This window comes from uncultured Tateyamaria sp. (genome assembly GCF_947496075.1).
GTDB lineage: Bacteria > Pseudomonadota > Alphaproteobacteria > Rhodobacterales > Rhodobacteraceae > Tateyamaria.
The window spans coordinates 167180-219624 of the sequence record NZ_CANMBJ010000004.1; the positions used below are offsets into that span (position 1 = coordinate 167180).

The 52445-nt window shown below is 59.4% G+C and carries 65 protein-coding genes and 1 tRNA gene (2 of these 66 running past the window's edge); 34 read left to right on the plus strand and 32 right to left on the minus strand.

The genetic code is table 11. The features are described from left to right. The 3 genes in view from Q1A51_RS13225 to Q1A51_RS13235 are tightly spaced (at most 47 nt apart) and all read left to right on the plus strand, a layout consistent with a single transcriptional unit that may run on beyond the window. Nucleotides 1–187, plus strand: the 3' portion of a protein-coding gene (locus Q1A51_RS13225; protein ID WP_299599846.1) for a hypothetical protein. The gene continues 230 nt to the left of window position 1, outside the view; 187 of the gene's 417 nt are visible here — the last part of the coding sequence; its start codon lies beyond the left edge, outside the window; its stop codon occupies nucleotides 185–187. Between the two features lie 47 nt (nucleotides 188–234). After that, the gene (locus Q1A51_RS13230; protein WP_299599847.1) at nucleotides 235–585 is read left to right on the plus strand and encodes a hypothetical protein; all 351 of its coding nucleotides are present in this window, start codon (nucleotides 235–237) and stop codon (nucleotides 583–585) included. Continuing rightward, on the plus strand, nucleotides 586–930 hold the full coding sequence (locus tag Q1A51_RS13235; protein WP_189368109.1) for a YbaB/EbfC family nucleoid-associated protein: 345 nt from the start codon (nucleotides 586–588) through the stop codon (nucleotides 928–930). Here Q1A51_RS13235 and Q1A51_RS13240 read toward each other — a convergent pair. Then, entirely contained in the window at nucleotides 927–1508 is a 582-nt protein-coding gene (locus tag Q1A51_RS13240) for a hypothetical protein (protein ID WP_299599848.1), read from the minus strand. The two genes, Q1A51_RS13235 and Q1A51_RS13240, sit on opposite strands and share 4 nt — an antisense overlap. Nucleotides 1509–1650: 142 nt before the next feature. On the opposite strand from Q1A51_RS13240, the gene recR reads away from it, so the two are divergent. Both recR and Q1A51_RS13250 read left to right on the plus strand, forming a co-directional pair. Further along, on the plus strand, nucleotides 1651–2244 hold the full coding sequence (gene recR / locus Q1A51_RS13245) for a recombination mediator RecR (protein WP_299599849.1): 594 nt from the start codon (nucleotides 1651–1653) through the stop codon (nucleotides 2242–2244). 282 nt (nucleotides 2245–2526) lie between these two features. Continuing rightward, nucleotides 2527–3420: a DMT family transporter gene (locus Q1A51_RS13250; protein ID WP_299599850.1), complete on the plus strand. Its 894-nt coding sequence runs from the start codon at nucleotides 2527–2529 to the stop codon at nucleotides 3418–3420. On the opposite strand, the gene ltaE is transcribed toward Q1A51_RS13250, so the two are convergent. Continuing rightward, nucleotides 3408–4448: a low-specificity L-threonine aldolase gene (ltaE, locus tag Q1A51_RS13255; RefSeq protein ID WP_299599851.1), complete on the minus strand. Its 1041-nt coding sequence runs from the start codon at nucleotides 4446–4448 to the stop codon at nucleotides 3408–3410. The two genes, Q1A51_RS13250 and ltaE, sit on opposite strands and share 13 nt — an antisense overlap. 77 nt (nucleotides 4449–4525) lie before the next feature. Beyond that, on the minus strand, nucleotides 4526–5209 hold the full coding sequence (locus Q1A51_RS13260) for an isochorismatase family protein (RefSeq protein WP_299599852.1): 684 nt from the start codon (nucleotides 5207–5209) through the stop codon (nucleotides 4526–4528). Between the two features lie 141 nt (nucleotides 5210–5350). Between Q1A51_RS13260 and Q1A51_RS13265 the strand changes: the two genes are divergently transcribed. Continuing rightward, the gene (locus tag Q1A51_RS13265; RefSeq protein ID WP_299599853.1) at nucleotides 5351–6247 is read left to right on the plus strand and encodes a LysR substrate-binding domain-containing protein; all 897 of its coding nucleotides are present in this window, start codon (nucleotides 5351–5353) and stop codon (nucleotides 6245–6247) included. 20 nt (nucleotides 6248–6267) lie between these two features. On the opposite strand, the gene Q1A51_RS13270 is transcribed toward Q1A51_RS13265, so the two are convergent. Next, entirely contained in the window at nucleotides 6268–7020 is a 753-nt protein-coding gene (locus Q1A51_RS13270) for a DUF1013 domain-containing protein (RefSeq protein ID WP_299208583.1), read from the minus strand. A gap of 126 nt (nucleotides 7021–7146) precedes the next feature. Between Q1A51_RS13270 and Q1A51_RS13275 the strand changes: the two genes are divergently transcribed. Further along, nucleotides 7147–7773 (plus strand): ribonuclease T2, encoded by a 627-nt coding sequence (locus Q1A51_RS13275; protein WP_299599854.1) that lies wholly within the window; start codon nucleotides 7147–7149, stop codon nucleotides 7771–7773. Here the strand turns inward: Q1A51_RS13275 and Q1A51_RS13280 are convergent. From Q1A51_RS13280 to Q1A51_RS13290, 3 genes are all read right to left on the minus strand, one after another. Continuing rightward, complete coding sequence (locus tag Q1A51_RS13280) at nucleotides 7753–8613, minus strand: sterol desaturase family protein (RefSeq protein ID WP_299599855.1); 861 nt, start codon at nucleotides 8611–8613, stop codon at nucleotides 7753–7755. The genes Q1A51_RS13275 and Q1A51_RS13280 overlap by 21 nt on opposite strands. After that, complete coding sequence (locus tag Q1A51_RS13285; RefSeq protein ID WP_299599856.1) at nucleotides 8610–9158, minus strand: helix-turn-helix domain-containing protein; 549 nt, start codon at nucleotides 9156–9158, stop codon at nucleotides 8610–8612. Before Q1A51_RS13285 ends, Q1A51_RS13280 begins: the two co-directional genes overlap by 4 nt. A 350-nt stretch (nucleotides 9159–9508) precedes the next feature. Beyond that, nucleotides 9509–10498: an NAD(P)H-quinone oxidoreductase gene (locus Q1A51_RS13290; RefSeq protein WP_299599857.1), complete on the minus strand. Its 990-nt coding sequence runs from the start codon at nucleotides 10496–10498 to the stop codon at nucleotides 9509–9511. 57 nt (nucleotides 10499–10555) lie between these two features. Between Q1A51_RS13290 and Q1A51_RS13295 the strand changes: the two genes are divergently transcribed. Beyond that, complete coding sequence (locus Q1A51_RS13295; protein WP_299599858.1) at nucleotides 10556–10924, plus strand: hypothetical protein; 369 nt, start codon at nucleotides 10556–10558, stop codon at nucleotides 10922–10924. Here Q1A51_RS13295 and Q1A51_RS13300 read toward each other — a convergent pair. Next, the gene (locus Q1A51_RS13300) at nucleotides 10886–11581 is read right to left on the minus strand and encodes a COQ9 family protein (RefSeq protein ID WP_299599859.1); all 696 of its coding nucleotides are present in this window, start codon (nucleotides 11579–11581) and stop codon (nucleotides 10886–10888) included. The genes Q1A51_RS13295 and Q1A51_RS13300 overlap by 39 nt on opposite strands. A 278-nt stretch (nucleotides 11582–11859) precedes the next feature. Between Q1A51_RS13300 and Q1A51_RS13305 the strand changes: the two genes are divergently transcribed. The 6 genes from Q1A51_RS13305 to Q1A51_RS13330 all read left to right on the plus strand — a co-directional run bounded on the left by Q1A51_RS13305 (nucleotide 11860) and on the right by Q1A51_RS13330 (nucleotide 16379). Then, nucleotides 11860–13083, plus strand: coding sequence for a CAP domain-containing protein (locus Q1A51_RS13305; protein ID WP_299671374.1), 1224 nt, complete (start codon nucleotides 11860–11862; stop codon nucleotides 13081–13083). Nucleotides 13084–13182: 99 nt separating this feature from the next. Then, nucleotides 13183–13389, plus strand: a complete 207-nt coding sequence (gene rpsU / locus Q1A51_RS13310) for a 30S ribosomal protein S21 (protein ID WP_005614280.1) — start codon at nucleotides 13183–13185, stop codon at nucleotides 13387–13389. Between the two features lie 360 nt (nucleotides 13390–13749). Continuing rightward, on the plus strand, nucleotides 13750–14859 hold the full coding sequence (locus tag Q1A51_RS13315) for an alkene reductase (RefSeq protein WP_299599861.1): 1110 nt from the start codon (nucleotides 13750–13752) through the stop codon (nucleotides 14857–14859). 28 nt (nucleotides 14860–14887) lie between these two features. Further along, nucleotides 14888–15481 carry a TetR/AcrR family transcriptional regulator gene (locus Q1A51_RS13320; RefSeq protein ID WP_299599862.1) on the plus strand — a complete coding sequence of 198 codons (594 nt, stop codon included), beginning with the start codon at nucleotides 14888–14890 and terminating at the stop codon, nucleotides 15479–15481. A 2-nt stretch (nucleotides 15482–15483) separates the two neighbouring features. Beyond that, nucleotides 15484–15780, plus strand: a complete 297-nt coding sequence (locus Q1A51_RS13325) for a hypothetical protein (RefSeq protein ID WP_299599863.1) — start codon at nucleotides 15484–15486, stop codon at nucleotides 15778–15780. Beyond that, nucleotides 15777–16379 (plus strand): DNA-3-methyladenine glycosylase I, encoded by a 603-nt coding sequence (locus Q1A51_RS13330; RefSeq protein WP_299599864.1) that lies wholly within the window; start codon nucleotides 15777–15779, stop codon nucleotides 16377–16379. Before Q1A51_RS13325 ends, Q1A51_RS13330 begins: the two co-directional genes overlap by 4 nt. Nucleotides 16380–16554: 175 nt before the next feature. Here the strand turns inward: Q1A51_RS13330 and Q1A51_RS13335 are convergent, their stop codons facing one another. Together Q1A51_RS13335 and Q1A51_RS13340 are read right to left on the minus strand one after the other, a co-directional pair. After that, entirely contained in the window at nucleotides 16555–18450 is a 1896-nt protein-coding gene (locus Q1A51_RS13335) for a PhoX family phosphatase (protein WP_299599865.1), read from the minus strand. A gap of 118 nt (nucleotides 18451–18568) precedes the next feature. Further along, nucleotides 18569–19027 (minus strand): Lrp/AsnC family transcriptional regulator, encoded by a 459-nt coding sequence (locus Q1A51_RS13340; protein WP_299208610.1) that lies wholly within the window; start codon nucleotides 19025–19027, stop codon nucleotides 18569–18571. 134 nt (nucleotides 19028–19161) lie between these two features. Between Q1A51_RS13340 and ald the strand changes: the two genes are divergently transcribed. Continuing rightward, the gene (ald, locus tag Q1A51_RS13345) at nucleotides 19162–20280 is read left to right on the plus strand and encodes an alanine dehydrogenase (RefSeq protein ID WP_299599866.1); all 1119 of its coding nucleotides are present in this window, start codon (nucleotides 19162–19164) and stop codon (nucleotides 20278–20280) included. Nucleotides 20281–20340: 60 nt separating this feature from the next. Here ald and mscL read toward each other — a convergent pair whose 3' ends face one another. Next, nucleotides 20341–20769 carry a large conductance mechanosensitive channel protein MscL gene (gene mscL / locus Q1A51_RS13350; RefSeq protein WP_299208613.1) on the minus strand — a complete coding sequence of 143 codons (429 nt, stop codon included), beginning with the start codon at nucleotides 20767–20769 and terminating at the stop codon, nucleotides 20341–20343. Nucleotides 20770–20915: 146 nt separating this feature from the next. Between mscL and Q1A51_RS13355 the strand changes: the two genes are divergently transcribed. Further along, nucleotides 20916–21614, plus strand: a complete 699-nt coding sequence (locus Q1A51_RS13355; protein ID WP_299208615.1) for a glutathione binding-like protein — start codon at nucleotides 20916–20918, stop codon at nucleotides 21612–21614. A gap of 81 nt (nucleotides 21615–21695) precedes the next feature. On the opposite strand, the gene Q1A51_RS13360 is transcribed toward Q1A51_RS13355, so the two are convergent. The 3 genes from Q1A51_RS13360 to Q1A51_RS13370 all read right to left on the minus strand — a co-directional run bounded on the left by Q1A51_RS13360 (nucleotide 21696) and on the right by Q1A51_RS13370 (nucleotide 24555). Then, a complete protein-coding gene (locus Q1A51_RS13360) occupies nucleotides 21696–23300 on the minus strand; it encodes a GMC family oxidoreductase N-terminal domain-containing protein (protein ID WP_299599867.1) in 1605 nt (534 codons plus the stop codon). 117 nt (nucleotides 23301–23417) lie between these two features. Beyond that, nucleotides 23418–23864 carry a YtoQ family protein gene (locus tag Q1A51_RS13365; protein WP_299208619.1) on the minus strand — a complete coding sequence of 149 codons (447 nt, stop codon included), beginning with the start codon at nucleotides 23862–23864 and terminating at the stop codon, nucleotides 23418–23420. Between the two features lie 61 nt (nucleotides 23865–23925). Next, nucleotides 23926–24555 (minus strand): class I SAM-dependent methyltransferase, encoded by a 630-nt coding sequence (locus tag Q1A51_RS13370; protein ID WP_299601072.1) that lies wholly within the window; start codon nucleotides 24553–24555, stop codon nucleotides 23926–23928. An 85-nt stretch (nucleotides 24556–24640) separates the two neighbouring features. Between Q1A51_RS13370 and Q1A51_RS13375 the strand changes: the two genes are divergently transcribed. Next, the gene (locus Q1A51_RS13375) at nucleotides 24641–25522 is read left to right on the plus strand and encodes a LysR family transcriptional regulator (protein ID WP_299599868.1); all 882 of its coding nucleotides are present in this window, start codon (nucleotides 24641–24643) and stop codon (nucleotides 25520–25522) included. 65 nt (nucleotides 25523–25587) lie between these two features. Here the strand turns inward: Q1A51_RS13375 and pheT are convergent, their stop codons facing one another. From pheT to pheS, 4 genes are all read right to left on the minus strand, one after another. Further along, nucleotides 25588–27984 (minus strand): phenylalanine--tRNA ligase subunit beta, encoded by a 2397-nt coding sequence (gene pheT / locus Q1A51_RS13380; RefSeq protein WP_299601075.1) that lies wholly within the window; start codon nucleotides 27982–27984, stop codon nucleotides 25588–25590. 91 nt (nucleotides 27985–28075) lie between these two features. Beyond that, a complete protein-coding gene (locus Q1A51_RS13385; protein ID WP_299599869.1) occupies nucleotides 28076–28897 on the minus strand; it encodes a polyhydroxybutyrate depolymerase in 822 nt (273 codons plus the stop codon). Between the two features lie 31 nt (nucleotides 28898–28928). Continuing rightward, nucleotides 28929–29141: a phenylalanyl-tRNA synthetase subunit beta gene (locus tag Q1A51_RS13390; RefSeq protein WP_299599870.1), complete on the minus strand. Its 213-nt coding sequence runs from the start codon at nucleotides 29139–29141 to the stop codon at nucleotides 28929–28931. 113 nt (nucleotides 29142–29254) lie between these two features. Next, nucleotides 29255–30328: a phenylalanine--tRNA ligase subunit alpha gene (gene pheS / locus Q1A51_RS13395; RefSeq protein WP_299599871.1), complete on the minus strand. Its 1074-nt coding sequence runs from the start codon at nucleotides 30326–30328 to the stop codon at nucleotides 29255–29257. Nucleotides 30329–30511: 183 nt separating this feature from the next. Here pheS and Q1A51_RS13400 point away from each other — a divergent pair, with 183 nt between their 5' ends. Genes Q1A51_RS13400 through Q1A51_RS13410 form a run of 3 tightly spaced genes read left to right on the plus strand, consistent with a single transcriptional unit; the run spans nucleotide 30512 to nucleotide 31767 of the window. Further along, nucleotides 30512–30721 carry a hypothetical protein gene (locus Q1A51_RS13400; protein ID WP_299208629.1) on the plus strand — a complete coding sequence of 70 codons (210 nt, stop codon included), beginning with the start codon at nucleotides 30512–30514 and terminating at the stop codon, nucleotides 30719–30721. Nucleotides 30722–30742: 21 nt separating this feature from the next. Further along, nucleotides 30743–31537: an OmpA family protein gene (locus Q1A51_RS13405; RefSeq protein WP_299599872.1), complete on the plus strand. Its 795-nt coding sequence runs from the start codon at nucleotides 30743–30745 to the stop codon at nucleotides 31535–31537. Continuing rightward, the gene (locus Q1A51_RS13410) at nucleotides 31534–31767 is read left to right on the plus strand and encodes a hypothetical protein (RefSeq protein ID WP_299599873.1); all 234 of its coding nucleotides are present in this window, start codon (nucleotides 31534–31536) and stop codon (nucleotides 31765–31767) included. The genes Q1A51_RS13405 and Q1A51_RS13410 overlap by 4 nt, the downstream gene beginning before the upstream one ends. Here Q1A51_RS13410 and Q1A51_RS13415 read toward each other — a convergent pair. The 5 genes from Q1A51_RS13415 to pyk form a co-directional block, all read right to left on the minus strand. After that, nucleotides 31764–32201 carry a BLUF domain-containing protein gene (locus Q1A51_RS13415; protein WP_299552238.1) on the minus strand — a complete coding sequence of 146 codons (438 nt, stop codon included), beginning with the start codon at nucleotides 32199–32201 and terminating at the stop codon, nucleotides 31764–31766. The two genes, Q1A51_RS13410 and Q1A51_RS13415, sit on opposite strands and share 4 nt — an antisense overlap. Before the next feature lie 148 nt (nucleotides 32202–32349). Next, nucleotides 32350–32715: a 50S ribosomal protein L20 gene (rplT, locus tag Q1A51_RS13420; RefSeq protein WP_147110356.1), complete on the minus strand. Its 366-nt coding sequence runs from the start codon at nucleotides 32713–32715 to the stop codon at nucleotides 32350–32352. A 17-nt stretch (nucleotides 32716–32732) separates the two neighbouring features. Next, nucleotides 32733–32933 carry a 50S ribosomal protein L35 gene (rpmI, locus tag Q1A51_RS13425; RefSeq protein WP_027257795.1) on the minus strand — a complete coding sequence of 67 codons (201 nt, stop codon included), beginning with the start codon at nucleotides 32931–32933 and terminating at the stop codon, nucleotides 32733–32735. Between the two features lie 145 nt (nucleotides 32934–33078). Beyond that, nucleotides 33079–33300 carry a hypothetical protein gene (locus Q1A51_RS13430; RefSeq protein WP_299208639.1) on the minus strand — a complete coding sequence of 74 codons (222 nt, stop codon included), beginning with the start codon at nucleotides 33298–33300 and terminating at the stop codon, nucleotides 33079–33081. Between the two features lie 30 nt (nucleotides 33301–33330). Beyond that, complete coding sequence (gene pyk, locus Q1A51_RS13435; RefSeq protein WP_299208641.1) at nucleotides 33331–34776, minus strand: pyruvate kinase; 1446 nt, start codon at nucleotides 34774–34776, stop codon at nucleotides 33331–33333. Between the two features lie 99 nt (nucleotides 34777–34875). Between pyk and Q1A51_RS13440 the strand changes: the two genes are divergently transcribed. From Q1A51_RS13440 to Q1A51_RS13450, 3 genes are all read left to right on the plus strand, one after another. Beyond that, nucleotides 34876–35613, plus strand: coding sequence for an N-formylglutamate amidohydrolase (locus Q1A51_RS13440; RefSeq protein ID WP_299599874.1), 738 nt, complete (start codon nucleotides 34876–34878; stop codon nucleotides 35611–35613). Between the two features lie 76 nt (nucleotides 35614–35689). Beyond that, on the plus strand, nucleotides 35690–36001 hold the full coding sequence (locus tag Q1A51_RS13445; RefSeq protein WP_299599875.1) for a DUF1244 domain-containing protein: 312 nt from the start codon (nucleotides 35690–35692) through the stop codon (nucleotides 35999–36001). Nucleotides 36002–36011: 10 nt separating this feature from the next. Beyond that, a complete protein-coding gene (locus Q1A51_RS13450) occupies nucleotides 36012–36614 on the plus strand; it encodes an OsmC family protein (RefSeq protein ID WP_299599876.1) in 603 nt (200 codons plus the stop codon). 143 nt (nucleotides 36615–36757) lie between these two features. Here Q1A51_RS13450 and Q1A51_RS13455 read toward each other — a convergent pair whose 3' ends face one another. From Q1A51_RS13455 to dgcN, 4 genes are all read right to left on the minus strand, one after another. Continuing rightward, nucleotides 36758–37621, minus strand: a complete 864-nt coding sequence (locus tag Q1A51_RS13455; RefSeq protein ID WP_299599877.1) for a D-amino-acid transaminase — start codon at nucleotides 37619–37621, stop codon at nucleotides 36758–36760. Between the two features lie 43 nt (nucleotides 37622–37664). Beyond that, nucleotides 37665–38300 (minus strand): exonuclease, encoded by a 636-nt coding sequence (locus tag Q1A51_RS13460; RefSeq protein WP_299599878.1) that lies wholly within the window; start codon nucleotides 38298–38300, stop codon nucleotides 37665–37667. Further along, nucleotides 38297–39262, minus strand: coding sequence for an N-acetyl-D-Glu racemase DgcA (gene dgcA, locus Q1A51_RS13465; RefSeq protein WP_299599879.1), 966 nt, complete (start codon nucleotides 39260–39262; stop codon nucleotides 38297–38299). Before dgcA ends, Q1A51_RS13460 begins: the two co-directional genes overlap by 4 nt. Before the next feature lie 66 nt (nucleotides 39263–39328). Next, nucleotides 39329–40327: an N-acetyltransferase DgcN gene (dgcN, locus tag Q1A51_RS13470; RefSeq protein ID WP_299208655.1), complete on the minus strand. Its 999-nt coding sequence runs from the start codon at nucleotides 40325–40327 to the stop codon at nucleotides 39329–39331. 256 nt (nucleotides 40328–40583) lie between these two features. Here dgcN and Q1A51_RS13475 point away from each other — a divergent pair, with 256 nt between their 5' ends. Next, nucleotides 40584–41543, plus strand: coding sequence for an L-malyl-CoA/beta-methylmalyl-CoA lyase (locus tag Q1A51_RS13475; protein WP_299599880.1), 960 nt, complete (start codon nucleotides 40584–40586; stop codon nucleotides 41541–41543). Nucleotides 41544–41606: 63 nt separating this feature from the next. On the opposite strand, the gene Q1A51_RS13480 is transcribed toward Q1A51_RS13475, so the two are convergent. Beyond that, nucleotides 41607–42083 (minus strand): lytic transglycosylase domain-containing protein, encoded by a 477-nt coding sequence (locus Q1A51_RS13480; protein WP_299599881.1) that lies wholly within the window; start codon nucleotides 42081–42083, stop codon nucleotides 41607–41609. Between the two features lie 110 nt (nucleotides 42084–42193). Here Q1A51_RS13480 and Q1A51_RS13485 point away from each other — a divergent pair, with 110 nt between their 5' ends. Continuing rightward, nucleotides 42194–42661, plus strand: coding sequence for a DUF302 domain-containing protein (locus Q1A51_RS13485; protein WP_299599882.1), 468 nt, complete (start codon nucleotides 42194–42196; stop codon nucleotides 42659–42661). Between the two features lie 9 nt (nucleotides 42662–42670). Here the strand turns inward: Q1A51_RS13485 and Q1A51_RS13490 are convergent, their stop codons facing one another. After that, the gene (locus Q1A51_RS13490; protein WP_299599883.1) at nucleotides 42671–43123 is read right to left on the minus strand and encodes an Lrp/AsnC family transcriptional regulator; all 453 of its coding nucleotides are present in this window, start codon (nucleotides 43121–43123) and stop codon (nucleotides 42671–42673) included. A gap of 72 nt (nucleotides 43124–43195) precedes the next feature. On the opposite strand from Q1A51_RS13490, the gene Q1A51_RS13495 reads away from it, so the two are divergent. Both Q1A51_RS13495 and Q1A51_RS13500 read left to right on the plus strand, forming a co-directional pair. Further along, entirely contained in the window at nucleotides 43196–43789 is a 594-nt protein-coding gene (locus Q1A51_RS13495) for a LysE family translocator (protein ID WP_299599884.1), read from the plus strand. A gap of 58 nt (nucleotides 43790–43847) precedes the next feature. Further along, nucleotides 43848–44810 carry an acetyl-CoA carboxylase carboxyltransferase subunit alpha gene (locus tag Q1A51_RS13500; protein WP_299208664.1) on the plus strand — a complete coding sequence of 321 codons (963 nt, stop codon included), beginning with the start codon at nucleotides 43848–43850 and terminating at the stop codon, nucleotides 44808–44810. Here Q1A51_RS13500 and Q1A51_RS13505 read toward each other — a convergent pair whose 3' ends face one another. Both Q1A51_RS13505 and Q1A51_RS13510 read right to left on the minus strand, forming a co-directional pair. Continuing rightward, entirely contained in the window at nucleotides 44811–45461 is a 651-nt protein-coding gene (locus tag Q1A51_RS13505; RefSeq protein WP_299208830.1) for a GntR family transcriptional regulator, read from the minus strand. A gap of 31 nt (nucleotides 45462–45492) precedes the next feature. Continuing rightward, entirely contained in the window at nucleotides 45493–46185 is a 693-nt protein-coding gene (locus tag Q1A51_RS13510; protein WP_299599885.1) for a SprT family zinc-dependent metalloprotease, read from the minus strand. A gap of 154 nt (nucleotides 46186–46339) precedes the next feature. Between Q1A51_RS13510 and Q1A51_RS13515 the strand changes: the two genes are divergently transcribed. The 7 genes from Q1A51_RS13515 to Q1A51_RS13545 all read left to right on the plus strand — a co-directional run bounded on the left by Q1A51_RS13515 (nucleotide 46340) and on the right by Q1A51_RS13545 (nucleotide 51820). Next, entirely contained in the window at nucleotides 46340–46672 is a 333-nt protein-coding gene (locus Q1A51_RS13515) for a TIGR02300 family protein (RefSeq protein WP_299208668.1), read from the plus strand. A 90-nt stretch (nucleotides 46673–46762) separates the two neighbouring features. Continuing rightward, nucleotides 46763–46838: transfer RNA gene (locus Q1A51_RS13520), tRNA-Ala, on the plus strand. A 321-nt stretch (nucleotides 46839–47159) separates the two neighbouring features. After that, on the plus strand, nucleotides 47160–47981 hold the full coding sequence (phnC, locus tag Q1A51_RS13525) for a phosphonate ABC transporter ATP-binding protein (protein WP_299599886.1): 822 nt from the start codon (nucleotides 47160–47162) through the stop codon (nucleotides 47979–47981). 55 nt (nucleotides 47982–48036) lie between these two features. Next, a complete protein-coding gene (gene phnD, locus Q1A51_RS13530) occupies nucleotides 48037–48942 on the plus strand; it encodes a phosphonate ABC transporter substrate-binding protein (protein ID WP_299599887.1) in 906 nt (301 codons plus the stop codon). Between the two features lie 63 nt (nucleotides 48943–49005). Beyond that, the gene (gene phnE / locus Q1A51_RS13535; protein WP_299599888.1) at nucleotides 49006–49887 is read left to right on the plus strand and encodes a phosphonate ABC transporter, permease protein PhnE; all 882 of its coding nucleotides are present in this window, start codon (nucleotides 49006–49008) and stop codon (nucleotides 49885–49887) included. Then, nucleotides 49884–51203 carry a phosphonate ABC transporter, permease protein PhnE gene (phnE, locus tag Q1A51_RS13540; RefSeq protein WP_299599889.1) on the plus strand — a complete coding sequence of 440 codons (1320 nt, stop codon included), beginning with the start codon at nucleotides 49884–49886 and terminating at the stop codon, nucleotides 51201–51203. Before phnE (Q1A51_RS13535) ends, phnE (Q1A51_RS13540) begins: the two co-directional genes overlap by 4 nt. After that, the gene (locus Q1A51_RS13545; RefSeq protein WP_299601084.1) at nucleotides 51203–51820 is read left to right on the plus strand and encodes a chloramphenicol acetyltransferase; all 618 of its coding nucleotides are present in this window, start codon (nucleotides 51203–51205) and stop codon (nucleotides 51818–51820) included. Before phnE (Q1A51_RS13540) ends, Q1A51_RS13545 begins: the two co-directional genes overlap by 1 nt. A gap of 1 nt (nucleotide 51821) precedes the next feature. Here Q1A51_RS13545 and Q1A51_RS13550 read toward each other — a convergent pair whose 3' ends face one another. Then, on the minus strand, nucleotides 51822–52445 hold the 3' portion of the coding sequence (locus tag Q1A51_RS13550) for an alpha-D-ribose 1-methylphosphonate 5-triphosphate diphosphatase (RefSeq protein WP_299599890.1). Its footprint extends 558 nt past the window's final position; only the last 624 of its 1182 coding nucleotides appear in the window; the start codon falls outside the window, past its right edge — the gene reads right to left on this strand; it ends in the stop codon at nucleotides 51822–51824.

Sequence of the window (52445 nt, forward strand, 5' to 3'; positions counted from 1 at the left end):
CGGCGTGCTCACGATCGCTGCATATGCCGTGTTGTTCGTCGATCCGCTTTTTCTGGATGACACGCGATGGCAGGCGAAACGTGAGGGCTGCATAGGTAATCAAGAACTGTGGTGGGCCGTGCTCGCAGCAGTTGCTTTGTTTGGCTTGTTCCGCATGGGTCGCACTGTTTTGAGGATGGCAAAATGAAATCGGCATACTTCCTTTTGCACCTCAGTATTTTGCCCCAAGCAGCCATGGCTGAAGTCTGTGACAAGGCGCGCCCCGGTTGGGACGGCGCGCACGTGGGCGTGGTGGGCGAAGCGATCAGCCTTTTTCTGTCGCCAGCCGGCGTTGCCTTGTTGTTGCTGTCGCTCATTGCGCTGCGATTTCGCCACCAGTGGGTTGGGTTGGCTGCGGTGATCCTGTGGACAGTGTTCATCACCGTCGTCACCATGGCGGACCCAACGGGTGTCCGGGGACTAGCGATGGTTGAGGGCTGCATTGGTCCACCTACCTTGTTCATCGCGGCCGTCGCTGCGATATGTGTCGGGATTGTTTTATATACGAAGCCGCGGAAAAGCGGCACAGATGGATCGGAGAGTTAGATGTTCAAGGGACTTGGCGGGCTTGGCGATATGGCCGGGATGATGAAGAAAGCCCAGGAAATGCAGACCAAGATGGCCGAGATGCAGGACGAGTTGCACAACGTCATGGTCACTGGCGAAAGTGGCGCAGGTCTGGTCAAGGCGACGGCGACCGCCAAGGGCGAATTGACCGCGCTCGACATCGATCCATCGATCTTCAACGGTGATGACAAGGAAGTGGTCGAGGATCTGATCCTTGCCGCCATCAAGGACGCGCAGGCCAAGGCGCAAGAGCGCGCGCAGGAAGAGATGGGCAAACTGACCGAAGGTCTGGGCCTGCCACCGGGGATGAAATTGCCGTTCTAGGACGCTTTGGCATCATGCGCTTGCAGCGGTTCTGATGCTGAGATTGCCTCGGTCGAGCGCTGGCGCAAATGTCTACGCAGTCCGAACAAGAACGCCAAAAACACCATGTAAATGGTGAATGTCAGGTTTAGCCGTTTGACCCCCTCGCGAAATGTGAGGGAGCGTTCGCCCCGATCTGTTGGCCGCGTCACACCATGTTCCGCGCCGTCTGCGTCCTCGCTGCCGCTGACTGCGCTATCACTGCCTGAGCACGACGCGTCAACCGCCTGATCAAGGCGCACAACATGGTCACGCAAACCTTCATCTACGGTCACCCCCCGACCGCTTGCCAAGGCAAGTGCGGTGTCGATTACGGCATGTGCCGCGCGGGCATCTCGACGCCGTGCGTCCTGTGACAGGGTTCGCTTCACTACCTCTGGTGACATCTGCGCCATGGCCCGCGCCAAACGGTCCCGTTGGTGCACAGACACGTTTCCGCCGCCGTCAAGGACAGACAGCAGTGTCCCATTGGCAACCCGCAAGGGGACCGGATAGGCGCACGCCAGTGCCGTACTGTGCCACAGCAGAAGTGCAGTCACTGCAAGCGTTGATCGGGAAAGAGAGCGTTGCATTTGCCTGTTTTCATTGCTGATTTAGCACAGGCTAACTTCATTTCATTTCGAACTGGTGAACCGCAATAGACCCTTTTTGTTCTGCCAAAAGCGCAATAGGATCAAGGAAATGAGCAGCACCCGTGACATAGACAACCTGATCGAGATGATGGCGAAGCTGCCCGGTCTTGGCCCCCGCTCTGCCCGGCGGGCTGTTCTGCACCTGATCCGCAAGCAGGCGCTGTTGCTGACCCCCTTGGCTGACCTGATGCAGACCGTCGCTGCCACGGCGCGAGAATGCCTGAATTGCGGGAACGTCGGCACAAGCGACATCTGCGATATATGCGTGTCAGAAAAACGTGCAAATTCAGAACTTTGCGTGGTCGAGGATGTGTCCGATCTGTGGGCGATGGAGCGGGCGGGTGTGTTCAAGGGACGCTATCATGTGCTGGGCGGAACGCTGTCTGCGCTGGATGCTATTGGCCCCGACGAGCTGCGGATTCCACGGCTAATCGACCGGGTGCAGACCGAGAATATCACCGAGGTCATTCTGGCCCTGAACGCCACGATCGACGGTCAGACGACCGCCCATTACATCGCCGATCAGCTTGAAGGTCAGGTCAAGCTGACGTCGCTGGCTCAAGGGGTGCCGATTGGGGGCGAGCTGGATTATCTGGACGACGGGACGATCACGGCAGCGCTGAATGCGCGGAAAGCGCTGTAGGTCTTAAGCCACCGTTCGGTGGACCGATTTTGGCGAACTGCGCATTTTGGACCGGAAACTGCGTATTTCCAGACGCGATATCCCAAGCAAATTCCGCCCTTTTTCAAAAACCGCACATTTTGCCACGCAAACTGCACATTTTGCGACATGGCACAGCGTTAACACCCCGTTCAGGATCGTGGCATCTTAACGTTTCCAAGGGCTTGATAACTCTTGATTAAGTTTTGTGCAGTGCCGCGGGAACCGATTGCCCGCCCCACCCCGTTCTGACACACAGCACATATGACATCGCGCAAAGACTTTCTGCAGGGCGTGGGCCTGCGCCTGCTGGCTGCCTTTCTGATGACCGCGATGTCAGCGGCCGTGCATGGTGCAGCTGAAACCGTGCCCATCGGGCAAATCATGTTCTGGCGATCAGCCGTCGCGCTGGTGCCGATCTGCCTGTACATGATGTGGCTGGGTGACTTTCCCCATGGCTTGCGCACGGACCGTCCGGGCCTGCATGTCACGCGCAGCGTGTTCGGGGCATTTTCCATGGCGATGTCCTTTCTATCGCTGGCCTATCTGCCGGTCGCGAATGCGCAGGCGCTGGCCTACCTCGCGCCCGTGTTGGTTCTGCCGCTGGCCGCCCTGATGCTGAAGGAACGGCTTTCGAACGCCATTTTCATTGCCATCGCCCTAGGCTTTGGCGGGGTCCTGTTGCTGTTGTGGGATGCATTCGAGCAACCGGGTGATGGAGCGTTGATCGGCGTTGCCGCCGGGCTGGCCTACGCCGTGACCATGGCCTTTGTCCGGGTGCATACGAAGACGATGACGCTGACCGAAAGCTCGTCGACCATTGCGTTTTACTTTGCCGTGGTGTCGGCGGTCATCGGTCTGGCCACCCTGCCCCTTGGCTGGGTGGCGCTGAACGCGGCGGTGCTGGGTTGGCTGGTGCTGGCAGGCGTAATCGGCGGTGTCGGTCACATCGTGGCAAACGAAGCGGTGGCCCGCGCGCCGGTCAGTGCGCTGGCCCCGTTCGATTTCACCGGATTGATCTGGGCCTTGGGCTTTGACCTGATCCTGTTTTCGGTCTTTCCCGGTGTCACCGGCTTGCTGGGTGTGTTTGCCATCACCTTTGCAGCACTGGTTGTGACCTTTGCCGGGTCACGGGCTGTTCGGGATCAATCGAAATAGCTGCGGAACCCGGTGATCGCGGCTTGCAACCCGTCATCGGTGACATCCTTGTGCAGCACGAGCCGTGTTGTGCCGGTGGCCCCGGTCAATTGAACGCCGTGAGCGGCCATGTGGTGCGGCAAGTCCGCAGTGACCCCGCCGGGCGGCGTGAAAAAGATCATGTTGGTGGCTTGCTGTACGTTTCCGTACGGACGCAGGGCGTCGGCGAGTGATGTGGCGCGGGAATGGTCTTCGGTCAGGCGGGTCGTGTTGTGGTCCAGCGCATGAAGGCCAGCGGCGGCAAGGATGCCGGCCTGCCGTGTGCCACCACCCAGCATCTTGCGATAGCGGCGGGCGCGGTCGATCAGGTCCCGAGGGCCGACGAGGACTGAGCCGACGGGGGCGCCCAGCCCCTTGGACAGACAGATCGAGACGCTGTCGAACATGTCGGCCAGCGCGGTTTCGGGGCAATTGAGCGCGGCCACGGCATTGAAATAGCGCGCACCATCCAGATGTACGGCCAACCCCGCGTCGCGGCCTGCCTGCACCGCCTCGCCCAGTCGGGTGAGCGGGATCGCCATGCCATTATGGGTGTTTTCAAGCCCCAGAAGCCGGGTGATTGGCATATGGGGGTCATCCTCTTTCACCGCGGCGGCGATGTCGGCGGGGTTGAGTGCGCCGTCCTCAGCCACGTCGAGCGCTTCGAACCCGATACCTCCGAGGACGGAGGCACCTTTCGCCTCGTATTTGTAGATGTGGTAGGGTCGACCGGTGATGATCTCTTCGCCCCGTGCGCAATGGGCCAGCATGCCCACGAAGTTGCTTTGTGTACCTGAGGTCAGGAACAGCCCCGCCTCTTTGCCCAGACGCTCGGCTAGGGTCGCTTCAAGCAGGTTGACGGTCGGGTCGTCGCCAAAAACATCATCGCCAACATCCGCGTCGGCCATCGCCTTGCGCATTGCGGCATCGGGCCGCGTGACGGTGTCACTGCGTAGATCACAGATGATGTTTGCGGGGCTGTCGCCCTCGACCTGAGCATATTGGTTCATGGGATGCGCCTTTGCGGAAAACGTGAACGGGCACGCCAATCGTAGGCGCACCCGCCGGGAACGCAAGGCCGGACCGGTCAGTCGAGGATGGCCGGGATTGGTGGATTTCCCGTCAGCCCGACCCCTTCGCGCACGGCATCCGCATGTGCTGCGGTTCCGAGGAAGTTGTTCATCGCGGCGTAGTATTGGCCCATATGGTCGCCCAGCAAGCGCCCGATATGCTGGCCGTTGACTTCGGTGTTCGAGGCAAGCTCTGCCAGAACCGCGACCCATGTGGTGACAATCACCCCGGCTGCCGCCAGCCGTTGAGTTGTCACCTGCTGGATCATCGGATTGAAGTCGGCGCAGGCGTCCAGGACGACATAGGTTTCATAGCCGTCACGCAGCGCCGAAATCGCCGGGAACGCCGCGCAAACCTCGGTCGCGAGACCGGAGATGACCAGCTTGCGCCGCCCCGTGGCCTCAACCGCCGCGCGGGATGCGTCGTCTTTCCAGAAGTTCACGAAGGGGCGGTCGATCACGTTCACGTCGGGGAACAGGGTTTTTAGTTCCGGCATGGTTGGCCCGTTGGGGCCATCCGGCCAGCTTGTGCCTATGATGACGGGAATGTCGAATGCCTTGGCCGTGCGGGCGTGGCCGAGGATGTTGTTCTTGAGTTGGAGCGGGTCGATCGATGGGAGGAACTGCATGAGCCCGACCTGGTGGTCGATCATCAGAAACACGCAGTTGTCGGGGGTCAGGTCGGAAGCGGGTAGTGCCATTTTGGGTCTCTCCTGGGTTCTGTCTTGAATTGACCGGCGGGTCCGTGTCACCAACACTCTGGCCCCGCCGCGCCATGACATGGCCCGGGATCGCATTGAAACAATTGAACAAATTCGGAATGCAGCAATGGCGGAAATGGGATGATCATCAGCGATCTGGTAGATGCGCGTATTCTGGTCGAGCTGCGTCAGTGCGGCAGTTTTGCCGGCACCGCCCGTGTGTTGAAGGTGCCGACAACAACCGTCAGCCGGCGGATCGCCAAGATGGAGGAGCGGGCCGGGTTGCGCCTGTTCGAGCGCACCTCACGCAAGGTGTGTATCACGGAGGCCGGTGAGGTCGCGGCCCACGAGGCCCAGCGCATGGTTGCGGCGGCCGAGACGGCAGAGCTGACCATAGATGGGTTGCGCGCTGTCCCCAGCGGGACAGTCAGCATCAGCACACCGACGATCTTTGGTCAGGCGCTGTTGGCTCCGGCAGCGGCGGGGTTTCTGGCAGCCTATCCCGAGTGCGCGCTGGAGGTAGATCTGTCGGATCGGCATGTCGATCTGATTGAAGAGCGGTTCGATGCCGTTGTGCGGGTTGGCCCGCCCGAAAATGATGAGATCATCGCGAAACCGCTGGGCACGGTCTTTGCCAGCCTGTTCTGCGGACCGAAAGCTGCCGGATGCGCAAACCTGGATGATCTGGCCACTTGTCCGGTTGGGCTGATGCATCCTGGTATGTCCGCGACCCCCAGCCTGCACATCACGTCGCCCGAGGGGCACGTGCATGAGGTGTCCGTTCAACCGCGCATGATCGCAATGAACCCGTGGCTGTTGCTGGAAACGGCGGTCCGTTCGGATTTGGTGGTGGTGTTGCCGGACATCGTGGCCGCGCCAGCCGTTGCAGATGGGGCGCTGCGCCGCGTACTGCCCGGCTGGCACACGCGCCGTGCGCCTGTGCATCTGGCGTTCACATCACGCCGGTTGATGCGCCCGGCGGTGCGGGCGTTCATCGATCACATGTCGGACGTCATGCCAGGGCAGTTGCTGCCCTGACCATCAATTGAAGCACTAGATTAGGGCTGTTCGTCTTCTTCGCCGTCGCCTTTGGGCAGGTTGAAGAAGCTGTCGGCATCGACCAGCGTGCTTTCGTCTTCTTTGTCGTCCTCGTCATCGTCCGCAAGCGAGAACGTTTCCAGCCCTTCGATGGCCGTCGGGATCTTGGGTTCGGCTTCCATGCCGAGCGATTGTTCGGTGCTGACCAGTTTGCGGCGTTCGTCATCGGACATTACGCTGCCCTCTGCCGCTTTCTTGGAGGCGGCTTTCTGAACGGCGGCATCCAGTTCGGACTGCTTGGTCAGACCAAGGGCCACCGGATCGACCGGCTGGATGTTCGAGATGTTCCAGTGCGTGCGCTCGCGAATCGACTGGATCGTCGGCTTGGTCGTGCCCACGAGTTTCGAGATCTGGCCGTCGGTCAGTTCAGGGTGGAACTTGACCAGCCAGTAGATCGCAGCCGGGCGGTCCTGCCGTTTGGACAGGGGCGTATAACGCGGGCCACGGCGCTTTTCCTCGCCCACGGCGGCGGCGTTGAATTTGAGCTTCAGCTTGTGTAGCGGGTTCTGTTCTGCGGCGTCGATTTCTTCTTGCGTCAACTGGTTGTTGGCAATGGGATCAAAGCCTTTGACGCCCGCCGCCACATCACCATCGGCGATGCCCTGCACTTCCAGTTCGTGCATTTCGACAAAGTCAGCGATCTGCTTGAAGCTGATCGTCGTGTTGTCCACCAGCCAGACGGCGGTTGCCTTGGCCATGATCGGTTTTGCCATTGTCACATGCTCCTATGCATATCTTTCCCGTCGCCTGAAAGAGGCGGCCTTGGGGTCCAAGGCGGGTTTCCGTTGTAGGGGAACTTGGACGCGATATAGTCGGATCGATCGGAAAAGGGAAGCCTGATGCGTGTTGTTTTGATTTGGCTGGCTATGGCAGCGGGGGCCTGGGCGCAGGATCGATCAGGCGAGTTTGACTATTACGTCCTGTCGCTCAGTTGGTCGCCGAACTGGTGCGCCTACGAAGGGGACGCGCGCGGATCCGACCAATGCGATGCGCGGCATGATCACGGGTGGATTATGCATGGGCTGTGGCCGCAATACCATCGCGGCTGGCCGGAATACTGCCAAACAGCCGAGCGTCCGCCCAGCCGTGCGATGACGCGGGACATGGCGGACATCATGGGCACATCCGGCTTGGCGTGGCACCAGTGGAAGAAACACGGGGTGTGTTCCGGCCTGTCGGCACCCGCCTACTATGCCCTGTCGCGCGAGGCGTATGGCCGCGTGGTGCGCCCGCCCGTGTTCCGCAAACTTGATGAAACGGTCAAGTTGCCCGCATCCGTGGTGGAAGAGGCGTTCCTGCAATCCAATCCGAACATGGAAGCCGACGGCGTGACCATCACCTGCCGCGATGGGCATATCCAGGAAGCCCGGATATGCCTGTCCCGCGATCTTGATCCGGTGCCGTGCGGTCAGGATGTGGCGCGGGACTGTCGGGCGAAGGATGCGTTATTCACGCCTGTCCGCTGAGGGCGTCCAGCCCGGAGGGCGCATCAGGTAGCGCCACGCCTCTCCCCAGCTGCGGGCGTTGACGACATCGTGCCAAAGACCGGGAAGCTCCGAGAACCAGACGCGGATGGGATTGCGGCTGTCAAAGTCGCGTTTTAGGCCATAGCGCGGCGTCTCTTCCTCGGCCTGGTAGGTGCCGAAAAGCTGATCCCAGATCACGGTGATGCCGCCATAGTTCTTGTCGATATACTTATCGTCGCAGCCGTGGTGGACGCGGTGGTTGGCCGGGCTGTTCATAACCTTGTCGAACCATCCCAGCTTGCCGATCACTTCCGTATGAATCCACGTCTGGTAGGCCAGCACCACGATGATGCCGAAAAAGATCATCTCGGGCGAAAAGCCAAGGAAGACCAATGGGATGTGAGCGATCAGGCTCCAGACACCCTCAAGCGGGCCGAAGCGGATGCCAGTGATGATGTTGTAATCGCGCGAGGAATGGTGGACCGCGTGCTGGGTCCAGAGCACACGCACCTCATGTGCAATCCGGTGTTCCCAGTAGTAGGTCAGGTCGGCTGCAATCACGGCCAGCAGGATGCCCCACCAAGTCAGCGGAATCTGCCAGGGCTGCGCGATTTCGGCCAAGATATAGTAGACGATATAGGCACCCGTCAGGATGAAGACCTGCACGGCGATCGACGGTATTTGGGTGCTGGCACTTACCAACATCTCAGCAATCGTGCGCCCCTTGTGGCTGCCTTTGAACAAGACCTCGGCCAGTTCAATCAACAGGATGGCGATGCCAATGAAAAAGAACACTTCATCGATCTGAGTGCCGAGTGTGTCCAGACTTTCAGGTGTCATGGGCAAGTTCCTTTTGTCAGGGTACGCCAGGCCAGGGAAGCGGCCTGTTTCGGAGTTGCATCGCCGGCAACGACCGTGGCCCAGCCAGCGTAGATCAGGTTTTCGTAGGCCTGCACGATCCATTCGGTGGGGACATGCGGATCGAAGGTGCCTTCGGCCTTGGCCATGTCGATGTCATGGGCGAGATCGCGTGTTTGCGTGGCATAGACCTCGGTCACACGTGGATCTTGGCTGGCTGGGTCGGTTGACAGGAACATGTGCCGGGCTGCCAGCGGAAGAATTGCATTCAAACCGGCCTCCAACCTTTCGGTATAGGTCTGGCAATTGGCTGTTGCGTCCTCAACCGCGGCATCCAGTTCCTTAGCCGCGGTCAACGTCAGCGCGATCATCAGGTCATCGCGCCCCGCGAAATGACGGTGCAGCGTTGCGCGTCCAACACTCGCCTGCTTGGCGACATCGGCCAGCGATGCGCCTGGGTTTTGGCTGAAAACCTCGAACGCCGCTTCGAGGATACGATCTATTTTTGATACATCTTTGTCTCGCATGAGACACATATGTCTCGATTCGGTTTGATGTTCAAGGAGACCGGATCAATTCGTTTTCAGCCTCGGGCGCAGCAGACGCGTGTCGGAGCCTCCGGCGGTGGTATTTTCAGTCAGAAGAAACGAAATCGCCCGCGCCACTCATCCAGTGTGAGCACCGCGGGCGAACGGGGGAAGCTGCTGCTTCTCCTGACACGGTCATCGGCTCCACAGCCTGTACCGTCTCAAGAAAGGAGCACGTTAACCTTAACGCTTCGTTTCTTCTGACTGAAAATACCACGGGGGAGTCCGAAGGACGGGGGCAGAGCCCCATGGACAATAGTGTCGCCGACAGGCGGCCTTTGGATCACACCCTAGCCGCCTGCGACTTCCAAAACAATCTTCCCGATATGGCCCGAGCTTTCCATGCGCGTGTGTGCACCCGTGGCATCGTCCAGCGGGAACTCGGAATCCATCACCGGCCTGATCCGATCCGCCGACAGCAGTGGCCACACCGCTTCCCGTAAATCCTGCGCGATGCGCGCCTTGGCCAGATCGCTTTGCGGTCGCAATGTGCTGCCGGTCATGGTCAGCCTGCGGGTCATGAGCTGGGCAAAGTTGACCTCGGCCTTCGGGCCTTGAAGAAATGCGATCTGCACCAGCCGTCCGTCATCCGCCAGTGCCGACAGGTTCCTGGCAATGTAAGGGCCGCCGACCATGCACAGGATTAGGTGCGCGCCGCCCTCGTCCTTCATCACTTGTTTGAAATCGTCCTCGCGGTAGTTGATGGCCACCTCGGCGCCCAAATCGCGGCATGCCTGGCATTTTTCTTCGGATCCGGCCGTGGCAAACACACGTGCGCCAAAATGATTGGCCAACTGTATTGCGGTTGTACCGATCCCGGATGACCCCCCATGCACCAGAAAGCGTTCGCCGCCCGTCAAGCCTCCGCGGATGAAGACATTTGACCACACCGTGAAATAGGTTTCGGGCAAGCACGCGGCTTCCTTGAGCCCCATACCGTCCGGAACCGGCAGACAATGGGCGGCGGGTGTCGCAACATACTCGGCGTAGCCGCCACCGGGCAGCAGGGCACAGACCTTGTCCCCGATAGCCCAGCCGCTTACGCCCGGACCGATCTCGACAATTGTGCCCGACGCTTCAAGACCCGGCAGGTCGCTTGCATTCGGCGGCGGGTTGTACAGGCCAGCCCTTTGGAGCGCGTCCGGTCGGTTCACACCGGCCCAAGCCACTTCAATTACGACCTGGCCGTGATCCGCTGTGGGACGGGGACGGGTGACGGGCTGCAGCACATCCGGTCCGCCGGGTTTGGTGATTTCGACAGCGCGCATGTCCTGAGCCATTCTGATCCCTTTCGTTTTGCCCACCGTATCCCGGCATGGACAAGGAAAGGAACCCACATGCTGGTTGCCGCGCTCGGACTGAACCTGGTGATCCTGATCCCGGTGATCACTGGGTTGATGAACGGCACGATGGACAGCGCTTTTGGACCGGATACGGATGCACGGCGCATTCTTGCATGTGTCTATTTCGGCATCGCGGTTACGAGTGCTGCACTCATTGTTTTGAACGTGGTGAACCATCCATGGGCCGTGCCCATGACCTTTGCGCTCTTTGGCGTGCAGATTTCCTACAAGCTGGCAAGCGCAGTGGTTGTGGGTGTGGCAAGCCCCGTCATCCTGACAAACCTTTTTGTCCTGATCGTGCAGGTTGCCGTGATCCTGGCGTGGTCAGTTACGGGGGGAGGACCAGGTTCCGGGCAAGTCTGAATTCGAGCTATGCGACGGCGCATTGATCTGGTCCAACAGCCAGTTCGGCCCGGCAAAGAGGGTCGACAGCACCTTGCTGTCACGCATGTGCGCCTTGACCTTTTCGATCTGCATCACGTCGTCTATGCGCCGGTCAAGAAAAGCCCAGGTGGCTTGATTGTCTATGCTGTCGTCGCCCAGCCAATACAGTACCGTGGACGAGTAGACGCCTGAAAGCGTCGCGCGCTTGGTGTACCAGTTCACGTCGTCTGACGTGTCCCCCAGCGCATCCCAGATCTTGTCCGCCGTGCCCCAAATGGCCTTGGCGCCGTCCGCCGCATAGACGGGCAGGGCAAACAGGGTGGTGCCACGACGCACCGCTTCCTTGTCCGTTACCGCTTCGATCCGAAACCTGACGCCGGCGGCAATCTTGTCGCGAAAGCGATCCGGCAATGGCTCTGACTTGAGGCGGGCCAGCATCGCTTCATCGCCCTGCGCGTGATAGGCAAGGGCAAGGTCCACTGCCCCGCGGGGGCATATGGCGCGGGCCATGGTCAAATCGACATTCGCATCCGTTGCCGCCGCCTTGAACGTGGTTTCGGACCAACCGTCGAATGGGACGTGCATCAGGGCGGCGCCCAGAAGCCTGTCAATCAGGTCTTGCGATGAATCTGTCATGTGAAGAGACCTAGAGCGGGCCTTGCAAGCAGACAAGTGTCTGTGCTGTCGCATCCCGGCAACGGCTCTTTGCGCAACCTCCCGCTGCATAGCGCACCATACGGAAGCGACAGTCAGCCAACAGTGCCCTTTGGCGTTATGAAACGCGGATTGCCGCCGCAAAACACAGCCATTTCCGCGCCGAATTGCTGAAATTTTCAGCGCAAGCTCCTCCGCTTGCCCACACCTTGCTGCCTAACGAGACAGGAGCCGCTACGCACTCAGGAAAGGAACACATGATGTCCGTTGCAAGCAGTTTTGAACGCCAGATGCTCGACCTCATCAACGAGGAACGCACATCTCGCGGGCTTGATCCGCTGACACTCGAATTACGCTTGAATGACGCGAGTGAAGATCACAGCGAGTGGATGGATGACACCGGGAATTTCAGCCATACCGGCGTCAACCAATCCGATCCGGGCGACCGGATGAGAGATGCAGGTTTTGCGTTCTCCGGCAACTGGACGTGGGGTGAAAACATCGCCTTCCAATCCGAACGGGGTGCACCTGGCATCTCGGATGACGTGGTCGATCTGCACACGTCGTTGATGAACAGCCCCGGCCACCGTGCCAACATCCTGAACCCCAACTTTGAACTGATTGGAATCGGAATCGAGGAAGGCGACGGCCCTGGGTATGACGCCGTTTACGTCACGCAGAATTTCGCACGCACGTCCGCTCCGGTAAACCTTGATACCGGAGGCTCTCCGACACCGCCCGTTGACCCGGTCGACGATGATGATGTGCTGGTTGGCACGGGAGGCAATGACCGACTGGACGGCGGGGCAGGCAACGACATGTTGCGCGGTCAGAATGGAAACGACTTCCTTGCAGGTCAGGCTGGCAGTGACACGATTGAGGGTGGTGCCGGACGGGACAACATTTTTGGCGGCGCGGACAACGACGTTTTGAACGGCGGAGGTGACAATGACACCCTGAACGGGGGCGCTGGCAACGACAGGCTGAACGGCGGTGTAGGCGATGACCGTCTCAAGGGCGGTGTCGGCGCTGATGCGCTCTTTGGCACTGGCGGCAACGACACCCTGACGGGTGAGAGCGGCAATGACACTCTTAATGGTGGTTCGGGCAACGATGTCATGGGCGGCGGCGGCGGGCGCGATCTCCTCTTGGGTGGTGCGGGCAATGACCGCATTCTGGGATACGCAGACCGTGACAGGCTGGATGGCGGCACCGGGAATGACGTCGTGACCGGCGGTGCCGGTGAGGACGTGTTCGTCTTTTCCGCCGGCCGTGATGTGGTCACAGATTTCAACACTGCGGCCCAGTCGGAAGTGGTCGATCTTCGCGCTGTTGCTTCGATCACATCCTACAATGACCTGGTGAACGATGGGCATCTTCGGCAGGCAGGCAGCAACGCTGTAATTGATGATCTGGACGGCAACACCATGATCCTTCGGGGTGTGGACATAGACGATCTTCAGGCAAGTGATTTCCTGTTCTGATCGCCAACGCCTCGCTATGGACAAAGTCGATCTGGTTTGCTATGCGCACATCTCCTGCAAATCCTTGCAACTCTTATCTAGAAAGGTGGTGACAACCACATGCAGGTTAGTGTTCGCGACAACAATGTCGATCAGGCGCTTCGTGCCCTGAAAAAGAAGCTGCAGCGCGAAGGCGTGTTCCGTGAAATGAAGCTGAAGCAACATTTCGAGAAACCGTCTGAGAAAAAAGCGCGCGAGAAAGCTGAAGCGATCCGCCGGGCCCGTAAGTTGGCTCGGAAAAAAGCGCAACGCGAAGGGCTGCTTTAAGCCACCAGCGTGAGCTGACGAATTCAAGGACCCCGTAGCCGCCCGGCTGCGGGGTTTTTTTGTTTTTTGGCAATGGCCAATGAGGCGGCGGGTGAACCGGCACTCAGGGATCACGCCGTTCCAGCGTCCGAGTGGTGAGGGCGTGCGGCGGACAGACTGTCAGCCGACGATGCCCTTCGCTTCTGCATCCGCCGGACAAATGCCCGATCCCATTCTTCCAAATGACGCGTCAGCACCAAAACCTGCTTCCGTACACCACGCGAACCTGTCGACCCAAGAGGATCCGATTGACAGAATAGGTCAAGCGTCCTATTCATGATTCTAGGACAATCGACCTAATATCACAGGCGGACAAACTGAATGACACAAGACCTCTTTTCAAAGACCTCCTTGGGAAGCTTGCAGCTTCCAAATCGGATGGTAATGGCACCGATGTCCCGCAGTCGCGCCATCGACGGCGGTGTTCCAAGCCAAATGATGGTCGAGCATTATGCGGATCGGGCCACGGCAGGGCTGATCATTTCAGAATCTGCGCCAGTCTCTCAGCAGGGAGTGGGCTATCCGAATACGCCTGGCATATTCACCCCACAGCAAACGTCGGGCTGGTTGCGCATTATGAATTCCGTCCGCTCAAAGCGCGGCCGCATGTTTGCGCAGCTTCAGCATTGTGGCCGCATTTCGCACCCCTCTCATCAGGAGGACAATGCATTGCCCGTCGCCCCATCTGCCATGAAGCCTGATGGATTTGCCTTCACTGCCAGTGGTTATCAGGAATTCGAGACCCCCCGGTCGCTTGAGACGTCAGAAATTCCCGATGTTGTCGATCAATTCCGTCTTGCCGCAAAAAATGCGAAGGATGCGGGCCTTGATGGCGTCGAAGTGCATGGTGCAAATGGCTATCTGATCGACCAGTTTCTGCGAGATGGGACCAACAAGCGCACGGATGGCTATGGCGGATCCGTCGAAAACAGAACGCGGTTCCTCCAAGAAGTGATCGAAGCGGTCACTACCGTCTTTCCGGCTGACCGTGTCGGTGTGAAGCTGTCCCCTGAAAACACGTTTAATGGGATGAGCGATTCTGAGCCGCAGCAGCATTTCGAAAAAATTGTTGCCGCAATCGCCGACCATGGCTTGGCATACCTTCATGTCACCGAAGCGAGTATGGGGATCACGGGCCATATTGAAGGTTCCGCCAAAGACCTCGACTATCGTAGGCTGCGGAGCCACTTTCCCGGGACGTACATTGCAAATAACGGTTACAACAAGGCAGACGCCATTGCCGCGATCCAGTCCGGCCACGCTGATCTTGTGGCATTCGGTGCACCCTTTCTTGCCAATCCCGATCTTGTCCGGCGATATCGCGAAGACCTTCCACTGAACGCCATCGACAAGGCAACGTTCTATGTCGGGGGTAAGACAGGATACAATGATTACCCCTTCGCCGATCGCGACTTGATGTCGGCGGCCTGAGACGGGATTCGATGGGAGGGACCTAAAAATGGCAGCATCCGCCACACGCGAGAAGATCGTCACCGCAGCCGACCGGCTCTTTTATGAGCGCGGGTTCGAGGCTACCTCATTTGCGGGTGTTGCCGAATTGGTCGGCATATCCCGCGGCAACTTCTACTACCATTTCAGGACCAAGGACGAAATTCTGGACGCGGTGATTGAGCGCCGCATTAAGGATCGTCATGAAATGCTTGAAGGTTGGGTCGACAGCAACCAGACACCCAAACAATGCATTGCGAGCTTCATTGGCATTCTGGTGATGAACAACACGAAGATCCGGTCATTCGGGTGTCCGGTCGGGACCTTGTTCTCTGAGTTGGCGAAGTTGGATCACCCCGGTGGATCAGGAGCCCGCGAACTGTTCGACCTGTTCCGCATTTGGCTGCGCCGCCGTTTTGAAGAGATGGGCAGGGGACAAGATGCCGATGCGCTGGCCATGCACATTCTGGCCCGCAGCCAAGGTGCCGCAACCCTTGCCAACGCTTATCCTGACGAGCCGTTCCTTGAAACTGAGGTTGCGCAGATGCTGGCATGGCTTGATGCGGTCGCGGGATCACAAGACCAAAATGATGAGAAGGACTGAACATGTACGTTGTCACGCTGACCCTGACCGAACAAAAGTCAAAGGCTCCTGAGTTCATGGCCGCCCACAACGATTGGATCGCCCGCGGCTTTGAGGATGGCGTGTTTGTGTTGGTCGGTGGTTTAAAACCGCAAGGTGGCGGTGCCATTCTGGCGACAAACATCGACTTGTCCGCGCTTGAGCAGCGTGTCGCTGCGGACCCATTTGTATCGGAAGGGATTGCAACCCCGCATATCCAGGAACTTGCACCAGCGCGAACCGATCCGCGCCTCGCCTTCTTGAGGGACGACGCCGCATGACAGATTTCGTTGCCGCAGACGGGCTGGCCCGATGCAAGTGGAGTGGCGCGGCACCCGAGTTTCTTGACTACCACGATCACGAATGGGGATTTCCGGTGTCGGACGACATTCGTCTGTTCGAAAAACTGTGCTTGGAAAGTTTTCAGTCGGGGTTGAGTTGGCGCACGATCCTCACCAAGCGAGAAGGCTTTCGTGCAGCATTCGACGGCTTTGATTTTCACAAGATCGCCCGCTACAACGCCCGAGACATCGATCGCTTGTTGAACGATGAGAGCATCGTACGACACGCGGGCAAGATCGCCGCAGTCATCAACAATGCCGCGTGCGCAGTGAAGATGGTCGAAACGGAAGGCAAGCTTGCATCGTTTTTCTGGGGGTTTGAGCCAAACGCAGAGGATTTGGGCCCGCCCCAATCGCAATCGACCAGCGAAACCTCAATCGCGCTTGCCCGCGAATTGAAGCGTCGGGGATGGAAATTCCTGGGCCCAACAACTGTGTTTGCGTTTATGCAAGCCATGGGTTTGATCAACGACCATAGCGAAGGCTGTGCCATACGCGCCGCAGCTGACGAGGCGCGTCGCAAATTTCAGCGCCCATAAGTGCATTTGAAACGTCGAAACGGAAACAGGTTAAGTTGTGGTGAAAGCCCACCCTGTCCGGCGAGGTAGTTACAAATAGTAACGCTCAGTGCTTTGCAATGCCATGCGATGAAACTGGCGTGCTGCCGGCCCGGGCGTCATTTATAACAGACGCCCGGACCTTGTGCCTTTCGGCCTAGCCGACCAATGCGTTGTCGTCACGTTTGACCACAACGATGGACGAGCGGGGCAGTACCTCCTCGCCATCCGGGAACGTTGCGCCCGGGTGCTGGATGCCCACAAACATGGTGCGGCGATCTGCCGACCAAGTGAGGCCGGTCACTTCGGAGCCTTTGGGACCAGTGAGGAAGCGTCGGATTTCACCTGTCACCGGATCACCTGCCAGCATCTGGTTGTTGCCCATGCCTTCGAATTCACCCTCATTGCTGTCATCCCCGTCGGTTTGAATCCACATCAGGCCCGTCGAGTCGATGGCCATGCCATCGGGTGAGTTGAACAGGTTGCCTTCGTTGACGTTGGACGACCCTTTGTAGGGTCCTTCCTGCGCCTTGGGGTTGCCCGCCATCACGTACAGATCCCAGTCAAAGGTGTTGGAGGCATGGTTGTCCCCATGGGGACGCCACCGCACGATCTGACCAAAATTGTTGGCCTCCCGCGGGTTGGGACCGTTGGCCGACGTGTCGTCGCCCCCTGCATTGGGCTGCACGCCACGGTTCTTGTTGTTGGTCAGGCAGCAATAGGCTTCGACCGCCGTGGGGTTCACGGCCACCCATTCCGGGCGGTCCATCGTGGTCGCGCCCACGGCTGAGGCAGCTATGCGGGTGAAGATGGCGATATGCGCCTCGTCCATGCCGGTTGCGTCGGGTGTCAGCGCCACCCATTCGCCCGTCATGTCGTCGTTGAACTTGGCGGCATAAAGCTGCCCGTCATTCAGCAAGGTCGAGGTATCGCCACCCGGTACGTACACTTCGCGCGACAGCCACTTGTACATGAACTCGCCCCGCTCATCGTCGCCCATGTAGACGACTACGCGACCATCAGGCGCCAGGGCGCAGGCCGCGTTCTCGTGCTTGATACGCCCAAGGGCGGTGTGCTTGACGGGCGTGGCATCGGGGTTGGTTGGATCGATTTCGACCACGTAGCCCACGCGATGCGGTTCATTCGGGTTCTGGCTGACGTCAAAGCGGGCGTCCCACTTGTGATAGTCATAACCCCAGCCATCCGGGCCAACGCCGTAGCGTTCAAAGCCTGCGGCCGTCGTTTCGTCGGTGGGCATGTCGCCCGTTGCACCGAAGTAGCCGTTGAAGTTTTCCTCGCACGTCAGGTAGGTGCCCCAGGGGGTCGGACCCGATCCACAATTGTTCATGGTCCCCAGCGATGCGGTGCCCGTGGCATCCGCCTCGGTCTTGAGTAGATCGTGGCCGGATGCGGGGCCATCCAGGGTCATCGGCGTGTTGTGCGTGATGCGGCGGTTGTAGGGGCTGTCGATCACAACGCCCCAGCCATCGTCGCCTTCGGCCACTTCCATGATGGTGACGCCCTGCAGGTTCTGGAAGATCAGCACATCGTCTGCCGAGGCAGGCACGCCTTCTGCGTTGTTGGGCAGGTTGGTCTTGCGGTTTGCGTACTCGTTGTTGACCGCGAGGATCTGTTTGTTGCCCACGGTAAAGAGATGCATGCCGTCGGTGTTTTCGGCAAACACACGGTCCGAGCCCGCGACGGGCACACCGTTCGCCGGATCGAATGCGGGTGCGTCCGAGAACAACGGATCGCCCCAACGGACCAGTACGTCCCAGCTGTAGCCGTCGGGCACATGTACGGTGCCGTCGGTTTGTATCGGGATCTGATCAAAGGCAAAGCGTGAGGACTGACCGGCCATTGCCGTTGTCCCCTTCAGCATACCGGTGCCCATCACGGCCGCGCCCGACCCGAAGGCAACCACGCCCCCCAAAAAGCCCCGGCGCGAAATGGCGCGCTCTACGACCTCATCAAAGCCCTGCGTTGTTTTGCGTGGAAATTTCAGCTCGTCCCAATCGTCAAAGGACAACTCCTGAGTATCTGCGTCTTTCATCGTGAACTCCAAAATATGTAGTTGGATTGCGGCGATTCGCGCCCTCCGTGTGCGTGCCTGATGAACATCACCGCTGTATGACGACGGCCAAAATAATGGCGCTATGTCGCGGTGCAGGTCAGACCGGCAAAGCCGTTGTTTTAAAAACAGTTCTAAGTGCAAAACTTGACTGCATTTGTGCCACCCCGGGTAAGCGCGCGAGATGTTGACGGTGGATGCGCGCGAAGTCTTCAGTCCCTTCTGCAACTACCTTTAGGATATAGTCCGCGGTGCCCGCCATCAGATGACACTCTAGCACATCCGGGATGCGCGCGACTGCTTTTTCAAAGGCTTCAAGCACTTCGTCCGCCTGACCCTGCAGTGTGATCTCGACGAAAACTGTTGTCGGCACACCCATCTTTCGAGCGTCGAGCAAGGCCACGTAGTCGCGAATGTACCCCGCTTGTTCGAGCCGTTGCACACGCCGGTGGCATGCAGATGGTGACAGATGCACCGCTTCGCTCAGGTCTGCATTCGATATCCGCCCCTGTTTTTGCAGAGCAGACAGGATACGGCGATCTGTTGAATCAAGTGCCATGCGTGCAGGATCCTTCGTCACAATAGCATAAGTACGCACATTTCTTCGATGTTTGCGCACCAACACGATCCATTTCTAGTGCCCAATTGCAAGCCAATTGCGCGACTCTGGACGCAACTGGAGGAGTAACTGCTATGCACATCGGATGCCCAACTGAGATCAAGGCACAAGAATACCGTGTCGGCCTGACACCCAATGCAGCGCGCGAGGCTGTAACTCATGGTCATACTGTCAGCGTGCAAGCCGGTGCCGGAAAGGGTGCTGGTTTCGATGATGCCGACTATGTGGCGGCAGGCGCGCATATCCTGGACACGGCAGAGGAAGTCTTTGCCGTCGCAGACATGATCGTGAAGGTGAAAGAGCCCCAAGCGGTCGAGCGCAAGATGCTGCGCGAGGGACAGTTGTTGTTCACCTACCTGCATCTGGCCCCGGATCCGGAACAGACCCATGACCTGCTCGCGTCCGGCTGTACCGCCATCGCGTATGAGACCGTGACTGACACCAGTGGCGGGTTGCCCCTGCTTGCCCCCATGTCAGAGGTGGCGGGCCGCTTGGCCCCGCAAGTCGGTGCATGGACCTTGCAGAAGGCAAATGGCGGGCGCGGCGTGTTGATGGGCGGCGTGCCCGGTGTCGGGCCTGCCAAGGTGGTCGTGATCGGAGGCGGTGTTGTCGGCACGCACGCAGCCCGCGTTGCCGCCGGTATGGGCGCTGACGTGACGGTCCTGGACCGGTCCCTGCCCCGGATGCGTTACCTGGATGACGCGTTTTCCGGCCTTTTCAAGACAAGCTACGCCAGTGCGGGCAATACGGCCGAACTGGTGGCGGAGGCCGACATGGTGGTTGGCGCGGTCCTGATCCCGGGCGCCGCAGCGCCCAAGCTGGTGACGCGTGATCAGCTATCGACCATGAAACCCGGAGCTGCCATTGTCGATGTCGCGATCGACCAGGGCGGCTGTTTTGAAACGTCCCGCGCGACCACGCATGACGATCCGATCTACGATGTCGACGGGATCATGCACTATTGCGTGGCCAACATGCCCGGTGCCGTTGCCCGCACATCAACCATCGCCCTTGGCAACGCAACGATGCCGTTCATGCTGGCACTGGCGGACAAGGGCTGGCGTCAGGCCTGCGAGGATGACCCGCACCTGCTGGCCGGACTGAATGTGCATGCCGGGACACTGACCTACTACGCCGTTGGCAAAGCGCTGGGCATCGACGTGGTTGCCCCCAACCTTGCCCTCAAACAATAAGAAAGGGGCCGCTCGGATTGCACCGGGCGGCCCCACTTGGTCTTGTTTCGGTGTTGAGCCTTACTTGGCCAGAGCGTCGCGGATCTCGAGCAACACATCCAGTTCGGACGGACCTGCTGGCGCTTCTTCGGCGGGCTCTTCCGGTTTCTCTGCTGCCGCTTTGACCTTGTTCACGTAGCGCACCAACATGAACACCACGAACGCGATGATCAGGAAGTTGATCACGGCCATCAGAAACGCGCCATAGGCAAACACGGCTGCCCCGGCTTCGCGGGCCGCTTCCAGCGATGCGCCCTCGGCCACATCACCCGCCAGAACCGCATAGTTGTTGGTGAAATCCAGCCCACCCGTAAACAGACCGATGATCGGGTTGATCAGATCACCCACCAGCGATGTGACAATGGCGGTAAAGGCTGCACCGATGATGATACCCACGGCCATGTCCATGACATTGCCCTTGGCGATGAAGTCCTTGAATTCGTTTAGCATATCTAGTCCCTTGTTGGCTTCCGCACGCTCTATTTTGTTTTGATGTGCGCGTGCAAACACTGGTTAACACATCTCCTCACATGACAAAGACTATTTTGGGGGGGAATTTCGCCTATGTCGGACCCATCATTTCAAGGAGACGACCCATGGCTGACCTCAGCGCCTTTCCCATCACACAGAAGTGGATCCCCAAGGATCCGTCCGTTCTGCAACTGTTTTCGTTTCCAACACCGAACGGTGTGAAAGCGTCTATTGCGCTGGAAGAGATGGAGATCCCCTACGAGGCGCACTTGGTCACGCTGTCGGATGCGGATGTGAAAAGCCCCGAATTCCTGTCCCTGAACCCCAACAACAAGATCCCGGCGATCATTGATCCAAATGGCCCGGATGGCACGCCGGTCGGCCTGTTCGAATCCGGTGCGATCCTGATCTACCTTGCGGAAAAGTCGGGCAAGCTGATTGGCGAGACGGCCAGCGACAAGGCCCGGACGATCCAATGGCTCATGTTCCAGATGGGCGGTGTCGGTCCGATGCTCGGTCAAATGGGCTTCTTCGTGAAATTCGCCGGCTCCGATTGGGAGGATAAACGCCCACAAGAGCGGTACGTCAACGAATCCAAACGCCTGCTGTCCGTCTTGGACAAGGAACTCGGCGACAAGGACTGGATCACCGGGCAATATTCCATCGCGGATATCGCGATCGCACCCTGGCTCAACGCCCTGAACTTCTATGGTGCAAAGGAGATGATCGGTTGGGACGACCACAAAAACCTTGCAGCCTACCTTGATCGCTTCATGGCCCGCCCGGCCGTGGACAAGGCCAAGAACATTCCGCCACGCCCCTGACCCCTTCTTCTGGCTGAAAATACCTCGGGGGTTTGGGGGCTGGCCCCCAATACGGAATGGTGTCGCGCAACGTCTATTGGATCACGCTGCGCGCATCTCGGCGCTGATCTTTTCTGCCATCATGATGGTGGGGGCGTTCGTGTTCCCGCCAAGCAGGCGCGGCATCAGAGAGGCATCGACAACCCGCAGCCCCTCAACACCATGCACCCGGCCCGCAGCGTCCGTTACTGCCATCTCGTCCTGTCCCATCCGGCACGTGCCAACCGGGTGATAGATCGTATCTGCGCGCGCCCGAATGTCAGCCTCCAACCCCGCATCGCTGCCGTCATGGGGATAGAGTTGCGTGCCGCGCCACGGCTCCAGCGGTGGTGCGGTCAGTATGCTCTCCATTCGCCGTGCACCTTTCATCATCACATCCAGATCACGCCGGTCGGTCAGGTAACCGGGATCAATCAACGGCGGTTTTGACGGATCAGCAGAGTGCAGACCAACATGGCCGCGGCTGTGCGGGCGCAACACACAGACATGGCAGGAATAGCCAAACTTCACATGTATCTTGCGCATGTGCTGGTCCACGATGCCCACAACGAAATGCAGTTGCAGATCAGGACGGTCAACAGACGGATCAGAGCGCAGGAAAGCCCCCCCTTCGGCGAAGGGTGATGCGAACATGCCCGACCCATCCTTGCGCCATTGCAACCCCGCCTTGGCCAACGCCATCAAGCCCTTGGGACCCAGCCCCACAACGTCATCGCGCTTGGAATGGTAGCTGATGATATAGTCCAGATGGTCTTGCAGGTTCTGCCCGACCCCAGGCAGTTCATGGACCGGTTCGATGCCGTGCAACGCCAGTTCATCGCGCGGACCGATCCCGGACAAGAGCAGCAGTTGGGGCGATCCAAATGCACCACTAGACAGGATGACCTCCCGCCCCGCCGTGACCAGCTTCACCTTGCCTTGATGTTTGATGCGTACGCCAACCGCGCGCGTGCCATCTATTTCCACCTTATGCGCCATGGCGCGTGTCAACACAGTCAGGTTCGTCCGCGCCAGAACATTGTCCGGCAGATAGGCCGCCGCGGCCGAGCATCTCTCACCCTTGGCCGTGCCGGAATGGTGCTGCGTCACTTGGTACAGACCCACACCCGCCTGCTCCGCATCATTGAAGTCATCGGTGAAACGCAACTGCTGTTGCGCGCCGGCCTCGATAAAGGCGTTCGTGATCGGGCGCGGATCGGACTGCTCGGCGACTTGCAACGGCCCACTATCCCCATGCAGATCATCCGCACCGCGCACATTGCCCTCTGACCGTTTGAAATAGGGCAGCACGCTGTCCCAATCCCACCCGTCAGCGCCCAGTTCCGCCCATTCATCATAGTCACGCTGATGCCCGCGCACGTACAGCATCGCGTTGATGGCACTCGACCCGCCCAATGTGCGGCCACGCGGTTGAAACCCACGCCGCCCATTCAATTCGGGCTGCGGTTCCGTGTGAAAAGCCCAATTGTTGATCTTGGGTCTGCCAGAGATCATGCCCGCCACCAGCGCAGGCGCGCGGACAAAGATGTCGCGCCCCGAGCCACCCGCCTCGATCAAGCACACCGACACCGTGGAATCTTCACTCAGTCGCGACGCCATCACGCATCCCGCTGAGCCACCACCAACGATCACGTAGTCGAATTTCATCTGCGCGTCTCCCTTTCAAAAAGGCTAAGAGCGCACCCAGAGCGTTACAAGTGTGACCCAGGGTCGGCGGGTGGGCGCATTCCGGGCCAGGGGCCCGGAACAGTGCCACCAGGCGACCTATCCGGGCAAAGAGCCCGTCAGGACATAGCGCAAGACATCCACCACCTGTCCGGGCTCTTCGGCCACGGCCAGGGCTGCCGCATCCACCTCTTTCAAGGCATGGGCATGATCGGGGCCATGCAGGATGATCAACGACTTGCCCAGTGCCGCAGCATACCCCGCATCAAAGGCGGCATTCCATTGCTTGTACTGGTCGCCAAAGCGCACCACGACCACGTCCGCATCCGCAATTCCCTTGCGGGTGCGGATGGCGTTCACCATCGCGCCCTTGTGATCATGCCAGTACTTCTTGTCCTCGGACCCAAGGATCGCAACGCCGCAATCATCGCTCGAAGCGTGATCGGTCACCGGCCCGGAAAAGGTCACATCAAGGCCCTGTGCGCCATCTACTATCTGCTCTCGCCAATCGGTATGAATTTCCCCGGACAGGTATACGTTCAGCATCGCAGTACTCCTTTGTTCCCAGCTGGACCTAACCTGCGTCTGACAGCACCAAAAACAAGGGTCAAGAACGGCGGGCCACAACGAAATGACTGGGAGGGCGCAGCGGGTAGTTTCCCGTTTCGACAATCTCGAACCCGGCGCGCGCAATCCGAGCCTCGAGGCTCTCTATCGTTTCGAAGCGGACAAACGTGGCTTTTCCAACAAGTTGCATCAGTGGAATGAACCGCTTCAATAACCCGAACTTCAACCCAAGGGACCGCTCGCCAAGGCAGGGTGTCTTCGAGATGAACACGCCACCCGGCGCCAACAGGTCGTGCACGCGTGCGAGAGCCTCATCAACGCGGTCCACAAGATGGAACAGGTTGAATCCCATAACGACCTCAAACGATCCATCCGCGAGCGCCGGGCTGAATGTATCGGCCTGCAGGAAGCGCACATTATCGACGCCCATCCTGGCCTCTGCCTGCGCAATCATGCCTTCGGAAAAATCCGTGGCCAGGATTGATCCTGCATGAGGCGCGAGTTTGAGCGCCGTGCTACCTGTACCGCAACCCAGCTCCAGTACCCTGTCTGTTGGCTTGAGGTAAGACACAACCCGCTCAAGTGTCTGTTCATATGCATCCGGGTCGCTGATCGGTTGTGCCGCGTATTTGACCGCCAACTTGTCCCAGAATTGTGCGTTCGGTTTCATCATCTATCTCCTTCACCACTGCATATACAGGTGACTTCGGACGCAATAAATTGACGAATTTCGCAACATATGTATACAAATTTGCATGGATCGAGGGTTTGACTGGACGCATCTGCGCGCATTTCTGGCAACGGCGGAAACCGGGTCACTGTCCGCAGCCGCCCGGCAACTTGGTCTGGCCCAGCCCACGATCGGGCGGCAGGTCAGTGCGCTGGAGGACGCGTTGCGCCTGACCCTGTTCGAACGCACATCCCGTTCCATGACGCTGACGGATGCAGGCCGTGACCTGTTGATTGAGGCGCGCAAGATGGGCGATGCCGCCGCCCGCATCACCGTCATGGCACAAGGCCGGACGCAAGGGTTGGACGGCATAATCCGCGTCACGGCCTCTGACATGATGAGCGCCTATGTCCTGCCCGATACCTTGCTGAAACTGCGGGACCTTGCCCCGCGCCTGCGCGTTGACGTGATTGCCGCCAACGACATCCGCGATATCCTCAAGCGCGAGGCCGACATTGCCATCCGCCATGTTCGCCCGACCGAAGCTGACCTGATCGCGCGCAAGATTGGCGACTCGTCAGCGCATCTTTACGCCTCCAAGTCTTACGTGGCGGCTCGCGGCTCGCCCAAAACGGTTGAGGATCTGAAGGAACACGACTTCATCAGCATGGCCGACGATGACGCCTTTGTCGCGGCCATGGAAGAATATGGCATCCCCGTAAGCCGCGCAAACTTGCGCTCCGGTTCCACCAGCGGAATCACAACATGGGAGCTGTTGCGCAAAGGTTTCGGTATTTTCCCAATGTCGGACCACATTGGTGATCAGTTCGATGATGCAGTCCGCCTGCTGGACGGTGTCACCGACCTCAGTTTCCCGGTGTGGCTGGTCACCCACCGCGAACTGCACACAAGCAAACGCATTCGCCTTGTGTTCGACCTGCTCGCGGAGATGCTGAGCGAAACCTGATCCGTCCCTTCATCTTGCCAGGCAATCTTCGGGGGGTCTGGGGGGTTGGCCCCCCAGTGCCGGACCTATCCGCGTAAGCTGCCGCCTGTCGCCTTGGTGACCTTATCGACCACCTTCTGTGCCACCGCTTCGATATCGGCATCCTTGAGGGTCGCATCCTTGGGCTGCAAGCGCACAGTCAGGGCCAGAGATTTCTTGCCCTCACCCAAGGAGCCGCCGATGAACTCGTCAAAGATGCGGACATCCTCGATCAATGCCTTGTCTGCGCCCATGGCCGCATTGACCAGCGTCAGTGCTTCGACCTCTGCGTCGACGACAAAGGCAAAGTCACGCTCGACCGCCTGCAGGTCGCTGATGTCCAGTGCGCCCTTGTTGGCCCCTGCCTTGCGCGGCAAAGGCACCTCTGCGGGCCAGAGGGTGAAGGCCATGGCAGGCCCTTTCACATCCATCGCTTCAAGGACACGGGGGTGCAGTTCGCCGAAGATGCCCAGCACCTTCTTGGGACCAAGGCAGATCTTGCCGTGACGGCCCGGGTGCCACCAGCCTTGCGCGCCGCGCAGGATCTGCACCTTGGCCGGTGCGCCGATGGCCGACAGGATCGCTTCGGCATCTGCCTTGACGTCGAACACGTCGACGGGTCGCGACGCGCCGTGCACGTCCTTGGATCCCGTCCGTCCGACAAGCAGGCCCGAGACCAGCAGGTGCTGTTCCCCCGGCTCACCGCCGTTAAAGGCCGGGCCGACCTCGAACAGAGCAAGATCGGCAAAGCCGCGCGCCTGATTGCGCGCTGCGGCTTGCAGCAGACCGGGCAGAAGTGCGGGGCGCATATGGCTCATGTCGCTGGAGATTGGATTTTCCAGCATCGTCGCATCATCACCGCCGCCGAAGAGCTTGGCGGAGGCCTGATCGATGAAGCTGTAGGTCACGCATTCATTGTAGCCCAGCGCCGCCGCTGTCCGGCGCGCGATCTGCTCGCGCCGCTGGATGGGTGTCATCACCGGCTTCGGCACACCCGGCGTCAGCCGTGGCAGGGGCTTGCCCTGCAGCTTGGTCAGCGACGCGACCCGGGCGACTTCCTCGACCAGATCGGCCTCGCCCATCACATCGGGGCGCCAGCTTGGCACATGGGCCATGTCCCCTTCGAGCTTGAAACCGAGGGCGGTCAGCGTCTGGCGCTGTTCGCTTTCGTGGATGTCCATGCCGACAAGGCTTTGCACCCGCGCGGCGTCCAGTTTGTACGCGCGGCGCGTGTCCGGCACGGCACCCGCGCTGATCATGCTGGAGGCGGTTCCGCCTACGTGTTCCATTATCATGGCACAGGCATGGTCCAGCCCGACGGGGGTGAAGGCCGGATCGACACCGCGCTCGAACCGGTAGCGCGCATCGGAGTTGATCTTGAGCGCGCGGCCCGCATAGGCAATCTGCACCGGGTCCCAATAGGCGCTTTCGACAAAGACGTTCACCGTCTCTTCGGTGCAGCCCGTTTCGGCACCGCCCATGATGCCCGCAATGCTTTCGGGTCCGTTGTCATCCGAGATGATCATCTGACCGGGCTGGAACGTGTAGCTCTTTTCATCAAGCGCCGCGATCTCCTCGCCGCCCTTGGCACGGTGCACGCGCAAATTCCCAGCGACCTTGTCTGCGTCAAAGACGTGCAGAGGGCGGTTCAGATCGTAGGTGAAATAGTTGGTCACATCGACGAGGAACGAGATCGGGCGCAGGCCGATGGCGCGCAGGCGGTCCTGCAACCACACCGGGCTTGGGCCGTTCTGAACACCCCGGATTAGTCGCCCGAAGAACGCGGGGCAGCCATCGAGCGTATCGTCATCAATGCTGATCGTAATGTCAGAGACAAAGGCGCCTTCAACTTCTGGCACCGGGCATGGGCGCATGGTGCCCAGGCCACGCGCAGCCAAGTCGCGCGCGATGCCGCGCACGCCCAGCGCGTCGGGGCGATTGGGGGTGATGGCAATCTCGATCACCGGGTCGACCTTGGCCGGGTCGTTTTCGGCGAGCCAGTCGATAAAGCGGTCGCCGACCTCTCCCGAAGGGAGTTCGATGATGCCGTCATGTTCCTCGGACAGCTCCATCTCACGCTCGGAAGCCATCATGCCGAAGCTTTCAATGCCCCGGATTTTGCCCACGCCGATGGTGGTGTCGATGCCGGGGACATAGACGCCCGGCTTGGCGACCACGACCGTGATCCCCTCGCGCGCGTTGGGGGCGCCGCAAATGATCTGTTTCTCGCCCTCGTCCGTGGCGACCTGGCACACGCGCAGGCGGTCGGCGTCGGGGTGTTTTTCCGCGCTCAGCACCTTGCCGATGGTAAAGTCGGCCAGCTTTGCCCCGCGATCCTCGACCCCTTCGACTTCCAGTCCAAGGTCGGTCAGCGCATAGGTGATCTCGTCCACCGTGGCGGTGGTATCGAGGTGCTGCTTGAGCCAGCTGAGCGTGAATTTCATGGGAGCGTCCCCTGCATTCCAGTACGGGCCTGCAATGGCAAAGATCGGCCCAAGGTGCAAGCGCGGGGCAGTGAACGCCCCGCCTTGCGTGTCAGGGATACACAGGCTCTCGGCCCAGAAGCTCATCGAGCTGCCGTGCGATCCAGCCGTGGGGAATGAAATGCCCGCCCGGATGGACATCCAGCGTCACCTTGATGCCCGCCTCACATTCCTGCCATTCAGTGCGTGAGAGCGAGAGAAATTCGACAGCTGCCCAGTCGCCACCATCCGTCCGCGCATCTGTACATCCCAAATGGTCACGCCAGAGCGATACGGGATACGTGGTGTCCCCATCCGGGCCATATGGAAAATCAAGCACGTTGTCGTTGAGCCCATGCACATGGCGCGCCTCGCGCGGGGATTGCGCGCAGTCCTCGGACAGATCAATGGTGCCCGAGATCCCCAGAAGCGCCCGCACGTTCATGTCCGTGCCGCGATCGCAGGCCACACGCCACGCCATGATGGAGCCGTAGGAATAGCCCGACAGATAGATGTTATCGGTGTCGACCGGATAGCGCTTGATCACGTCCTCGAGCACGTCGGCTGCGAATTGCACATCCTCGGTTTCAGGTGACCACATGTTCCAGGTCTTGCGATTGCCATTGGGCGCGATCAGCAGGACCCCGCGCCGCCGGGTGGCACCCGAAATACGCTGGTGCTGTACGGGCAGTGCGCCGGTGCGTTGCCAGCCGTGGAAGTGGATCAGAACCGGCATGGGCGTTTCCCCGTCCCATCCGTCTGGTTCTTTGACGTGATAGGAACGGTCGCCCAATGCGCAGGGCACCTCCAGATGGCAGGTGTCGCGTTGCCAGGGTCCCATGGCAGCGGACGGCAGAGCCCAAACAAGAGCAAGGAAGAAGATAAGACGTGTCATTCGCCGCACGCTACGCAGATACGCCTGCGTGTCACGTCACATTGTCGTGGTCATCGCGGTTGCGCCGCTGGATCGCGTCGAGCCAACGATCAATCAGCAGGATGGGGGCCAGCACGATGGTCCAGCCGGTAGCATTGATCAGGGTGAAGGTCAGCTTGAGATGCGTGGGCATGTCAGAGCGCCACAGGAAGATGTGAGTGATCACGATCAGGGTGACGAGGAGGATGACGATGGCACGACGCATGGGGTCAAGGTAGCGGCACCGTGCAACGAGACAACATGGGCCAATGCGCGCCCCGGTGGCCAATCGGCCCTCCGGGGGGGATTTTTTGAAACAGGGAAGGAATGGACCGACGTTTAGCGGCTCAGCCCGCCGTGCAATGTGGGGACATCCAGTGCCGCAAAGCCGTAGTGCCGCAACCAGCGCAGGTCGCTGTCGAAGAAGGCGCGCAGATCCGGGACGCCGTATTTCAGCATCGCGATCCGGTCGATGCCCATGCCGAAGGCAAAGCCCTGCCATTCGTTGGGATCGATCCCGCCTGCCTCAAGCACCTTGGGGTGCACCATGCCGGAGCCGAGGATTTCAAGCCAATCGTCGCCTTCGCCCACCTTGAGCGTGCCGCCTTCCCACGAACAGCGGATATCAACCTCTGCCGAAGGTTCGGTGAAGGGGAAGTGCGAGGCGCGGAAGCGCAGGTCGACGCCGTCCACCTCGAAATAGGATTTTACAAACTCTTCCAGCACCCATTTCAGGTTTGCCATCGAGATGTCCTTGTCGATGGCGAGGCCTTCGACCTGGTGGAACATGGGGGTGTGCGTCTGATCATAGTCGGCGCGATAGACACCGCCGGGGCAAATGATGCGGGTCGGGGCGCCTGTTGCCTCCATCGACCGGATCTGCACCGGTGAAGTGTGCGTGCGCAGCACGTGGGGCGGGCGATTGTCGCCCGGCGCCCGGTGCATATAAAACGTGTCCATCTCGGCCCGCGCGGGGTGGTGGCCGGGGATGTTGAGCGCGTCGAAGTTGTACCAGTCGGTGTCGATCCGCGGCCCTTCGGCAACGGAGAAGCCCATTTCGGCAAAGATGGCGGTGACCTCTTCGGTCACTTGGCTGATCGGGTGGATGGTGCCGCGACGCTGGGTGCGGGTGGGCAATGTCACATCCAGCCATTCAGACCGCAAGCGTTCGTCCAAGGCTGCGTCTGCGAGGGCCGCTTTTTTCGCAGCCAGCGCGCTGTTGATTTCGTCCTTGAGAGCATTCAAGGCAGGGCCCGCCACTTGCCGCTCTTCGGGCGTCATCTTGCCCAGTTCGCGCATCTTGAGGGCAACTTCGCCTTTCTTGCCAACGGCCGCGATGCGAATGTCTTCCAAAGACGTCTCGTCTGCCGCGTCCGCGATCTGTGTCAAATACTTGGCTTTGAGGTCGTCCATGACGTGCTCCTTTATTCGGTGCCCTGCTACCACAACGCAGCGGGATGGCAAACACCGACAAGATGCATGTAAGCCGTTCAATAACGTGCACAATAATACGATATTTAGCCCAAACTTCTTTTCACAACACTGTATGTGGTGTAGGCAGGATCAGATTGCAAAGACACGCGTTCAGGAAGCTTGATGGCACCCATTATGTATTCGCACCGGCTGAAGTCGGTTCTGCAGCACAGTGTGCGCGACCTTGGGCTGACGGTTGTTCTGGATGATGGCCGATCCGAGGTCAGCCTGAGCGAAAACGAGGCCATGATCCGGGAAACCGCATCGCTTCTTGGCATCCAGGTTCATTTCGAAACAAACGAAAACAGTGTGTCCGTTACGTTTTATCAGTGAGTTTGTCTGGGGGGACAATTGATGAAAGCACGCAAAAAGGGCCAAGATCTTCGCACGCTCAGAGCCGCCGGGCTCACACTGGCAAGCGCGGACCGATTGGCAGCGCAGAAAGGCGGGTCGACTTGGGCCTTGGCCGGTGTCGGTATCGCGGCGATTGGGCTGATGGCTGGCGTCGGCGTCTACACGATGAATTTGCCAACGACCGGGGCGACCGATCTGGCACTGGCATCCCCAACAACCCAAACGGTTGCGCCAGACGTGCAACCTGCCGCAGATGTACCAGCCGTAGAGACTGTGAAGGCCGAGACCGTTGCATCGACCGCCTCCGCCCCTCCCTCTCTGCCGGATGAGCCGAGCGAATTGCCATGGGTTGTTGCCCTTCGAGAAGCCACCAATGAGGCAGCCGCGCCCGCCAAGGTCGCGCCAAATCCCACAAAGGCAACCGACTGCGTGGCTGCGCTTACATCCGATGTCTCGGGCGTGGTTTTGCAGTTTGCCCCGGGCAGCGCGGACATAGATCCGGCTGCACAACCGCGCTTGAGCGAACTGGGTGAGCGCATCAATGCGTGCCCGGAGGCACAGATCCAGGTGGCCGGGCATTCGGACAGTTCCGGAGACGACCTTTCGAACCTGCAGCTCAGTTGGGCACGTGCCGAAAACACGGTGAACGCGATGGCGGCCTCTGGAACCGACATCAGTCAGATGGAAGCCGTCGGGTTTGGGTCACGGGTGCCACTGGAACAAGGCAGCGATGCCGCATCATCTTTGAACCGACGCGTTGAGATACGCGTCATGCGGGCCGGGGTGCGGCCATGATCAGCGCAAGCCTTGTCATTCAATTCATCCTGGCCATTGCATTCATGGGCGTGGCAGCGGCTATCGGGTTCGTGATGGCGCGCCAAAGGTATCGCAGTGAAAACGCGACACGGACGGCCTTGTTGGCGGGTGAAACTGCGAAATGGCGTCGTCGGGCAAACAACGCCGAAGATCGCGCCAAGGCAGCCGAGAATGCCCTGACGCGGGAGCGGCGGCGGACGCGGCGTTAAGCGTTGCTGACCCGCAGCCGCGGTGCCATTTCGACGGACAAGTCCTGCAGCACGTCCAGAAGGCTTTCAACGTTCACCGTCTCGGGATTGACGTCATCCGTCGAAAAATAGCGCAGGTAGATGGTGCGTGCGCGTTCATCCATGCCCTGATGCATACCCATCGACCAGTTTGGAAACATGCGCTCACGTACGTCCGTGCACGAGAGCAGAATGATATTGCTGTGCCGCGGGTCACGGGCGATCCGGTGATAGAGCGCCGACACTTCGACCCGTCCGCCCTCGATCACTTGCAGGAAGTGATCGCCGTTGTAATGCAACATACCGGTCAGGTTCAGGCGCATGTTGTTACGTTCACAGGTCGCGATCAGATCTTGCGCATCCATGCTCTCGGACGGATTGCGTTGTGAGTAGTAAACAAGGCGCGTCAAATTCATTGGTCGTCCCCCCAGACAAACGGCATATTTAGTATGGTGCGTTCTATGAACCACAGGATCAAGCAAAACCAACCCACAAACGCATCATATCGCACAAAAAAAGACCGCCCTCGAAGCGAGGACGGCCTTAATCAATTCTGACGTGTACTTAGGCGTTCAGCTGGGCTTTGGCCTGGTCCACGATGGCAGCAAATGCATCGGGTTCGTTCACGGCCAGGTCGGCCAGAACCTTGCGGTCCACTTCGATGCCGGCCAGGTTCAGACCGTTGATGAAGCGGCTGTATGTCAGTGCTTCGTCATGGGCGCGAACGGCGGCGTTGATGCGCTGAATCCACAGGGCGCGGAAGTTGCGCTTGCGATTGTGACGGTCACGCGTTGCGTACTGGTTGGCCTTGTCGACCGCCTGGCGTGCGACCTTGAAGGTGCTCTTGCGGCGGCCATAGTAACCTTTGGCGGCCTTGATGACCTTCTTGTGACGGGCGTGGGTGACGGTTCCACCTTTGGTACGGGACATGTATCTGCTCCTTCTTCTTAGCGGTCGTAGGGCATGAAGCCCTTGACGATTTTCGCGTCGGGGGCAGACAGGGTCGTGGTGCCACGGGCGTCACGAATGAATTTGCGGGTGCGCTTGATCATGCCGTGGCGTTTGCCGGCCTGACCACCCATCACCTTACCGGTGGCGGTCACCTTGAAGCGCTTCTTGGCGCTTGATTTCGTCTTCATCTTGGGCATTTCCGTCTCCATCGTTTGAGTTCGGTAGATGCGCGACTCGGCATGCCACTTAGGCCGGACGCGCGGAACGAATTGGGCGTATAGGGGCAGATGCGCCCCATGGCAAGTGACTCTTTTCAGGTGCCATGTTGCCGGGGCTGCAACGTCAGATAAGGCGAGCGATCACACGTACAAAAACGTCTGGGATTTCTTCGATTGTGTAACCGCCTGGCTGTGTCTGGATTGCCAGCAGTATCAGCCCCCCCGAGATCAGGATTGTTATCGCGGATGCACGTGGCGCGCGGCGGTCAGAGATCGCCGACAACACGGACGGAATGGAGAATCCTGCTAGCAGAATACCCAGCACCAGATAAAAATCAGGGCTCATAGACGTAACCTTACCTTAAGTCAGGTAACGTTACTCTGGATCAGTTGAGTAAATCAAACGTTCATCACACGGCGCCACGCGCAGGATATTGGTTGTGCCCGGGACGTTGAAGGGAACGCCCGCGGTGACAACGATCTGATCTTCCGGTCCTGCAAATCCACCCTCACGCGCAGCGCGCGCTGCACCAACAACCGCTTGCTTGAAGCGCTCCATGGTTGTCGTGACGTAGCAGTTACAGCCCCAGCTCAACGTCATGCGCCGCGCAGTACGCGCGAGCGGCGTGAGTGCAAGGATTGGCACGCGGGGCCGTTCACGTGCAACCAAAAGCGCTGTGGTCCCACTTTGGGTAAAGCAGCAGATCGCCTTGATGTCAGTTGTCTCTGCAATCTCGCGCGCCGCCGCCACGATGCCATCCGCCACGGATGCACGGCTGGCGCTGCGGCTGGCCTCGATGATCTGGGTATATGTCGGGTCCTGTTCCACCTCGGCTGCGACCCGGTCCATGGTGGTCACCGCCTCGATGGGATAGCTGCCCGCCGCGCTTTCCGCGCTAAGCATGACCGCATCTGCACCTTCGTAGATCGCGGTGGCGACGTCACTGACTTCGGCGCGGGTCGGCATCGGGCTTTCGATCATGCTTTCCAGCATCTGCGTGGCAACGATTACCGGCTTGCCAGCGTGACGACATTTGCGCACCAGGCGCTTTTGAATGGGCGGCACGTTCTGAACCGGCAGTTCGACGCCCAGATCCCCGCGCGCCACCATAATACCGTCGCTGACCTGCAGGATGTGATCAAAGCGGTCGACGGCATTGGGTTTTTCGATCTTGGACAAGACCGCCGCGCGGCCTTTGATTAAATCCTTGGCCTCTTCGACATCTGCGGCACGCTGCACAAAGCTGAGTGCGATCCAATCCACACCCAGATCTGCGACGAAGGCCAGATCTGCTTTGTCTTTCGCGGACAAGGCGGCGAGAGGCAGTTCGACATCGGGAACATTCACACCTTTGCGATTGGAGATCACTCCCCCCGCAATCACCACGCAATCGGCGAAGTCGGGGCCACAATCCTCGACTTTCAGGCGTATCTTTCCGTCATTCACGAGAAGTGTCTTGCCAACTTCCAGTGCCTCGAAAATCTCGGGATGGGGTAGGCAGACGCGGCTGCTGTTACCGTCTTTCTCATTCAGGTCCAGACGAAACTTTGCACCCTCATCCAGCATTTCGCTGTCACCGGCAAAGACACCAACACGGAGCTTCGGCCCCTGCAGGTCAGCCAAGATGGCGATGGCAGACCCCGTGTCCTCTTCCACTTTCCGGATGATTGCGTGTTTGCTTGCAATCTCTTCGTGGCTGCCATGGGACATGTTCAGGCGAAAAACATCCGCCCCGGCCTCGTGCAACGCCCGGATGGTTTCGTATGTGTCCGAGGCCGGACCCAAAGTAGCCACGATTTTCACATTGCGTAGGCGTCGCATGGTCTGGTCCTCTTCTGATACCGCTAACAGCGCCCTTATTGCCCAATTCACATCGCGAGGCAACTGGCCTAAACCTGCGACACAATGGGTGACAGGCAGATGACACATACACCTTTTTTCATAGACGGCGCAGACCGCATTGGTGGCTGGGTGATCACCTGCGATCACGCGACAAACACCGTTCCAAATCATGTGAACGGCGGCACATTGGGCCTGCCGGAAACAGAGATGTCGCGGCACATTGCGATCGACATTGGTGCCTTGGCGCTTGCGCATGCGTTGGGCGAGTTGCTGAATGCCCCGGTCGTCAGCGCCAACTTTTCGCGCCTTGTCATCGATCCGAACCGCGGTGCCGACGACCCGACCCTGATCCCGCAGCTTTATGACGGTACGATCATTCCCGGCAACCGAATCCTGCCCGAGACGGAACGCCAACGCCGGATCGATACCCTGTACGCGCCGTATCATGATGCAATTGCCCGCACGGCCGCACAGCGAGACATTGCATTTCTCGCGGTCCACAGCTTCACACCCCAGCTGGTGAACCGTCCGCGGCGACCTTGGGAGATCGGAGTCCTTTCAGCCGAGGATCGGCGCATCGCCAACCCGCTTATCGCCGGATTGCAAAGGACCCTAAGCAGCCCGGTCGGCGACAACGCACCCTACGCGGGGTTCTTTCCCGGCGACGCCATGAGCCAGCATGCGCATATCCCAGGGCGGCCCAACATCATATTGGAGGTACGCCAAGATCTTATTTCTGACCCGGCCGGACAACGACATTGGGCGGCGGTACTGGCACATCATCTTGAAGCCGCCAAGACTGACGCCAATCTTTAGTCTAGTTTCGCTCGCGTCAGAAAACTGCAAGGTGGGCACATTCACCTGATCCTGCGCAATCACAAGGATAAGTCACATGGACGATCAAACCCGTATCGAGCTTGAGGCCGCGGCCTTTCGGCGTCTGAGGCAGCACTTGATGAAGGACCGCACGGACGTTCAGAACATCGACATGATGAATCTGACCGGGTTCTGCCGCAATTGCCTGTCGCGCTGGTATCAGGAAGCCGGGGCGGAAAAGGGTATCGAGATGTCGAAAGACGAAGCGCGCGAAGCGTTTTATGGAATGACCATGGCCGAGTGGAAGGCCAACTACCAGACAGATGCGACGCCCGCGCAGCAGGATGCTTTCCAAACGGCATTCACTGAAAACGTCGAGAAAGGCTAGGGTTTGGCACATGTCTGATGATCAGAGTTACCGCGTCGGCGAACGGGCGAGCGCGGCACCCAAACCAATAGCGTTTACACCCGATCCGTTCCAACGGGCCAGGGCACCAGACCCGCTGCAATTCGAGGTCAATCTGGTCGCCGAAGCGGGTACGAAGCAGCACAAAACGGGATCCGTTTCGGTCAACATCCCCGGATTTTCGCCGCTTACCCTGTATTGTGATGAACAGCCTCCTGTGGGCGAAGATCAGGCGCCCCCGCCACTTGCCTATTTCTGTGCAGGCATTGGCTTTTGCCTGATGACGCACCTCACGGACATCTATACCGCGCGCAAGATCGAGATCACGTCCTTGCGCCTTGAGCAGCGTGTACGGTTCGCAACAAACCTTGGGCACATGCGGGACTTTGGACACACGACGGATGGCAAGACGGAACTGGTGGAAACACATGTTCTGATTGAAAGCCCCGAACCCCGCGAACAGATCGAGGCCTTGTTGGCCGAGGCAGAAGGCGCGTGCATGGCGCATTTCGCGCTGCGCAACCCGATCCCATGGTCAACGCGCCTGGTGCACAATGGGGAAACAACCGTCGACCGTTCGGGCAACGGCGCGTAAGGCGGAGTTCACTCCGCCCAAGCGGGTGGTTCTGGTAAGGCGGAGGTGTCCTCCGCCCTGCTCTGTCCAAGCGCCGGTGCGCCGCTTTGACGGGATGACCGGTCTTCGCGGCACTCCCAAACGGCAGCAAACAGCTTAAGGCGTCAAACGGCGGCCTTGCGGCTTTCGTCCAGATAGATCTCGCGCAGGCGCGGCGCGACCCGTCCGGGCACACCCTCCCCCAAGGTGACGCCGTCGATCTCGACCACCGGCATTACGAAGGTCGAGGCAGATGTGATAAAGGCCTCGTCCGCTTCCCGTGCCTCTTCGATGGTGAAGTTGCGCTCTTCGACCTCCATCTGTGCCTCAGCCGCAAAACGCAACACGGCCGCACGGGTGATCCCGTGCAAGATGTCATTCGACTTGGCGCGGGTGATGATCTTGTTGCCCTTCACGATGTAGGCGTTGTTCGATGTGCCCTCGGTCACGAAGCCATCCTGGATCATCCAGGCATCGTCGGCCCCCGCCTTCTTGGCCATCATCTTGCCCATGGACGGATAGAGCAGCTGCACCGTCTTGATGTCGCGGCGTCCCCAACGAATGTCATCAATGCTGATGACCTTCATCCCCTTCTTGGCCGCCGGGTTGTCCGCCAGACCGGGCTTGTTCTGGGTGAACAGCACGATTGTCGGTTCGGTCGTTTCCGGATCGGGAAATACGAAATCACGATCGTCCGGCGCACCACGGGTGATTTGAAGATAGACCATGCCTTCTTCGATCCCATTCTCGCGGACCAGTTCGCGATGGACCTCAAGCAAATCCTCCTTGGAGATGGGCGACAGCATGTCCAGTTCATCCAACGACCGCTGCAAGCGTACGGCGTGACCATCGAAGTCGATCAGCTTGCCATCCAGTACGCTGGTCACTTCATAGACCCCGTCAGCCATCAGAAAACCACGGTCAAAGATCGACACCTTCGCTTCCGTTTCGGGCAAGTATTCTCCGTTCACGTACACGGTTCTGGTCATGGCAGGGTTCCTTCTGGCAGGGCGCATTGGCGCTGGCGTTACGTCAGGTGTCACTTCGGTGCAATGGGGCGGACAGCCGCATTGGGTCAAGCTGATCAGTCTGCATGAGGTGGCGTAGCACTTCGGCGACCATGCGTGCGTCGCCCAGCGCATCATGCTCGCGCGCGTCTGGCAGGCTCAGGCCGAAATGCTCAAGCATCGTGTTGCTGCGCAATCCGTGGATCACGTCCAACGGTACACCCGCCTCAAGGAACAGCTCGGGTGCGTTCCCGAAACGATCTGCCGGGATAGGCGGCACAATACCAGCCACGTAGCAGCTGATGGCGACCATGTTGAATTCGTCCTTGCCCCAGGCCCACATCCGATCATCGCCCGCAAACCGGCTGAACTGGTCCAGAGCATTGGCGAGCGTTACACCCTCTCGCGCCAACCGATCATCGGTCACACCCGTCAACCTGGCATTCAACGGATCAAGGGTCAGTGGCGCACCCGAGCGGTCTGTTGGTAGGATGAGCACCTCGAAACGCTCAAGATCCTTGTAGGGTGCTGCCAGGGACATGCGGACGGCACCAATCTGGAAGACAACGGGGTCAGGGTCGTTGGGACCACACCAAAACCGTTGGGGCGCGCCCGGCGCTGTCGCGAATTCACAATCGTAGATGATCGCGGTCCGGCTCATCCCCAAAGCTCTGCTGTTGGTGGATGAACCCCCGCATCATCAAAAACCAAAGGTGCATTGCGATCTTCGGCCAGCAAGAGTGGCCCATCCAAGTCAGTCACTGCTGCACCTTGGGCCACCAGCGTCGCAGGCGCCATGGCCAGGGATGACCCCACCATGCAGCCCACCATGATCCCATAGCCTTCGGCGCGCGCCGCATCGCGCAGGGCAAGCGCCTCGGTCAGTCCACCGGTTTTATCGATCTTGATGTTGATCAGGTCATACTTGCCTTTCAGCGCGGGCAGGCTGGCCCTGTCATGGCAGCTTTCGTCAGCGCAGACCGGCACTGGCCGTTCCATTCCGATCAGGGCGTCATCCTCGCCCGCCGGCAAGGGCTGTTCGACCAACTGGACGCCGAGACGCAAAAGATGCGGAGCAAGGTCGGCATACACCGCCGCTGACCAACCTTCATTCGCATCCACGATGATCTGGGCATTGGGTGCGCCCGCTCTGACGGCCTCCAGCCGCGGCATGTCATCAGGTGTGCCCAGTTTGATCTTGAGAAGCGGGCGATGTGCGTTCTGCGCCGCTTGCGCTTGCATCGCCTCGGGCGTGTCAAGCGACAGAGTGTAAGCGGTGATCTCGGGGCCCGGTGTCTGAAGGCCCGCAAGCTCCCAAGCACGCTTTCCGGCACGTTTGCATTCAAGATCCCAAAGCGCGCAATCCACGGCGTTGCGCGCAGCTCCTGCTGGCAAGAGATCACATAGTGCCGCCCGACTGAGCGCCGTTGGCAAAGCCTCAATCTCTGCTGTCACGCTGTCCAGCGTTTCGTCATACCGCGCATAGGGCACGCATTCTCCCCATCCGGTATGCGTGCCATCACTGATCTGGACGGTTAGCACATGCGCCTCGGTCCGCGACCCGCGCGAAATGGTGAACGCTTGCGCCAATCGAAAGACATCACGGGTTATATCAATGCGCATGAGCCCACCATTCTCTGTCTACACGTCCCCTTCTCCGAGGAACTAACCGGAGACAACGCCGTTGCCTCAGGATGCCAGTGCGTCAACCAGCTTGCCAGCCCCAAAGCGGAACGGATCGGCAGCAGGCAGGCCCATACGGTCTTCGATCTCTGCCAGACATGCGCGTGCCGCGTTGTCGTCGAGTGCCTTTGTGTTCACCGACACACCAGCGACAAAGCAATCCCGGTTTGCAACACGGGCAATCGGCAGCGCGGTATCGCGCAATTGTTCCAGCGAAGGCAGCCCGTAGTGGGGCAGTCCGCGCATGTGGGTGCGGGTTGGTTCATGGCACAGGATCAATGCGTCTGGCTGACCGCCATGGATCAAGGCCATTGTCACACCGGAATACGAGACGTGGAACAGGCTGCCCTGCCCTTCGATGTGATCCCAGTGGTCATCATCATTGTCAGGTGTCAGATACTCGACCGCACCCGCCATGAAATCCGCAATCACGGCATCCAGTGGCACACCTTTGCCCGTGACCAGAATACCCGTCTGACCGGTTGCCCGGAAATCCGAATTCATGCCGCGCTTGCGCATTTCTGCATCCATCGACATGGCGGTGTACATCTTGCCACAGGAGCAATCCGTGCCGATGGCCAATACGCGCTTGCCGCTGCGCTTTTTCCCGTTGGCAATGGGGTAGGCAATCGTGGGAATGCGCACATCGTGCAGCGTGCAGCCATTGACCCGTGCGGCCGCTTGCAATTCATCCTCGTCCCGCAACAGGTTATGCAGGCCAGCGGCCAGATCATACCCCATCTGCAACGCCTTCACGAGCACGACCTTCCAGGCATCAGAGATCACACCGCCGCGATTTGCGACGCCAATCACGAGGGTCTTGGCACCTGCGGCCAGACCTTCCTCGAGGGTCATGTCTGTCAGCCCCATATCGGCGCCGCAGCCCTCCAGCCGGATCTGACCCACGGCATTCTCGGGACGCCAGTCCTTGATCCCTTGCGCCACTTTGGCGGCCAACTGATCCGGCGCATCGCCGAGGAACAATAGATATGGTGTTTGAATCATCTGACATCCCCTTCGTCGTTACGCGGCATTCTATCGATGCCGCGCGCAATCACATCGTGAAACTCTCTCATATCTCGCTATATGTCGAATAATCTTGCGTGATTCAGGCATAGAGAAGTGTTTCTTTCGAATTCGCCCATGAACTCAGCAGAATCGCCGCGTCATGCTGCACCTGCAAAATGCGCCTTGCGAACCGGTGCGCAATTTAATACCAGCCAAGTAGCCTCATACGAAATTATCTTACCAAAGGTGCGCCATGTCTTTTCGCCTTCAACCCACGCCTCCGGCCCGTCCAAACCGTTGCCAACTCTTTGGCCCAGGATCGCGCCCCGCAATCTTTGTAAAAATGGCAGCGTCGGCGGCGGACGTTATCAACCTTGACCTCGAAGACAGCGTCGCGCCGAGCGACAAGGACAGTGCCCGCGAGAACGTCATAAAAGCCATCAGTGATATCGACTGGGGCACCAAGACCCTGTCGGTGCGCATCAACGGCCTTGATACCCCTTACTGGTATCGCGATGTGGTGGATCTGATGGAACAGGCGGGTAACCGGCTGGACCAGATCATGATACCCAAGGTGGGCAATGCCGCCGACATCTATGCCGTCGATGCGCTCGTGACATCCATCGAGGCCGCCAAGGGACGCAGCAAACCAATCACGTTCGAGGTTATCATCGAATCCGCAGCCGGCATCGCCCATGTCGAGGACATCGCCGCCGCCTCGCCAAGGCTTGCCGCCATGTCATTGGGCGCGGCCGATTTCGCGGCATCGATGGGCATGGCCACGACCGGGATCGGTGGGACGCAAGCCAACTACTACATGATGCATGAAGGACAGAAACACTGGTCAGACCCATGGCATTGGGCACAGGCCGCCATTGTCGCCGCCTGCCGCACCCACGGCGTGCTGCCAGTGGACGGACCCTTCGGCGACTTTTCGGACGACGAAGGCTTCCGGGCACAGGCCCTGCGGTCTGCAACGCTTGGCATGGTTGGCAAATGGGCGATCCACCCCAAACAAGTGACGTTGGCCAATGAAGTGTTCACACCGTCCGAGGAGGCCGTGGCCGAAGCCCGTGAGATCCTCGCCGCCATGGAAGAGGCCAAGGCCAAAGGAGAAGGCGCAACCGTCTACAAGGGCCGTCTTGTCGACATCGCCTCGATCAAACAGGCGGAAGTCATCGTGCGGCAATCAGAGATGATCGCTGGCAGCTAGACACCAAACGGGACGGCGGGTGGGGCGCCTTTGCCAACGGCAAACAGCGTCCACCCGGCGTCCTCAATCCGGCCAGACCTTGCGACCATCAACGCCTGTCTCTTCGATCAGACCCAACCGCTTGGCCTCAAAGTAGTATCCACGCGCGTACCACATCACCGCGGCATCCATGTCCTGACCCGACACCAGCCACGCCCCACGCAGGTAGCGTGTCGCGTATTTCAGGTTCGTTTCCGCGTCGAGCAGGTCGTTCGGTTGCCCCCGAAATCCCATACTGCGCGCCGTGGCGGGCAGGATTTGCATCAAGCCGTAGTAAGGCCCGTTCCGTGCCCCCGGCCTGTGTGTGCTTTCACGAATGACGACGCGCTGCACCAAGGCGACGGGCACGTCATTTGCCGCTGCAGCAGCCTCGATCTGTTGTCGCAGTTCGGGCGTTTCATTTGGATAGAGCGGAACCGCAGATACCGGCGGCGCTTCTGGTTCGGGGCTCGAGCAAGCGGCGACCAAGGCCACAATGCACATCAGGATAAATCGTGTCATGAGAGATGACTAATAGCAGTCGGGCTTATGCACCACGCACACAGACGTGATTGGGCAAGTCCTCGCTCACATGCTTCCCTGCTTGGATCATTGTACCATCGGAGACGTCCATGCGCCTGACACTCGCCATCCTCGCACTGATCGTGCCACCACTCGCCGCTCAAGCCGAGATGGCACCGCGCGAAGGTTGGTCCGTCACGCCAACAACCAAGAGCTACGATCAGTTGATCGCGGATGTCAAAACGGCGGCCAAAGCGAATAAAATGGGTGTCGTTACCCAAGCTGGCCCTACCGGAGCTGCAAAGTCCCGGGGGATTACCATTCCAGGCAACCGTGTGATCGGGCTGTTCAACAACGTTTATGCGGTCAACATCCTGAACCTGTCGACAGCCGCGATGATCGAAGCGCCCGTGCGCGTCTACGTGACCGAAAATGCGGATGGGACAGCGACCCTCAGCTACAAGACGCCATCGAGCGTATTTGCGCCCTACACAGAGGAAGCTGGCCCGGAACTCGCAACTCTTGCGCAGGACCTGGACGCGATCTTCGCAGCGATCTCGGACCAAGCCACACAGTAAGGCGTGATGCTAGGCGCGCTCATCCTTCGGTGACCCCATAACCACGTAAGACGTAATCGCATTCACCTGCGGCAGTGCGCCCAGCATGTCGGTGTGAAATGTCTTGTAACTGGGCAGGTCGGCACATTCGACGCGCAGCAGGTATTCGATTGTGCCCGTGATGTTATGGCATTCGAGCACCTCGGGCGCGCGAGAAATCGCACGTTCAAACGCTTCCTGACTGGCCTTTGAATGGTCGTTCAACCCAACAGCGATATAAGCGACAAATCCAATGCCCATCTTGGTTCTGTCCAGCACGGCACGGTACCCGGCAATGACCCCTGCCCGCTCCAACTCTTGCACACGCCGCAAGCAAGCGGACGGCGACAGGCCCACGCGATCCGCCAATTCGATATTGCTGATCCGGCCATCACGGCTCAGCTCTTGCAATATCTGGTCATTTATTTGATCGATCTTCATCATTAGTTGCAAAGATAGGCTAGGGTTCATTCATTTCGCAATCTATCTCGCCTGATCTTACCGCATTTATTGTGCATGACGTATGATCTCCTCACTGCCTTGGCCACGTTTGCCTTTGTCAGCTCCATCACACCTGGACCCAACAACCTGATGCTTATGGCGTCCGGCGCAAATTTCGGCTTTCGCCGGACGATCCCACATATGCTGGGCGTTGGGTTGGGCTTTGTGTTCATGGTGCTTCTGGTCGGTGCCGGACTTGTTCAGGTGTTTGACGCATATCCCGCCAGCCACACAGTCCTGAAAGTGGCGTCGGTGACCTATCTTCTGTACCTCGCATGGAAGATTGCGACCGCAGCGCCCGTAAAAGATGGCGCTGAAAAGGGTACGCCCATGACGTTCCTCCAAGCGGCCGCCTTTCAATGGGTTAATCCAAAGGCATGGACGATGGCCCTGACAGCCGTGACCGTCTACACGCCCGACACAACCCTTTGGGCAATTGCCCTTGTGGCAATCGTCTTTGGTGCAATCAACTTTCCATCCGTCAGTTCGTGGACATTGCTGGGCCAACAGATGGCGCGGGTACTTACAAATCCGGCCCGGCTGACTGCATTCAACTGGACCATGGCTGCGCTTCTTGTCGCATCGCTGTACCCCGTGATCTTTCCCTAACGTTGCAAATGCTGCATCCTGCCGCCATATAGCGAAAAATCGCATCGGGGACGCAGGCGTGACGCAGTATCTTGAATTCGAAAAACCCTTGGCTGAAATCGAAGGCAAGGCAGAAGAGTTGCGGGCCCTCGCACGCCAGAACGAAGATATGGACGTCACCGACGAGGCCGCCGGGCTTGATGCCAAAGCGGTACAGATGCTTGAGGATCTGTATGGTGACCTGACGCCTTGGCGCAAATGCCAAGTGGCGCGTCACCCAGACCGCCCCCATTGCCGCGACTACATCGAAGCGCTGTTCACTGAATACACTCCGCTTGCGGGCGACCGGAACTTTGCAGACGATCACGCCGTTATGGGCGGGTTGGCCCGCCTGGACGATCGGCCTGTCGTCGTGATTGGACACGAAAAGGGCAATGACACCAAATCCCGCATAGAACGCAATTTCGGCATGGCCCGTCCCGAAGGCTACCGCAAAGCGATCCGGTTGATGGACATGGCGGACCGTTTCAACATGCCAGTCATCACGCTTGTCGACACACCCGGCGCGTATCCGGGCAAAGGGGCGGAAGAACGCGGCCAGTCCGAGGCCATTGCGCGTTCAACCGAAAAGTGCCTGCAGATCGGTGTGCCGCTGGTGTCCGTGGTGATTGGTGAAGGTGGATCGGGCGGGGCCGTGGCCTTTGCCACCGCGAACCGGGTCGCGATGCTCGAACACTCGGTCTACTCGGTGATCAGCCCCGAAGGGTGCGCCTCGATCCTTTGGAAAGATGCGGAAAAGATGCGTGAAGCGGCTGAAGCGTTGCGCCTGACAGCGCAGGATCTCAAGCAACTGGGCGTGACAGACCGCATCATCCCCGAAGCCGTGGGCGGCGCACATCGACACCGTGACGCAACCATTGCGTCTGTTGGCAACGCCCTGTCCGCGATGCTGGATGAACTTGACGGCAAGGATCGCGCGACACTTGTCAGCGACCGCAGGCAAAAATTCCTGAGCCTTGGCAGCACCGGGCTTGCCGCCTGATCAGCTGGCCAGCATCCGCAGCCCCTGCGTCACGTCAGACCGCACCGCAAGGCGGAGACTGGGTTCGTCACCCGCGCGCAAAGCTGCAATGATCAAGCGGTGGTATCGCGGCGGCTCGGTCCGTCGCAACCGACCGTAAAGCGCCCGCATGGTCGGGCCCATCTGCAACCACACCGTTTCCGCCATTGCCAGCATCGCAGGCGCTTGAGCCCGCAAATAGAGAGTGCGGTGAAATTCGAGGTTCGTACGGATGTAACTGACTGCGTCGCGGTGGGCGACAGCCTCTGCCACGGCGCCGTTGATGCTTTGCAATCGTTCGATCAGGGCAAGGTGCGCGCGCGGCAAAGCCCGGGTCGCCAACTCCACCTCGATCAAAGCGCGCAGGGCAGCGAGCTCTTCGATCCGTTCATTGGACAGTTCTGGCGTCGACACGCGTCCGGACTGCGACAGGGTCAACGCGCCTTCGGCCACCAGACGGCGTACCGCTTCGCGGGCGGGGGTCATGGATACGTCATACTGCTTGCCGATCCCGCGCAAGGTCAAAGCCTGCCCGGGGGCGATATCACCATGCATGATGCGTGTCCGCAGACGACGATAAACGCGGTCATGGGCGGCGGACGCGGTGTCTCGGGTGCGTGGAACCTGCTGCATCATCTTTTGTGATCACACGACGTGACGCGGGTCAATCGGCAAAACGGAAGCGATGCAGGGTGTTACCTTCAGTCCTCAGCCACCGACGCTGCGCATCATAGGGTCCGTGAATGCGTGACACGGCATTCCAGAAGGCTGGTGAGTGGTTCATCTGTTCCAAGTGGGCCACCTCGTGAGCCGCCACGTAGTTCAAAACCTCGGGCGGCGCGAGAATGAGGCGCCATGAAAACATCAACCGGCCTGCCGACGAACATGACCCCCAACGGGATCGCGTGTCGCGCAGGGTCAGGCCGTTGTAGGATCGACCAAGTCGCTGCGCATAGTCATCACAGGCGTCGGCCAGCACATCACGCGCACGCGCCTTGAGAAACCCGACGACCCGAGCAGGGGCCGTCTCTGGCGCGCCGGGAACCAGCAATGCGTCATCCGTCATCACGACCCGCCGACCGGTGCCTTGCGCGATGCTGCGTTGCTGCCCTTCTACCGGCAAACGTGTTCCCGCGCCGACAATCACATCCTCGACCCTTGCCGCCAGATGTTTGCGAATCCAAAGCTCCTTCTGGCGCGCGAAGTCCAACGCCTCTCGCTCGGCTACATGCGTTGGCAAAGTCAACGTGACGCGACCATCCAAGGATGAAATACGCAAGGTAATGCGCCGCGCCCGCGTGGACCGGCGCAACGTCAGAACAATGTCAGGGCGTCCTTGAAGTACCCGTTCAGCCATCCCATCTCCGCATCGCGGGCCAACACCTACCCATAAGGCTTTGACTCCGTCCCGACCTTATGGCACTTGCCCAGAATCGCCGCAACACGAGGCACGCCCTTTTACCCGCTTTCACAGCGCCATACCGGGCTACGCGCAGACAAGAGGATGACACATGCCAAAGGAAGAATGGGGCACGAAGCGACTATGTCCGACGACCGGAAAACGGTTCTACGATATGAACCGGACACCCATCATCAGCCCCTACACCGGTGATGCGGTCGAGGTCGACAGCACGAAAACCCGTATGATCGCGGCGGACGCCGAAGATGCCGCATCGGCCAAAAACAAGGCCAAGACCGTCGCGGACGGGGAGGATCAGGTGCTGGACGACGACGATGTCGAGGTCGAGCTGGATGATGATCTGCTGGATGATGATGACGACGACGAAGACAACGTCCCGCTCGACGAGCTGGCAGACGTGGCAGTCGAAGAAGACGAGTCGTAAACGCATGCGCCAAACGGGGTCTTTTTCGCTTGATCCCGTTTGGCAAAGCGCCTAATCAGCAGCGCACGGCTGGAAACAGCCACACAGGATGGGGCATTAGCTCAGCTGGGAGAGCGCCTGCATGGCATGCAGGAGGTCAGCGGTTCGATCCCGCTATGCTCCACCATCCCTCTCTCTCACAAATCACGCAGAATGCGGCAGCAATGTCAGGCCCTGACTTGCGCGCGTCTACTGTGCTGCCACTGTGAGTGCAGCGGTTCGATCCCGCCATGGCTCAGCATTCAGTCTTTCTGATGCTGTGCGACGACGCCGATTTTATAAGGATGTTGTCTGCGACGAAGTCAGTCGGAACGCAGGTGTTCAATCAGGCTTTTGGGATGGTCCATCGCTGTAGCGACACGCAGCCGTGTCACAAAAATTTCGCTTATCTGATACATTTTCGAATCCAACACCGCCGATACACCCCGGCATAAAACTGGGGAATGGTATGCTTAAGATCGAACGGCTGACCAAAGCATTTGGGCAGAACATAGCAGTTGATACTGCATCGGTTGAAATCAACCGCCCCCAGATGATCGGTATCATTGGACGCTCTGGCGCGGGCAAGTCGACCTTGCTGCGCATGTTGAACCGTCTCACCGACCACACGTCCGGCACCATCCATTTCGAAGGGCAGGACATCACCGCTCTGAAAGGTGCGGCAAAGCGCGCGTGGCAAAGCCAATGCGCGATGATCTTCCAACAGTTCAACCTGGTCCCGCGGATGGATGTGGTCTCGAACGTGCTTCATGGCACTTTGAACCGCCGGTCGACGGTCGCGACTCTGTTCAACTTGTACCCAACCGAAGACATTCATCGCGCAATCGACATCCTTGATCGGCTGGGCATTGCAGAACATGCACCAAAGCGGGCCGAAGCCCTCTCTGGTGGTCAGCAACAGCGCGTTGCGATTGCCCGCGCGCTTATGCAGGACCCAAAGATCATCCTTGCAGATGAGCCTATTGCCTCTCTCGACCCGATGAACGCACAGGTCGTGATGCAGGCCCTGCGACGCATCCACGAGGAAGATGGCCGCATGGTCATCGCAAACCTGCACACGCTGGATACAGCGCGGCGCTATTGTGACCGCGTGATCGGTATGCGGGCGGGCAGGATCGTATTTGACGCAACGCCTGACAAGCTGACCACATCCATGGCCCGCGAAATCTATGGCGCCGGCGCCGAGTTTTCCGAGAGCGCAACCTCGACCGAGATCGAGACACTCGACGCTTCGGAAAAAGCCAAGATGGAGGCCGAGGCCTACGTCTGACCTTCACCCCCGATGCGCCTGCGTCGGGGCTTTTTTCGTTCCAACGGAGAGAACCATGAAAAAGATCATCGCTGCCGCACTGGCAACCACAGCACTGGCGACAGTCGCCTCGGCTGAAGACATCACCGAATTCCGCATTGGCCTTTTGGGCGGTGAGAACGCTCAGGATCGCCTGAATTCAAATGAGTGCCTGCGCGCCTACACAGAGGAAACTCTTGGCGTTGAAACCAAGCTCTTTGCCCCTGCCGATTATGCAGGTGTGATCCAGGGCCTGGTTGGTGGCACGCTGGACATGGCATGGCTGGGTGCCTCGTCTTATGCAGCGACTTATCTGCAGAACCCCGACGCGGTTGAGCCCGTGCTGGTCAAGATCAACCTCGACGGCTCCTACGGCTATCATTCGATCGGGTTTGCCCGTGCCGACAGCAACATCACCAACCTGGACGAGATGGAAGGTAAAGTGTTCGGCTTTGGTGACCCCAACTCGACCTCCGGTTATCTGATCCCTTCGATCGAAATCCCGCAGGCCGCTGACAAGATCACAATGGAGTCCGGCGACTACTTTGGCGAGGTCAAGTTCACCGGCGGTCACGAGCAAACCATCGTTGCGGTCAACAACGGTGACATCGACGCTGGCGTGACCTGGGCAGACGGCCAGGGCAACTGGGAAGACGGTTACAACTCGGGCGCGCTGCGCAAAGCGGTAGACGCGGGCTTGGTTGACATGAACGACCTGGTGCAAATCTGGAAATCCAAGCCGATCCCGGAAGGTCCCATCGTTCTGCGCAAGGACCTACCCGAAGACGTCAAAGCAAAGATGATCGCGCTGGTCGACAACATGTACGACACGGACAAAGACTGCACATACAGCATCTCGGCTGGTGAAAGCCTGGGCTTCGACCCGATCACCCACGAGGCGTACGTCTCTGTCATTGAAGCACGTAAAGCCAAATCCAACTGATTTGAGTGTGTGTCCGCCGGGTCCCCAGAAATTGGGGGCCCGGTAATTTATTGGGGTACGGGCATGGTAGAAACAACTGCGGGCATCCGCGATCTGGGCAGCATCCAAGACGATTACTTGGCGTTGACCCGGCAAAAGCGTCTTTATTCATTTATTCTGTTGATCATATTCATAGCGCTCATGGTCGCCGGGTTCTCTGTCGCGGGGGGCCGCAATGCCGGATCTTTTTGGGGCGGGTTGGACAACTTTTTCGACTACCCTGCGGAGCTGGTGATCGAGGCGAGTGGCAAACTTTCCGAGTTGCCGGGCCATTTCGTGACCTTCTTTCCGGCCCTGATTGAAACGGTGAACATTGCCGCCGCCGCCACCTTGATCGGCGCCATCGCAGCTATTTTCCTGTCCCTGCTGTCGACACGCGGCATGGCGTGTTTCCCCGTTCTGATCCCGGTCTTTCGCCGCATCATGGACATCAGCCGCGCCATTCCCGAGATTGTCGTGGCGCTGGTGCTGATCTTCATCCTGGGCGGTGGCCCGGTTCCGGCGATGATTGCCATTGCACTCCACACGGCAGGCGCGTTGGGCAAGCTGTTCTCAGAAGTGAACGAGAATGCAGACCTGAAACCGCTTGATGGCCTGGCATCGGTCGGAGCCGCTTGGGGGCAAAAGATGGCGCTTGGCATTGTCCCGCAGGTTGCACCCAATTGGCTGAGCTACGCGCTGTTGCGGTTCGAAATCAACGTGCGCGCCTCTGCTATTCTCGGCTTTGTGGGCGCGGGCGGGCTTGGCTACGAGCTCAAGAACGCCATCAGTTGGGGGCAAGGCCGTTACGACGAAGCCGCCGCGATCTTCCTTCTGTTGTTCATCACCATCATCGTGATTGACCAGACCTCAAGCCACTACCGGGATCGACTGACCCACGGGGCCAAATCGGAGCGCCGCGCATGACCATGCTAGACACCGCCGACCTGAAAGGGTCCGCAGGCCGTGTGATGTCCCGCAAACGGATCGTCAGCTTTGCCCTGCCCGCTCTGGTTCTGACCTATCTGACCTATGTCTTCTTTGCTTTTGGTGTACCGGACCTGATCGCCAAGGCCAGCGGCACCAATGCCCGCGCACTGATGGCCGACACCTACAGTCACAAGGTCCATGTGACCCGCGACAACCGAAATGGCACGGTGCGTGTCGCAATCGAGGGCGAAAGCAAAGGGGCCTACGCCGAAGGGGCCAGCCCGGACTGGGTGGCACTTGGCGAAGAGACAATCATTGATCTGGGAGGTGGTCACATCGTCACCTACCTGCCCGCGAACAATGGCGTGACATACAACGTGCCCGGATATGGGCTGATGACATTCGAAGTGTCCCGATCGCAAGGCGTTATCCAGAATTACCCGACGGGCGACATTCCAGACTGGGTTAACGCATCAAAGAACCGCGTGGCCGTGACGACGGAAGCCGGTCGTCTGTCGATCACCCGCAACCGCACCGAAGTGTTCCGGTATTTTGTCGGCTGGGAGCTGTTCTTTTTTACACTCGACAGTCCCTATCACGGCATGGGGTTCGGCGAAGTGGTCAGTCGCGCCTTCGCTGGCGAGGCCGGAGCCATCGCGCAGGACTTCTGGACCAACAAGATGTGGCGGCATGCCGATGTGGCCTGGGCGATTTTTGAAACCATCCTGATGGCCTTTCTTGGAACCATGGGCGGGGCCATCGTCGCGCTTCCATTGGCTTTCCTCGCTGCGCGCAATTTTGCGCCACTGCTGGCCGTGCGCATGGCAACGCGGCGCCTGTTCGACTTTATCCGCGGGGTGGATGCCTTGATCTGGACGATTATCCTGTCGCGCGCCTTTGGCCTTGGTCCATTGACCGGAGCGTTGGCCATCCTGATCACGGACACTGGCACATTTGGCAAACTGTTCTCGGAAGCACTGGAAAACGTGGACAAGAAGCAGATCGAAGGTGTGCAATCGACCGGTGCGAAACCGATCCAGCGATACCGGTTTGGTGTGATCCCGCAGATCACGCCGGTGCTGATTTCACAGATTTTGTATTTCCTTGAATCCAACACCCGCAGCGCCACAGTTATCGGCGCCATCACTGGCGGCGGTATCGGACTATTGCTTACACAAGCCATCATCACCCAGAAGGATTGGGAAGAGGTTAGTTACTACATTATGCTGATTGTCGTGATGGTTGTTTTTATGGACTGGCTATCGGGATTGCTGCGGCGCAAGCTGATCAAAGGGGGTAAAGACGGACATTGATCCCACGACTGCGCGAAGAGCCATACTTGCATGAGCAAGTGGAAGCCGTGAACACAACGCTGGGGCGATACACCCAGATCGGTCAGAACACTCGGCTCGCACAAGTGGAGATGGGCGATTACAGTTATTGTGATCGGTTTTGCGATTTGGCAAACGTGACGGTAGGCAAGTTCGCCAACATCGCCAGCTTCGTCCGCATCGGGGCGACAGACCACCCGTTGGATCGGGCATCACTGCACCATTTTACGTATCGTTCAGCGAGCTATTGGGACGATACCACGGATGACGCGGACTGGTTCGCACATCGGGCGTCACGGCGCGCCTTTGTCGGGCACGACACGTGGATTGGCCACAACGCGCAAATCAAGCCCGATGTGACCATCGGCCATGGTGCCGTCATCGCATCCGGCGCCATTGTGACCAAGGACGTGGCACCTTACACCATCGTGGGCGGGGTCACCGCAAGCAAACTCCGCGACCGGTATGCGCCGGGTGTCGCGGATCGCATGATGGCGTTGGCATGGTGGGATTGGGATCACGCCACCTTGCGCACAAGGCTTGATGACTTCCGCCACCTGAGCGCCGAAGCCTTTCTGGAAAAATACGAACGCCTCTGAGTTATTCCGCTGCGACCGACAGCGACGCATGCAGCGCACTGACGCGGTTGGCAACATCACCACACAGATGTGTCCAGCGACCACCCGCCATGGTCGCTTCTATCTGACGTGTGTCGATATTGATGATGGTCAGATCCGCACGCTTTCCGACGTCCAGGGTGCCGCGATCATCCAGCCCCATGATCTGGGCCGGGCGGGACGAAATCATGCCCCAAGCGGAAGACAGGCTCCGCAGACCTTGGTCGGCCAAGGTAAATACGGCTTGCGCCAAGGCGGGATAGTAGTAGTCGGACACAAGCGCATCACACGCGCTTTCGCTGATCAGCGTGGCAGCCGCAATGTTGTTTGACTGACTGCCACCACGCACCACGTTTGGAGCGCCCATGAGGATCGGGTCTCCCCATGTGCGGGCGACGACCGCGGCCTTCATCGAGGTTGGAAACTCACAAACCTTTGCCCCGATCATGGAATAGCGTTCACGGGTGGCAGCATCCTGATCATCATGGCTCCCATACGTCACACCGAGACGATCAAAGGCTGAGGCGAGATTGCACAGATACCGGGGAACATCCTTGTCCCGCTCCTTGGCTGCCCTGACCAGGACCATATGCTCATCCGGCGTGCG

Bases quoted from the DNA above. Each gene is read 5' to 3' on its own strand.
- Q1A51_RS13305 (WP_299671374.1), top strand. From the start codon at position 11,860: ATGTCCGTTGCAAGCAGTTTTGAACGCCAGATGCTCGACCTCATCAAC.
- Q1A51_RS13490 (WP_299599883.1), bottom strand. From the start codon at position 43,123: ATGATGAAGATCGATCAAATAAATGACCAGATATTGCAAGAGCTGAGC.
- Q1A51_RS13250 (WP_299599850.1), top strand. From the start codon at position 2,527: ATGACATCGCGCAAAGACTTTCTGCAGGGCGTGGGCCTGCGCCTGCTG.
- Q1A51_RS13445 (WP_299599875.1), top strand. From the start codon at position 35,690: ATGGACGATCAAACCCGTATCGAGCTTGAGGCCGCGGCCTTTCGGCGT.
- Q1A51_RS13285 (WP_299599856.1), bottom strand. From the start codon at position 9,158: ATGCGAGACAAAGATGTATCAAAAATAGATCGTATCCTCGAAGCGGCG.
- Q1A51_RS13515 (WP_299208668.1), top strand. From the start codon at position 46,340: ATGCCAAAGGAAGAATGGGGCACGAAGCGACTATGTCCGACGACCGGA.
- Q1A51_RS13450 (WP_299599876.1), top strand. From the start codon at position 36,012: ATGTCTGATGATCAGAGTTACCGCGTCGGCGAACGGGCGAGCGCGGCA.
- Q1A51_RS13440 (WP_299599874.1), top strand. From the start codon at position 34,876: ATGACACATACACCTTTTTTCATAGACGGCGCAGACCGCATTGGTGGC.
- Q1A51_RS13315 (WP_299599861.1), top strand. From the start codon at position 13,750: ATGACACAAGACCTCTTTTCAAAGACCTCCTTGGGAAGCTTGCAGCTT.
- Q1A51_RS13430 (WP_299208639.1), bottom strand. From the start codon at position 33,300: ATGAGCCCTGATTTTTATCTGGTGCTGGGTATTCTGCTAGCAGGATTC.
- dgcA (WP_299599879.1), bottom strand. From the start codon at position 39,262: ATGCGCATTGATATAACCCGTGATGTCTTTCGATTGGCGCAAGCGTTC.
- Q1A51_RS13370 (WP_299601072.1), bottom strand. From the start codon at position 24,555: ATGAAACCGAACGCACAATTCTGGGACAAGTTGGCGGTCAAATACGCG.
- Q1A51_RS13265 (WP_299599853.1), top strand. From the start codon at position 5,351: ATGATCATCAGCGATCTGGTAGATGCGCGTATTCTGGTCGAGCTGCGT.
- Q1A51_RS13325 (WP_299599863.1), top strand. From the start codon at position 15,484: ATGTACGTTGTCACGCTGACCCTGACCGAACAAAAGTCAAAGGCTCCT.
- Q1A51_RS13355 (WP_299208615.1), top strand. From the start codon at position 20,916: ATGGCTGACCTCAGCGCCTTTCCCATCACACAGAAGTGGATCCCCAAG.
- Q1A51_RS13270 (WP_299208583.1), bottom strand. From the start codon at position 7,020: ATGGCAAAACCGATCATGGCCAAGGCAACCGCCGTCTGGCTGGTGGAC.
- pheS (WP_299599871.1), bottom strand. From the start codon at position 30,328: ATGGACGACCTCAAAGCCAAGTATTTGACACAGATCGCGGACGCGGCA.
- recR (WP_299599849.1), top strand. From the start codon at position 1,651: ATGAGCAGCACCCGTGACATAGACAACCTGATCGAGATGATGGCGAAG.
- Q1A51_RS13365 (WP_299208619.1), bottom strand. From the start codon at position 23,864: ATGCTGAACGTATACCTGTCCGGGGAAATTCATACCGATTGGCGAGAG.
- Q1A51_RS13475 (WP_299599880.1), top strand. From the start codon at position 40,584: ATGTCTTTTCGCCTTCAACCCACGCCTCCGGCCCGTCCAAACCGTTGC.
- Q1A51_RS13415 (WP_299552238.1), bottom strand. From the start codon at position 32,201: ATGAATTTGACGCGCCTTGTTTACTACTCACAACGCAATCCGTCCGAG.
- Q1A51_RS13485 (WP_299599882.1), top strand. From the start codon at position 42,194: ATGCGCCTGACACTCGCCATCCTCGCACTGATCGTGCCACCACTCGCC.
- Q1A51_RS13300 (WP_299599859.1), bottom strand. From the start codon at position 11,581: ATGACAGATTCATCGCAAGACCTGATTGACAGGCTTCTGGGCGCCGCC.
- phnE (WP_299599889.1), top strand. From the start codon at position 49,884: ATGACCATGCTAGACACCGCCGACCTGAAAGGGTCCGCAGGCCGTGTG.
- Q1A51_RS13405 (WP_299599872.1), top strand. From the start codon at position 30,743: ATGAAAGCACGCAAAAAGGGCCAAGATCTTCGCACGCTCAGAGCCGCC.
- Q1A51_RS13400 (WP_299208629.1), top strand. From the start codon at position 30,512: ATGGCACCCATTATGTATTCGCACCGGCTGAAGTCGGTTCTGCAGCAC.
- mscL (WP_299208613.1), bottom strand. From the start codon at position 20,769: ATGCTAAACGAATTCAAGGACTTCATCGCCAAGGGCAATGTCATGGAC.
- Q1A51_RS13360 (WP_299599867.1), bottom strand. From the start codon at position 23,300: ATGAAATTCGACTACGTGATCGTTGGTGGTGGCTCAGCGGGATGCGTG.
- Q1A51_RS13495 (WP_299599884.1), top strand. From the start codon at position 43,196: ATGACGTATGATCTCCTCACTGCCTTGGCCACGTTTGCCTTTGTCAGC.
- Q1A51_RS13260 (WP_299599852.1), bottom strand. From the start codon at position 5,209: ATGGCACTACCCGCTTCCGACCTGACCCCCGACAACTGCGTGTTTCTG.
- Q1A51_RS13290 (WP_299599857.1), bottom strand. From the start codon at position 10,498: ATGGCTCAGGACATGCGCGCTGTCGAAATCACCAAACCCGGCGGACCG.
- Q1A51_RS13320 (WP_299599862.1), top strand. From the start codon at position 14,888: ATGGCAGCATCCGCCACACGCGAGAAGATCGTCACCGCAGCCGACCGG.
- rpsU (WP_005614280.1), top strand. From the start codon at position 13,183: ATGCAGGTTAGTGTTCGCGACAACAATGTCGATCAGGCGCTTCGTGCC.
- Q1A51_RS13385 (WP_299599869.1), bottom strand. From the start codon at position 28,897: ATGACACGTCTTATCTTCTTCCTTGCTCTTGTTTGGGCTCTGCCGTCC.
- ltaE (WP_299599851.1), bottom strand. From the start codon at position 4,448: ATGAACCAATATGCTCAGGTCGAGGGCGACAGCCCCGCAAACATCATC.
- Q1A51_RS13295 (WP_299599858.1), top strand. From the start codon at position 10,556: ATGCTGGTTGCCGCGCTCGGACTGAACCTGGTGATCCTGATCCCGGTG.
- pheT (WP_299601075.1), bottom strand. From the start codon at position 27,984: ATGAAATTCACGCTCAGCTGGCTCAAGCAGCACCTCGATACCACCGCC.
- pyk (WP_299208641.1), bottom strand. From the start codon at position 34,776: ATGCGACGCCTACGCAATGTGAAAATCGTGGCTACTTTGGGTCCGGCC.
- Q1A51_RS13375 (WP_299599868.1), top strand. From the start codon at position 24,641: ATGGATCGAGGGTTTGACTGGACGCATCTGCGCGCATTTCTGGCAACG.
- Q1A51_RS13505 (WP_299208830.1), bottom strand. From the start codon at position 45,461: ATGCAGCAGGTTCCACGCACCCGAGACACCGCGTCCGCCGCCCATGAC.
- Q1A51_RS13410 (WP_299599873.1), top strand. From the start codon at position 31,534: ATGATCAGCGCAAGCCTTGTCATTCAATTCATCCTGGCCATTGCATTC.
- Q1A51_RS13230 (WP_299599847.1), top strand. From the start codon at position 235: ATGGCTGAAGTCTGTGACAAGGCGCGCCCCGGTTGGGACGGCGCGCAC.
- Q1A51_RS13330 (WP_299599864.1), top strand. From the start codon at position 15,777: ATGACAGATTTCGTTGCCGCAGACGGGCTGGCCCGATGCAAGTGGAGT.
- Q1A51_RS13510 (WP_299599885.1), bottom strand. From the start codon at position 46,185: ATGGCTGAACGGGTACTTCAAGGACGCCCTGACATTGTTCTGACGTTG.
- Q1A51_RS13480 (WP_299599881.1), bottom strand. From the start codon at position 42,083: ATGACACGATTTATCCTGATGTGCATTGTGGCCTTGGTCGCCGCTTGC.
- Q1A51_RS13460 (WP_299599878.1), bottom strand. From the start codon at position 38,300: ATGAGCCGGACCGCGATCATCTACGATTGTGAATTCGCGACAGCGCCG.
- Q1A51_RS13390 (WP_299599870.1), bottom strand. From the start codon at position 29,141: ATGCGTCGTGCCATCGTCATCCTCCTCGTCACCCTGATCGTGATCACT.
- ald (WP_299599866.1), top strand. From the start codon at position 19,162: ATGCACATCGGATGCCCAACTGAGATCAAGGCACAAGAATACCGTGTC.
- rpmI (WP_027257795.1), bottom strand. From the start codon at position 32,933: ATGCCCAAGATGAAGACGAAATCAAGCGCCAAGAAGCGCTTCAAGGTG.
- phnC (WP_299599886.1), top strand. From the start codon at position 47,160: ATGCTTAAGATCGAACGGCTGACCAAAGCATTTGGGCAGAACATAGCA.
- Q1A51_RS13455 (WP_299599877.1), bottom strand. From the start codon at position 37,621: ATGACCAGAACCGTGTACGTGAACGGAGAATACTTGCCCGAAACGGAA.
- Q1A51_RS13335 (WP_299599865.1), bottom strand. From the start codon at position 18,450: ATGAAAGACGCAGATACTCAGGAGTTGTCCTTTGACGATTGGGACGAG.
- phnE (WP_299599888.1), top strand. From the start codon at position 49,006: ATGGTAGAAACAACTGCGGGCATCCGCGATCTGGGCAGCATCCAAGAC.
- phnD (WP_299599887.1), top strand. From the start codon at position 48,037: ATGAAAAAGATCATCGCTGCCGCACTGGCAACCACAGCACTGGCGACA.
- Q1A51_RS13280 (WP_299599855.1), bottom strand. From the start codon at position 8,613: ATGACACCTGAAAGTCTGGACACACTCGGCACTCAGATCGATGAAGTG.
- rplT (WP_147110356.1), bottom strand. From the start codon at position 32,715: ATGTCCCGTACCAAAGGTGGAACCGTCACCCACGCCCGTCACAAGAAG.
- Q1A51_RS13235 (WP_189368109.1), top strand. From the start codon at position 586: ATGTTCAAGGGACTTGGCGGGCTTGGCGATATGGCCGGGATGATGAAG.
- Q1A51_RS13275 (WP_299599854.1), top strand. From the start codon at position 7,147: ATGCGTGTTGTTTTGATTTGGCTGGCTATGGCAGCGGGGGCCTGGGCG.
- Q1A51_RS13340 (WP_299208610.1), bottom strand. From the start codon at position 19,027: ATGGCACTTGATTCAACAGATCGCCGTATCCTGTCTGCTCTGCAAAAA.
- dgcN (WP_299208655.1), bottom strand. From the start codon at position 40,327: ATGATTCAAACACCATATCTATTGTTCCTCGGCGATGCGCCGGATCAG.